This is a genomic window from Paenibacillus pinistramenti, assembly GCF_005869875.1.
GTDB classification, from domain to species: domain Bacteria; phylum Bacillota; class Bacilli; order Paenibacillales; family Paenibacillaceae; genus Fontibacillus; species Fontibacillus pinistramenti.
Genome location: NZ_VAWG01000010.1, coordinates 1 through 57,671 on the forward strand (window position 1 = coordinate 1; position 57,671 = coordinate 57,671).

52 protein-coding genes, 10 tRNA genes, 1 rRNA gene and 1 other RNA gene (1 of these 64 running past the window's edge) are annotated in these 57,671 nt (G+C 52.4%); 55 read left to right on the plus strand and 9 right to left on the minus strand.

The genetic code is table 11. The features are described 5' to 3' along the window. From FCN15_RS12480 to FCN15_RS12665, 38 genes are all read left to right on the plus strand, one after another. Window positions 1–126: ribosomal RNA gene (locus tag FCN15_RS12480) — 23S ribosomal RNA — on the plus strand; the annotation flags it as partial. Between the two features lie 139 nt (window positions 127–265). Then, window positions 266–357 (plus strand) — tRNA-Ser (locus FCN15_RS12485). Between the two features lie 31 nt (window positions 358–388). Continuing rightward, window positions 389–465, plus strand: a tRNA-Met gene (locus FCN15_RS12490). Between the two features lie 16 nt (window positions 466–481). Continuing rightward, a tRNA-Val gene (locus FCN15_RS12495) sits at window positions 482–557 on the plus strand. Window positions 558–562: 5 nt separating this feature from the next. Then, window positions 563–638 (plus strand) — tRNA-Thr (locus FCN15_RS12500). A 12-nt stretch (window positions 639–650) separates the two neighbouring features. After that, window positions 651–727, plus strand: a tRNA-Asp gene (locus FCN15_RS12505). A gap of 77 nt (window positions 728–804) precedes the next feature. Continuing rightward, window positions 805–880: transfer RNA gene (locus tag FCN15_RS12510), tRNA-Phe, on the plus strand. Window positions 881–897: 17 nt separating this feature from the next. After that, window positions 898–973, plus strand: a tRNA-Thr gene (locus tag FCN15_RS12515). Window positions 974–978: 5 nt separating this feature from the next. Continuing rightward, a tRNA-Tyr gene (locus FCN15_RS12520) sits at window positions 979–1,064 on the plus strand. Window positions 1,065–1,071: 7 nt separating this feature from the next. Next, a tRNA-Lys gene (locus FCN15_RS12525) sits at window positions 1,072–1,144 on the plus strand. A gap of 188 nt (window positions 1,145–1,332) precedes the next feature. Next, complete coding sequence (locus FCN15_RS12530) at window positions 1,333–2,433, plus strand: PucR family transcriptional regulator (protein ID WP_138495336.1); 1,101 nt, start codon at window positions 1,333–1,335, stop codon at window positions 2,431–2,433. A 124-nt stretch (window positions 2,434–2,557) separates the two neighbouring features. Next, complete coding sequence (locus tag FCN15_RS12535) at window positions 2,558–3,679, plus strand: ABC transporter ATP-binding protein (RefSeq protein ID WP_138495337.1); 1,122 nt, start codon at window positions 2,558–2,560, stop codon at window positions 3,677–3,679. Between the two features lie 215 nt (window positions 3,680–3,894). After that, a complete protein-coding gene (hprK, locus tag FCN15_RS12540; protein WP_138495338.1) occupies window positions 3,895–4,836 on the plus strand; it encodes an HPr(Ser) kinase/phosphatase in 942 nt (313 codons plus the stop codon). Between the two features lie 12 nt (window positions 4,837–4,848). Then, window positions 4,849–5,892 (plus strand): prolipoprotein diacylglyceryl transferase, encoded by a 1,044-nt coding sequence (lgt, locus tag FCN15_RS12545; protein WP_138495339.1) that lies wholly within the window; start codon window positions 4,849–4,851, stop codon window positions 5,890–5,892. 14 nt (window positions 5,893–5,906) lie between these two features. Next, window positions 5,907–6,554 (plus strand): pyrophosphatase PpaX, encoded by a 648-nt coding sequence (ppaX, locus tag FCN15_RS12550; RefSeq protein ID WP_138495340.1) that lies wholly within the window; start codon window positions 5,907–5,909, stop codon window positions 6,552–6,554. A gap of 8 nt (window positions 6,555–6,562) precedes the next feature. Then, window positions 6,563–7,051, plus strand: coding sequence for an acyltransferase (locus tag FCN15_RS12555; protein WP_138495341.1), 489 nt, complete (start codon window positions 6,563–6,565; stop codon window positions 7,049–7,051). Window positions 7,052–7,248: 197 nt separating this feature from the next. Further along, window positions 7,249–8,463, plus strand: coding sequence for an acyltransferase (locus FCN15_RS12560; protein ID WP_238996677.1), 1,215 nt, complete (start codon window positions 7,249–7,251; stop codon window positions 8,461–8,463). A 302-nt stretch (window positions 8,464–8,765) separates the two neighbouring features. Continuing rightward, on the plus strand, window positions 8,766–10,007 hold the full coding sequence (locus FCN15_RS12565; protein WP_138495343.1) for an ATP phosphoribosyltransferase regulatory subunit: 1,242 nt from the start codon (window positions 8,766–8,768) through the stop codon (window positions 10,005–10,007). Window positions 10,008–10,057: 50 nt separating this feature from the next. Next, complete coding sequence (hisG, locus tag FCN15_RS12570; RefSeq protein WP_138495344.1) at window positions 10,058–10,696, plus strand: ATP phosphoribosyltransferase; 639 nt, start codon at window positions 10,058–10,060, stop codon at window positions 10,694–10,696. Window positions 10,697–10,754: 58 nt separating this feature from the next. Beyond that, on the plus strand, window positions 10,755–12,062 hold the full coding sequence (gene hisD, locus FCN15_RS12575; protein ID WP_138495345.1) for a histidinol dehydrogenase: 1,308 nt from the start codon (window positions 10,755–10,757) through the stop codon (window positions 12,060–12,062). Window positions 12,063–12,064: 2 nt separating this feature from the next. Continuing rightward, entirely contained in the window at window positions 12,065–12,670 is a 606-nt protein-coding gene (gene hisB, locus FCN15_RS12580; protein WP_138495437.1) for an imidazoleglycerol-phosphate dehydratase HisB, read from the plus strand. Window positions 12,671–12,672: 2 nt separating this feature from the next. Further along, the gene (gene hisH, locus FCN15_RS12585; RefSeq protein ID WP_138495346.1) at window positions 12,673–13,290 is read left to right on the plus strand and encodes an imidazole glycerol phosphate synthase subunit HisH; all 618 of its coding nucleotides are present in this window, start codon (window positions 12,673–12,675) and stop codon (window positions 13,288–13,290) included. A gap of 130 nt (window positions 13,291–13,420) precedes the next feature. After that, window positions 13,421–14,158 (plus strand): 1-(5-phosphoribosyl)-5-[(5-phosphoribosylamino)methylideneamino]imidazole-4-carboxamide isomerase, encoded by a 738-nt coding sequence (hisA, locus tag FCN15_RS12590; RefSeq protein WP_138495347.1) that lies wholly within the window; start codon window positions 13,421–13,423, stop codon window positions 14,156–14,158. A 130-nt stretch (window positions 14,159–14,288) separates the two neighbouring features. Beyond that, the gene (gene hisF / locus FCN15_RS12595) at window positions 14,289–15,047 is read left to right on the plus strand and encodes an imidazole glycerol phosphate synthase subunit HisF (protein WP_138495348.1); all 759 of its coding nucleotides are present in this window, start codon (window positions 14,289–14,291) and stop codon (window positions 15,045–15,047) included. Next, window positions 15,044–15,793 (plus strand): bifunctional phosphoribosyl-AMP cyclohydrolase/phosphoribosyl-ATP diphosphatase HisIE, encoded by a 750-nt coding sequence (gene hisIE / locus FCN15_RS12600; RefSeq protein WP_138495349.1) that lies wholly within the window; start codon window positions 15,044–15,046, stop codon window positions 15,791–15,793. Before hisF ends, hisIE begins: the two co-directional genes overlap by 4 nt. A 36-nt stretch (window positions 15,794–15,829) precedes the next feature. Then, the gene (gene hisJ, locus FCN15_RS12605) at window positions 15,830–16,660 is read left to right on the plus strand and encodes a histidinol-phosphatase HisJ (RefSeq protein WP_138495350.1); all 831 of its coding nucleotides are present in this window, start codon (window positions 15,830–15,832) and stop codon (window positions 16,658–16,660) included. Window positions 16,661–16,732: 72 nt separating this feature from the next. Beyond that, window positions 16,733–17,689 carry a ribose-phosphate diphosphokinase gene (locus FCN15_RS12610; RefSeq protein WP_138495351.1) on the plus strand — a complete coding sequence of 319 codons (957 nt, stop codon included), beginning with the start codon at window positions 16,733–16,735 and terminating at the stop codon, window positions 17,687–17,689. A gap of 171 nt (window positions 17,690–17,860) precedes the next feature. Continuing rightward, entirely contained in the window at window positions 17,861–19,597 is a 1,737-nt protein-coding gene (locus tag FCN15_RS12615) for a tetratricopeptide repeat protein (RefSeq protein ID WP_420819574.1), read from the plus strand. A gap of 72 nt (window positions 19,598–19,669) precedes the next feature. Then, window positions 19,670–20,626, plus strand: coding sequence for a thioredoxin-disulfide reductase (gene trxB, locus FCN15_RS12620; RefSeq protein ID WP_138495352.1), 957 nt, complete (start codon window positions 19,670–19,672; stop codon window positions 20,624–20,626). A 453-nt stretch (window positions 20,627–21,079) separates the two neighbouring features. Further along, the gene (locus FCN15_RS12625; protein WP_138495353.1) at window positions 21,080–22,030 is read left to right on the plus strand and encodes an ROK family glucokinase; all 951 of its coding nucleotides are present in this window, start codon (window positions 21,080–21,082) and stop codon (window positions 22,028–22,030) included. Between the two features lie 79 nt (window positions 22,031–22,109). Continuing rightward, entirely contained in the window at window positions 22,110–23,003 is an 894-nt protein-coding gene (gene rapZ, locus FCN15_RS12630; protein WP_138495354.1) for an RNase adapter RapZ, read from the plus strand. 58 nt (window positions 23,004–23,061) lie between these two features. Beyond that, window positions 23,062–24,006 carry a gluconeogenesis factor YvcK family protein gene (locus FCN15_RS12635; protein ID WP_138495439.1) on the plus strand — a complete coding sequence of 315 codons (945 nt, stop codon included), beginning with the start codon at window positions 23,062–23,064 and terminating at the stop codon, window positions 24,004–24,006. 5 nt (window positions 24,007–24,011) lie between these two features. Further along, complete coding sequence (gene whiA, locus FCN15_RS12640) at window positions 24,012–24,941, plus strand: DNA-binding protein WhiA (protein ID WP_138495355.1); 930 nt, start codon at window positions 24,012–24,014, stop codon at window positions 24,939–24,941. A gap of 90 nt (window positions 24,942–25,031) precedes the next feature. Continuing rightward, window positions 25,032–25,301 carry an HPr family phosphocarrier protein gene (locus tag FCN15_RS12645; protein WP_138495356.1) on the plus strand — a complete coding sequence of 90 codons (270 nt, stop codon included), beginning with the start codon at window positions 25,032–25,034 and terminating at the stop codon, window positions 25,299–25,301. A 201-nt stretch (window positions 25,302–25,502) separates the two neighbouring features. After that, window positions 25,503–26,267, plus strand: coding sequence for an SIMPL domain-containing protein (locus tag FCN15_RS12650; RefSeq protein WP_138495357.1), 765 nt, complete (start codon window positions 25,503–25,505; stop codon window positions 26,265–26,267). A 163-nt stretch (window positions 26,268–26,430) separates the two neighbouring features. Continuing rightward, window positions 26,431–27,069: a GDSL-type esterase/lipase family protein gene (locus FCN15_RS12655; protein ID WP_138495358.1), complete on the plus strand. Its 639-nt coding sequence runs from the start codon at window positions 26,431–26,433 to the stop codon at window positions 27,067–27,069. A gap of 222 nt (window positions 27,070–27,291) precedes the next feature. Continuing rightward, on the plus strand, window positions 27,292–28,410 hold the full coding sequence (locus FCN15_RS12660) for a PdaC/SigV domain-containing protein (protein ID WP_162515355.1): 1,119 nt from the start codon (window positions 27,292–27,294) through the stop codon (window positions 28,408–28,410). Window positions 28,411–28,607: 197 nt separating this feature from the next. Beyond that, window positions 28,608–30,722, plus strand: coding sequence for an S-layer homology domain-containing protein (locus FCN15_RS12665; protein WP_138495360.1), 2,115 nt, complete (start codon window positions 28,608–28,610; stop codon window positions 30,720–30,722). Between the two features lie 129 nt (window positions 30,723–30,851). Here the strand turns inward: FCN15_RS12665 and clpP are convergent, their stop codons facing one another. After that, window positions 30,852–31,448 (minus strand): ATP-dependent Clp endopeptidase proteolytic subunit ClpP, encoded by a 597-nt coding sequence (gene clpP / locus FCN15_RS12670; RefSeq protein WP_138495361.1) that lies wholly within the window; start codon window positions 31,446–31,448, stop codon window positions 30,852–30,854. 282 nt (window positions 31,449–31,730) lie between these two features. Next, window positions 31,731–31,805: transfer RNA gene (locus tag FCN15_RS12675), tRNA-Arg, on the minus strand. Between the two features lie 283 nt (window positions 31,806–32,088). Between FCN15_RS12675 and FCN15_RS12680 the strand changes: the two genes are divergently transcribed. The 7 genes from FCN15_RS12680 (at window position 32,089) to FCN15_RS12710 (ending at window position 39,913) form a co-directional block, all read left to right on the plus strand. Continuing rightward, a complete protein-coding gene (locus FCN15_RS12680; protein ID WP_138495362.1) occupies window positions 32,089–33,114 on the plus strand; it encodes a sugar-binding transcriptional regulator in 1,026 nt (341 codons plus the stop codon). A gap of 96 nt (window positions 33,115–33,210) precedes the next feature. Next, complete coding sequence (gap, locus tag FCN15_RS12685; RefSeq protein WP_138495363.1) at window positions 33,211–34,221, plus strand: type I glyceraldehyde-3-phosphate dehydrogenase; 1,011 nt, start codon at window positions 33,211–33,213, stop codon at window positions 34,219–34,221. A gap of 118 nt (window positions 34,222–34,339) precedes the next feature. Continuing rightward, window positions 34,340–35,521, plus strand: a complete 1,182-nt coding sequence (locus tag FCN15_RS12690) for a phosphoglycerate kinase (protein WP_138495364.1) — start codon at window positions 34,340–34,342, stop codon at window positions 35,519–35,521. A gap of 55 nt (window positions 35,522–35,576) precedes the next feature. Beyond that, window positions 35,577–36,329: a triose-phosphate isomerase gene (gene tpiA / locus FCN15_RS12695; protein WP_138495365.1), complete on the plus strand. Its 753-nt coding sequence runs from the start codon at window positions 35,577–35,579 to the stop codon at window positions 36,327–36,329. Window position 36,330: 1 nt separating this feature from the next. Further along, the gene (gene gpmI / locus FCN15_RS12700; protein WP_138495366.1) at window positions 36,331–37,881 is read left to right on the plus strand and encodes a 2,3-bisphosphoglycerate-independent phosphoglycerate mutase; all 1,551 of its coding nucleotides are present in this window, start codon (window positions 36,331–36,333) and stop codon (window positions 37,879–37,881) included. Between the two features lie 138 nt (window positions 37,882–38,019). Next, the gene (gene eno / locus FCN15_RS12705) at window positions 38,020–39,306 is read left to right on the plus strand and encodes a phosphopyruvate hydratase (RefSeq protein ID WP_138495367.1); all 1,287 of its coding nucleotides are present in this window, start codon (window positions 38,020–38,022) and stop codon (window positions 39,304–39,306) included. Between the two features lie 145 nt (window positions 39,307–39,451). Beyond that, on the plus strand, window positions 39,452–39,913 hold the full coding sequence (locus FCN15_RS12710; RefSeq protein WP_138495368.1) for an OsmC family protein: 462 nt from the start codon (window positions 39,452–39,454) through the stop codon (window positions 39,911–39,913). 159 nt (window positions 39,914–40,072) lie between these two features. On the opposite strand, the gene FCN15_RS12715 is transcribed toward FCN15_RS12710, so the two are convergent. Next, window positions 40,073–41,086, minus strand: coding sequence for an LLM class flavin-dependent oxidoreductase (locus FCN15_RS12715; RefSeq protein WP_138495369.1), 1,014 nt, complete (start codon window positions 41,084–41,086; stop codon window positions 40,073–40,075). A gap of 237 nt (window positions 41,087–41,323) precedes the next feature. Between FCN15_RS12715 and secG the strand changes: the two genes are divergently transcribed. Then, complete coding sequence (secG, locus tag FCN15_RS12720; protein WP_138495370.1) at window positions 41,324–41,554, plus strand: preprotein translocase subunit SecG; 231 nt, start codon at window positions 41,324–41,326, stop codon at window positions 41,552–41,554. A gap of 91 nt (window positions 41,555–41,645) precedes the next feature. Here the strand turns inward: secG and FCN15_RS12725 are convergent, their stop codons facing one another. Next, a complete protein-coding gene (locus FCN15_RS12725; RefSeq protein ID WP_138495371.1) occupies window positions 41,646–42,632 on the minus strand; it encodes a hypothetical protein in 987 nt (328 codons plus the stop codon). A gap of 228 nt (window positions 42,633–42,860) precedes the next feature. On the opposite strand from FCN15_RS12725, the gene rnr reads away from it, so the two are divergent. The 4 genes from rnr (at window position 42,861) to FCN15_RS12745 (ending at window position 48,360) form a co-directional block, all read left to right on the plus strand. Next, window positions 42,861–45,659: a ribonuclease R gene (rnr, locus tag FCN15_RS12730; RefSeq protein ID WP_138495372.1), complete on the plus strand. Its 2,799-nt coding sequence runs from the start codon at window positions 42,861–42,863 to the stop codon at window positions 45,657–45,659. 159 nt (window positions 45,660–45,818) lie between these two features. Continuing rightward, window positions 45,819–46,301 carry an SsrA-binding protein SmpB gene (gene smpB, locus FCN15_RS12735; protein WP_138495373.1) on the plus strand — a complete coding sequence of 161 codons (483 nt, stop codon included), beginning with the start codon at window positions 45,819–45,821 and terminating at the stop codon, window positions 46,299–46,301. A gap of 306 nt (window positions 46,302–46,607) precedes the next feature. After that, window positions 46,608–46,971: a transfer-messenger RNA gene (gene ssrA / locus FCN15_RS12740) on the plus strand. A gap of 441 nt (window positions 46,972–47,412) precedes the next feature. Continuing rightward, window positions 47,413–48,360, plus strand: a complete 948-nt coding sequence (locus tag FCN15_RS12745; protein WP_138495374.1) for a DUF3800 domain-containing protein — start codon at window positions 47,413–47,415, stop codon at window positions 48,358–48,360. 604 nt (window positions 48,361–48,964) lie between these two features. Here FCN15_RS12745 and FCN15_RS12750 read toward each other — a convergent pair. Next, a complete protein-coding gene (locus tag FCN15_RS12750) occupies window positions 48,965–49,360 on the minus strand; it encodes a VOC family protein (protein ID WP_138495375.1) in 396 nt (131 codons plus the stop codon). A 320-nt stretch (window positions 49,361–49,680) separates the two neighbouring features. On the opposite strand from FCN15_RS12750, the gene FCN15_RS12755 reads away from it, so the two are divergent. Then, on the plus strand, window positions 49,681–50,754 hold the full coding sequence (locus tag FCN15_RS12755) for an SGNH/GDSL hydrolase family protein (RefSeq protein ID WP_138495376.1): 1,074 nt from the start codon (window positions 49,681–49,683) through the stop codon (window positions 50,752–50,754). Between the two features lie 113 nt (window positions 50,755–50,867). After that, window positions 50,868–51,677 carry a methyl-accepting chemotaxis protein gene (locus FCN15_RS12760; protein WP_162515356.1) on the plus strand — a complete coding sequence of 270 codons (810 nt, stop codon included), beginning with the start codon at window positions 50,868–50,870 and terminating at the stop codon, window positions 51,675–51,677. A 112-nt stretch (window positions 51,678–51,789) separates the two neighbouring features. Here FCN15_RS12760 and FCN15_RS12765 read toward each other — a convergent pair whose 3' ends face one another. Continuing rightward, a complete protein-coding gene (locus tag FCN15_RS12765) occupies window positions 51,790–52,419 on the minus strand; it encodes a YfbR-like 5'-deoxynucleotidase (RefSeq protein ID WP_138495378.1) in 630 nt (209 codons plus the stop codon). 277 nt (window positions 52,420–52,696) lie between these two features. Continuing rightward, window positions 52,697–53,443, minus strand: coding sequence for a hypothetical protein (locus FCN15_RS12770; RefSeq protein ID WP_238996665.1), 747 nt, complete (start codon window positions 53,441–53,443; stop codon window positions 52,697–52,699). Between the two features lie 203 nt (window positions 53,444–53,646). Between FCN15_RS12770 and FCN15_RS12775 the strand changes: the two genes are divergently transcribed. Beyond that, a complete protein-coding gene (locus FCN15_RS12775) occupies window positions 53,647–54,486 on the plus strand; it encodes an aldo/keto reductase (protein WP_138495379.1) in 840 nt (279 codons plus the stop codon). 7 nt (window positions 54,487–54,493) lie between these two features. Here the strand turns inward: FCN15_RS12775 and FCN15_RS12780 are convergent, their stop codons facing one another. Together FCN15_RS12780 and FCN15_RS19195 are read right to left on the minus strand one after the other, a co-directional pair. Beyond that, window positions 54,494–55,129 (minus strand): ATP-binding cassette domain-containing protein, encoded by a 636-nt coding sequence (locus FCN15_RS12780; protein WP_138495380.1) that lies wholly within the window; start codon window positions 55,127–55,129, stop codon window positions 54,494–54,496. 6 nt (window positions 55,130–55,135) lie between these two features. Further along, the gene (locus FCN15_RS19195) at window positions 55,136–55,384 is read right to left on the minus strand and encodes a hypothetical protein (RefSeq protein WP_162515357.1); all 249 of its coding nucleotides are present in this window, start codon (window positions 55,382–55,384) and stop codon (window positions 55,136–55,138) included. A gap of 504 nt (window positions 55,385–55,888) precedes the next feature. On the opposite strand from FCN15_RS19195, the gene FCN15_RS12790 reads away from it, so the two are divergent. Then, window positions 55,889–56,692, plus strand: coding sequence for a PspA/IM30 family protein (locus FCN15_RS12790; protein WP_203232139.1), 804 nt, complete (start codon window positions 55,889–55,891; stop codon window positions 56,690–56,692). A 27-nt stretch (window positions 56,693–56,719) separates the two neighbouring features. Then, window positions 56,720–57,671 carry the 5' portion of a TFIIB-type zinc ribbon-containing protein gene (locus tag FCN15_RS12795; RefSeq protein WP_138495383.1) on the plus strand. 83 nt of this gene lie beyond the right edge of the window, so only the first 952 of its 1,035 coding nucleotides appear in the window; it begins with the start codon at window positions 56,720–56,722; the stop codon falls past the right edge of the window.

The following is a 57,671-nucleotide window of genomic DNA, read 5'->3' on the forward strand; positions in this document are numbered from 1 at the left end:
GCCCCCCTCAAGATGAGATTTCCCAATTAGTAAGACCCCTTGAAGACGACGAGGTAGATAGGCTGGAGGTGGAAGTGCAGCAATGCATGGAGCTGACCAGTACTAATCGGTCGAGGGCTTATCCAAAGATACCCCAAAAAGTGACGCGTGGCTTCGAAGGTAATTCCGATTACTTTTCGGGGACCCCGGGAAACCCATTAGGGGCTAATTCGAAAATATTGTTTCGTATCCAGTTTTCAAGGATCAACCTTGAATGCGCGCTTTTGGAGAGATACCCAAGTGGCTATAAGGGGACCCTCTGCTAAGGGGTTAGACTGCGTAAGTGGTGCGAGGGTTCGAATCCCTCTCTCTCCGCCATTGTACAAGCATTCAGGTAAGTTCTTAATATGGCGGTGTAGCTCAGCTGGCTAGAGCGTACGGTTCATACCCGTGAGGTCGGGGGTTCGATCCCCTCCGCCGCTACCAATTTAATTAAGTATATGGAGGCTTAGCTCAGCTGGGAGAGCATCTGCCTTACAAGCAGAGGGTCGGGGGTTCGATCCCCTCAGCCTCCACCATATACGCCGGTGTAGCTCAACTGGTAGAGCAACTGACTTGTAATCAGTAGGTTGGGGGTTCAAGTCCTCTCGCCGGCACCATTAAAATATTGCGGAACCGTGGTGTAGAGGCCTAACATGCCTGCCTGTCACGCAGGAGACCGCGGGTTCGAATCCCGTCGGTTCCGCCATCTTTTAAGAAATGTATAGTTCCACAGCAAAGTGGGAAGGATACAAACTCCACCACTTTATTTTTTTGACTAAATATGGCTCGGTAGCTCAGTCGGTAGAGCAGAGGACTGAAAATCCTCGTGTCGGCGGTTCGATTCCGTCCCGAGCCACCATTTTTACAATTGAATATGCCGTTGTAGCTCAACTGGTAGAGCAACTGACTTGTAATCAGTAGGTTGGGGGTTCAAGTCCTCTCGACGGCACCACTTATGGAGGATTAGCGAAGTGGCCAAACGCATCAGACTGTAAATCTGCTCCCTTACGGGTTCGGTGGTTCGAATCCATCATCCTCCACCAGTTTTATGAGCCATTAGCTCAGTTGGTAGAGCACCTGACTTTTAATCAGGGTGTCGAAGGTTCGAGTCCTTCATGGCTCATCCGCTGTACAAAAGACCGTTAACTTTATGTTGACGGTCTTTTGTTTTTGTCTTTTGTTTTTTCATGTGGACTTTTGTGTATTTCGGAAAGAGGTACTTGGCTTGCTCCTGTGATACAATAATTTTTATAGCTACATTTATTTAATGAAGCGGCTAAATGATTAATTTGGCTTGGGAGAGATTCCATTATGAACATGATTGATTTGAGGCATAGAATAGAACGAATTGTTGGGGTATCCGTCACTGAAAATACGATTGACTGGAGCAGATGGCAGGAGCTGGCTGGTAATAATAACCGGCAGATTGGAACTTCAGTTATCGTTGATGGAGTACGCTGCTGGCCATGGTCTTACAGTGAGGAGTATGTAAATGTTTGGGAGATTGAGACGGGTGGGCTTCAGGACTCAGAGAGCGAACTGATCGAGCTGCTGCTGCAAACGGCAGCCAATCAAGTACGGCCTGCAGCCTCTGATAAAGATAATGAGGAAGCGGCTCTGCTTGAACTTGGGGCTTGGCTGAGAGGCCAGTTAAATGCAGAGACGCCAGAAGAGGTGATCCCTGAACACCTTATCATTAAAAAACGATTGGCTGCAGCCTGCGTGCCTTTTCTGCTTAGCAGCGAGAACCGGACAAAGCCGCAGATTCAGTATCAGAAGCTGAATAAGCTGCTAAAGAGTTATTTTGGTGCAGAATTGCTGCTGATTCCTGTTGAGGAGCATGAATGGCTCATTTTGGTGGGAGAGAATCAGTTAGAGGATCTGAGACAGGTTAGCGAAGAAAGCAGTGAAGCTGAAAGAACAATGCTCGGCGATCTGGGCCAAGGCGTATACGAGCTGATCGCAAACGAGTGGGTTGGTAATTTTCATATCTCGGTAGCGCAGCCTCTAATTCCCGAGCGGACTCTGACGGAGGTAACACAGCTGCTTCGGGAAACCTTGACCCTGGGGAAAATGTTCAGGGTATCCGAGCATATCCACCTCCCCTGGAATTTCTATTTGGAGAGGCTGGTTTACAGCATTCCGGATAAGCAGCGGAAGCAGTTTGTGGCGCGTACAGAGATCGGAATGACTATTTTTAATGATCCGGAGACGCTGTCGACTCTGGAGACTTTTTTTCAGCTGGACTGTAATGTCAGTGAGACGGCTAAACGTCTTTATATCCACCGGAATACGCTTTTGTACCGGATGGACAAGATTAAACAGGAGACCGGATTGGACGTAAGAAGCTTTAAGGATGCGGTTCTAGTGAAGCTGACGTTATTATTGTATAAAGTCACGAAAAGAAAATAGGTTTTTTGTGCAGTTTGTGTATGGCAGACAGATGCTTAATGGGTTAATATAAACATGTGAAATGTATACGATTTCAAAATCATTTTTATTATAACTTGAAAATTAATATTTAGGGGGAATTACGATGGCTGGTGTACGTTTAGAGCACATTTACAAGAAATATGCAGGTTCCGACAAAGCAACGGTTAAAGACGTCAACCTTGATATTGCCGATAAAGAGTTTCTGGTACTGGTAGGCCCTTCCGGCTGCGGTAAATCTACAACTCTGCGGATGATCGCCGGTTTGGAAGAAATCAGCGAAGGCAAGCTGTATATTGGCGACCGTGTCGTGAACGACGTTGCTCCTAAAGACCGCGACATCGCGATGGTATTCCAATCTTACGCCTTGTACCCTCACATGAACGTATATCAAAACATGGCATTTGGCTTGAAGCTGCGCAAAACGAAGAAGGAAGAAATCGACCAACGCGTTCGCGAAGCAGCGAAAATTCTTGATATCGAGCATTTGCTGGAACGCAAACCTAAAGCCCTGTCCGGTGGTCAGCGTCAACGTGTAGCCTTGGGCCGTGCGATCGTTCGTAACCCGCAAGTGTTCCTGATGGACGAACCATTGTCCAACTTGGATGCTAAACTGCGCGGTCAAATGCGTGCTGAGATCACTAAACTGGTTAAACGTTTGGAAACAACTTGTATCTACGTAACGCATGACCAGATCGAAGCCATGACCATGGGCGATCGGATCGTAGTTATGAAAGACGGTATTATTCAGCAAGCGGCTTCTCCAGAAGAGCTTTACAACCAGCCAACGAATATCTTCGTTGCAGGTTTCATCGGCTCTCCTACAATGAACTTTGTTAACGGTACTTTGTCCGATCAAGGCGGAGCAACTGTGTTTACAGCACCAGGCCTGAAGCTGGAAGTACCGCAAGGTAAAGCAAGCGTGCTGAAACAAGGCGGATACATCGGTAAAGAAGTCATTCTCGGTGTTCGTCCTGAAGATATTCATGAAGAGCCAGTGTTCATGGAAGCTTCTCCGAATACGATCTTTACAGGTCATGTAGATGTAACTGAAAACCTTGGCCACGAAGCGCTGTTGTACTTGAGCGGCGTAGGCAATGACTCTGTAATCGCCCGTGTAGACGGCCGTTCCACTACTCGCGAAGGCGACAACGTGAAATTGGCAATTGATATGAACAAAGTTCATCTCTTTGATAAAGACTCCGAACTGAACATTTTCTTCAGCTAATAAGAAGCGAAAGCTTTCTTGACTTGGATATCCAGCAGAAACCGCCCGAAGGGGCGGTTTTTTCTTTATAATGAGATTAGAAGAAGATGTGGCCTGTCGCCTGGTAATAATGAAAGCGTTAAGCATGTAATTGATTTAGGCTTCGTTTTCCATTAGGATGGGAGAAGGAATGTGTTGAAGTAAGCCCGAGTTATTGGGGATAAAGGAGAGCAGTTATGGCTAAAAAGGTTAAAGTATCGGAACTAGTTAACCAGTTTGGGCTTGAGGTTATATCAGGTGAGCAGGGGCTGAAGCGGACGATTAGCGTGGACGACTTGTACCGCCCTGGTTTGGAGATGGCGGGTTATTTCGAATATCATCCGCTTGAGCGGGTGCAAATTCTGGGGAAAACAGAGCTGGCCTTTTTCGGAATGCTTCCTGCCGCAGAGCGGAAAGAACGGATTGAGCGCTTATGCCAAAGCGAAGAGACACCTTGTATTATCGTAACCCGGGGATTGGACGTGCCGGAGGAGCTGATTGAGGCGAGCGCTAAAAGTGAGCTTCCCGTGCTGCGCAGCACCCTTGCGACTACGATTTTGTCCAGCCGGATTACCGGCTTCCTTGAAAGAAAGCTGGCTCCGACTGCGACGATCCACGGGGTATTGGTGGATGTATACGGTGTGGGGATGCTGATTACGGGCAGCAGCGGTATTGGTAAAAGTGAAACGGCGCTTGAGCTTGTCAAACGCGGGCACCGCTTGATCGCCGATGACGCGGTTGAAATCCGTCAAACCTCGGATAATCAGCTTCATGGTACGGCGCCTGAGCTTATCCGTCACCTGCTTGAAATCCGCGGGGTTGGCATTATCAACGTAATGACTCTGTTCGGGGCAGGGGCTATCCGCAACAATAAGCGGATTACGCTTGTCGTTCGCCTTGAGGCCTGGCAGCAGGAGAAGCAATATGACCGTTTGGGGCTCGATGAGGAAACCACGCGAATTATTGATACAGATGTACCGCTTGTTACGATTCCGGTTCGTCCGGGCCGGAACTTGGCCGTTATTATTGAGGTGGCGGCGATGAACTTCCGTCTGAAGCGGATGGGCTATAATGCGGCGCTTCAGTTTACAGCCAAGCTCACAGAGACGATCGCTGAAGATATCGACGAACTGGATTAGGAGTGTGATGAAGTGAAAACTTTGCTGCTAAACCCGATTGCTTTTTCGATCGGATCTTTGCAGGTCCACTGGTATGGACTGATTATAGGCGCGGGAGCTCTCATCGGGCTCCTGATGGCTATACAAGAAGGAAAACGCTTTGGTATTCCGCAGGACTTCTTTATGGATTTGCTGCTGCTCGGAGTGCCGTCGGCGCTCATTGCGGCGCGCATTTATTTTGTCGCGTTTATGTGGGATGACTACAAAAATAATCTGTGGGACGTCTTCAAGATCTGGAATGGCGGAATCGCGATATACGGCGCTTTAATAGGCGCCATTATATGTGCGTTCTTCTACGTCCGGTACAAGGGCTACAATTTCTGGAGAATTGTAGACATATGCGCCCCGTCCCTGATTGTCGGCCAGCTGATCGGCCGCTGGGGCAACTTTATGAACCAGGAGGCCTATGGCGGGCCGACGACGGAAACCTTTTTAAGAGATCATCTGCATCTTCCTTCCTTTATTGTGAATCAAATGAATGTGAACGATGTATATCATCATCCGACGTTCTTGTATGAATCACTGTGGAATTTGGTTGGCCTGATTCTGCTGCTGGTGCTGCGCAGACAGAAATTCCTGCGTGCAGGGGAATTGTTCTTAAGTTATTTTATCTGGTATTCGGTTGGACGGTTCTTTATCGAGGGGCTTCGGACAGACAGTCTGGCGTTCCAGGGCTCTGATGCGCTTGCATCGTTCGTAAACGGCTTGTGGAAACCGATGGAGTGGTTCGGATTTGAGCACGGGGCACTCGATCCGCTGTACGGAAATGTGCGGATTTCGCAGCTGCTTGCTCTGTTGTTCGTAGTAGTGGCGGCAGCGATCATTGTGTGGAGACGTAATCTGAGACCGAAGACGGCCCGTTACTCGGATCCGATTGTGTCAGCCAAGCAAAGCAAGCAGGATGCTTTTGTACAGGAGGCTTCTGCGCCGCGCAGCGATAACGCTTCGATTTCTTCGGCTGCGGCAGGAGCCGGGCAGGAAGGCCAGACAACAGAGATGGACAAGAAAGAGGTCTAGGACAGGAGCAGGATATGGAGAGAATAGAGACGATACTGTTTGATTTGGATGGAACGATTGTCAATACGAATGAACTGATTATCAGCTGCTTTCAGCATGTGATGGAGAAGCAGGGCCAGCCGGGATATGCAAGGGAGAGAATCATCCCGTTTATGGGCCAGACACTGGAGCAGCAGCTTCAGGCTTTTACAGGGGCTATGGATGTCGAGCTTATGGTAAAGGATTACCGGGCTTATCAGGCGATTCATCATGATGCGCTGATCCGGGAATTTCCCCATGTGGATGAAGTGCTGGGCAGGCTGCATCAGGAGGGCTTCACGCTTGGTGTGGTGACAACGAAGATTAAAGCTTCGACGGACCGGGTGCTGGATATGTTCGGTTTAAAAAAATACATGTCCACCATCGTTACCCTGGAAGACGTTGAGCATCCGAAGCCGCACCCTCAGCCTGTCCTGACGGCGGTTGAACGGCTCGGCGCCAATCCGGAGACGACGCTGATGGTGGGAGACAGTCCGGCAGATATCCAGTCCTCGCTGGCTGCAGGGGTGAAGGCTGTTGGCGTGGCCTGGTCGCTGAAAGGCAAGGAGAAGCTTGGGGAATACGGTCCGCATTATATTTTGGAAGACATGCGCGATCTTTATCAACTTCTTGGAATGGAGTAGGAGGCCTAGTGAGGAAGCTGGAGCGGTATCCGGTAGAAGGGCCCAATTCGCTTTGGCAGATTTACCGGACGGTCAGTCCGTGGAAAGGCATCCGGAACTTCATCTTTATTCAGCTTGCCCGGTACTGCCCGTTCCTTCCGGTTAAGAACTGGATCTACCGGCATGTGCTGGGGATGAAGATTGGGCGCCATACGGCGTTTGGGCTGATGGTGATGGTGGATGTATTTTTCCCGGAGAAGATTACAGTCGGCGACAACAGCATCATCGGCTACAACACGACCCTATTGGCTCATGAGTACCTGATCAAGGAGTACCGGCTTGGCGAGGTCAGGATCGGTAAAGAGGTGATGATCGGGGCCAACTCGACCATTCTTGCCGGGGTGACGATTGGGGACGGGGCGGTAGTCGCTGCCGGATCTGTGGTGCATACGGACGTTGCGCCCGGGGCATTTGTCGGCGGGAACCCGCTGCGGGTGATCCGGGAAGGGCAGAGGTAGAGGCTGATTGGGCTGGCCTGACTGATTCGGGCTGATTGGACGGAATGGCTGACAGTTAAATAACTGGAGAAAGACAAGCAGGAGCACAGCAGGGCATGACCCTTTGGTGCTCCTGTTCTATTTATTGTAAAATAGTGACATCACCTGCAGCTGCTGCCTCCTCTATCAGATCTTATTCTATAAAAAGATTGGAGAAGATGCCCTTGAACAAACTGGCCAACAAAGAAAGGCTGCCCGAGCTGGACCTCTTTCGGGCTTTCGCCATCCTCGGCGTGCTGCACGTGCACGCTACTTCTTATGCGGCCGGCGGACAAGCCGCCGATTCCCCTTTTTACTACTTCTTCAACCTGGTGAATATCTTCTTCAAGTTTGGTACGCCGTGTTTTATATTTTTGAGCAGCTTCGTGCTGTTCTACAATTATTTAGGCAGGCCGGCAGGCCGGGAGCTGGTTGCCCGCTTTTACAAGAAGAGGCTCCTCTATATCCTTGTTCCATATGCGGCCGCCTCAGTTTGTTATTACGACGTCGCCCATCTGTTCAGCGGTGAGCAGAGCTTCTTTAATACAGGCAACAGCTTAAGCGCTCATCTCGTCTGGTTTGCGGAGGATTTAGCCACGGGAACGGCTTATACGCATTTGTATTTTGTCTTTATCAATTTGCAGTTCTATGTGCTGTTTCCTTTGTTCCTGCTGCTGTTTCAGAGATTTCCGCGCCTGATCCGCTGGTCTCTGCCCGCCGGCTTTCTGATTCAGTGGGGATTTGCCTTGTGGAATAAATATGATCTTCAGCTGATGAACAAAGCGAGCTACGCACCGACCTATATGTCGTATTATTTGCTGGGGGCGTTTCTGGCCTATTATTTTGAGGATGTAAAAGGGTGGCTGACCCGTTCCTTTCGGCAGCAGAGCCGGGGCGGGAAGGCCATTACTCTAGCGCTATGGACCAGCTGGCTGGCAGCAGCCCTGGTTCATGTACAGCTGTACCATAACGGGCGTGCCTATGGAAAATGGGTAAACAGCCTGTGGTATGAGCTGCTTTGGAATGTACATACGTTCTTATCAGCTTTTGTGCTGCTGCAGGCGGCATTTTGGGTTTACCGCAGCTCGTCCAGGGCTGCAGTCTCCTTCCTCTCCAGGATTGGAGCGCTGTCCTTTGCCATTTATTTGCTGCATCCGGTGTTTCTGCTGATGTACAGAAGGCTCGAATCCCATTTCAATCCGGAATCTGTCCCTTATTTGCTCTGGATTTGGGCAGGTGTCCCGGTCAGTCTGTTTCTGGCCTGGGGCGCAGCGGCTTTTGTGTTCCGATGGGTGCCTGGGGCGTCCTTTCTGCTTGGAAGTAAACCTTCGGGCGGACAGGAGAAGGGCAAGCTCCGGGCTGGCGGGCAAGGCGGGAAATCAGCGGCGGTTTAAGCAGGCCTGACAGGAGAAGAGAAGGAGTCTGCTGTAAGATGAACAAGCTTCCGTACCGAATTGTCGGTGCCAAGCGTTTGTCCATGTGGAGTGAACAAAAACAAGCCGAGGAATTGACTGTTAATACCTGACATGTTAGGATATACAGTATCCTTTACTTTGCTACCACTTTACCATGGTAAAGATAAAGGAGACAGCTTTTTTACGATGAAACCTACTGGCGGGCAGCTTTGTCCGTATTTTTCTAAAAATAGACAGGACTACGATTACGATACTGCAATCGACGATGAGGTGACCGGACCATGAGCAAGCCGAAAAATTTTGAGAAGCCGGCGGGTGTACGCGATTATTTGCCCTTGGCCGTTTCAAGGCTGCGGAGAATCGAACGGCAGGTGCTGGACTGCATGGGCAGATGGGGCTACCAGCAGATCATGACGCCTACGCTTGAATACTACGATACGGTTGGAGTAGCCAGCTCCACCTCCGATCAAAAGCTGTATAAGCTGCTGAATAACCGGGGGCAGGCGCTTGTGCTGCGCTCCGAGATGACGGCGCCTGTTGCGCGGGTAGTTTCTTCCCTGCTGAAGGATGAGCCGCTGCCGCTCCGCTTGTCCTATCACGCCAATGTGTTCCGTGCTATTTCAGAGGAGGCGGGGCGCGATGCCGAGTTCTTTCAAACGGGTGTAGAGCTGGTTGGCGAGGCTTCGCCTGAGGCGGATGCAGAGGTGGTGGCGCTTGCCATCGCTTCTCTCCAGGCTGCCGGTGTTAAGTCCTTCAAAATTGCGATGGGGCATGTGGGCTTCCTCAACGGGCTCCTTCAGGAGGCGCTTCCCGATCGGCGGGAGGAACAGGAAGAGCTCAAGGGCTACCTGCTGGGCAGAGATCATGTCGGCTTCCGCGATGCACTGCAGAAAATGGCGCTGCCGCTGGAGCAGATGGAAGGCATGACAGGTCTGCTGCGTCTGCGCGGCGGCAAAGAAATCTGCTCCCAGGGAATGGAGCTCAGCAGGCACGAGCTGGCGCAAAGCTCGCTTCATCATCTCTGCAAGGTGTGGGAGGTGCTTGAGGACTACGGCGTCTCCGAGCATGTGCTGATTGACCTGACGATGATTGGCGACTTCACTTACTACACAGGCATGACCTTTGAAGGCTATGCAGCTGATTTGGGCTTCCCGGTATGCAGCGGAGGCCGGTATGACAATCTCTTGAAGGCGTTTGGACGGCCGGTGCCGGCAACAGGTTTTTCGCTGAAGACGAACCGGATTCTGGACATTGCGGGCGGAGCGGAGAAAGAGCAGACGGCCCTGCCGGTGCTTGTCCAATATGATTCTGCACGCCGGAAGGAAGGGCTGGCTGAGGCGCTTCGCCTCCGGGCCGCGGGCCATACGGTGATAACCCGGCTTGTGGATGAATCCGTTCAATGGGATGGGGACCTTCAGGCAGTCAATGAGGACTTGCTGCAAGGAAATACGTCCGGCCGAAGCGACGGAGTGAAATATGGAGAAATCTACTCTTTTGTTTCAAGCGGGAGCTTACAAGGCTGAAAAGAGTTGAACAGAATAGATACAGCATGAGTTGAATGGAGGAAATGACCGTGTCAGAACGATTAAGAGTAGCGATGCCAAAAGGACGGATCTACAATAAGGCGGCAGAGCTGCTGCGGGCAGCCGGACTGCCGGTTCCGCCGGAGGGCGAAGAGGGCCGGAAGCTGGTTATTCCGATTCCTGAGGCGAACATGGAGTTTATTCTCGCCAAGCCGGTGGATGTGCCGACTTACGTGGAATATGGTGCGGTAGATATCGGCATCGTCGGAAAGGATGTCCTGCTGGAGGAAGGCCGGGATGTTTATGAACTGCTGGACCTCGGCATTGCGCGCTGCCGCATGTCCGTTATCGGACTGCCGGGCTGGCAGCCGGGCATTCAGCAGCGGGTGGCGACTAAGTATCCGAATGTCGCTTCGCAATATTTTCGTGAGCAGGGTCAGCAGGTTGAAGTCATTAAGCTGAACGGCTCTATTGAGCTGGCTCCGCTGATCGGCCTGGCCGACCGGATCGTCGATATGGTTGAAACCGGCCAGACGCTGCGGGAGAACGGGCTGGTTGAGCAGGCACGCATCTTTGACATCACCAGCCGGCTGGTGGCCAATCGGGTAAGCTACCGGATGAAAAATAAAGAAATTCAGACGCTCTGCGATGCGCTGTATCAAGTGATTGGAGCGCCTGCCGCCAAGTAAAAGAGACGAGAGGGCCGCGGATAGCCGGCTGAGCTCACCAGCATGAGGGGGAATAACCATGAAAATCGTATCGAGCAGGGAGTTTAAGCTCCAGCGGGAGGTCGAATACGGTTCGCCGCAGCAGAATGCAGCGGTGAAGGAGATCGTGCAGCAGATCAAGCAGGAAGGAGACGCCGCACTGCTCCGCTTCACCGAACAGTTTGACCGGACCCGGCTGGAGGCCGGGCAGCTTCGGGTGACCCAAGCTGAGCTGGAGGAGGCCTACACCCAGGTAGAGCCTTCCTTTGTTAAGTCGATCAGAGCGGCTGCAGAGAAGATCCGGGCGTTTCACCAGAGACAGAAGCGGCAGTCCTGGATGGACCTGCAGCCTGACGGCAGTCTGCTGGGGCAGATTATCCGTCCGCTGAAGCGGGTGGGCGTGTATGTTCCGGGCGGCAAAGCTTCTTATCCTTCATCCGTGCTGATGAATGTAATTCCCGCGCAGGTAGCTGGCGTACCGGAAATCGTGATGGTGACGCCTCCGGCAACGGGCGGCAAGGAAGGCGTCGATCCTTATATTCTGGTGGCGGCGGCCGAAGCTGGCGTTCATGAGATCTACCGGGTTGGCGGGGCTCAAGCTATCGCGGCACTTGCTTACGGGACTGAGACCATTGCTCCGGTCGATAAAATCTGCGGGCCGGGCAATATCTATGTGGCCCTTGCCAAACGCGAGGTGTACGGCGCAGTCGATATTGACAGCATTGCAGGACCGAGCGAAATTGCGGTGCTGGCCGATGAACACGCGAACCCGGCTTATGTGGCGGCCGATCTGCTGTCCCAGGCGGAGCATGACGAGATGGCATCGGCCATTCTGGTCACGCCGTCGCGGGAGTTTGCAGAGCGCTGCGCGGCAGAGGTGGAGCGTCAGCTGGCCGAGCTGCCGCGCCGCGACATCGCGGGGGCTTCCATCCGCGACTATGGAGCTATTTTGCTGGTGGATTCGATTGAAGAGGGCATCCGCACGATTAACCGTCTTGCACCGGAGCATTTCGAGCTGCTGGTGGAGAACCCGATGAATTATTTGGGGCTGATCGAGAATGCGGGGGCGATTTTCCTCGGGCCGTACAGCTCGGAGCCGGTCGGCGACTATTTTGCAGGACCCAATCACATTATCCCGACAAACGGGACGGCGCGGTTCTCCTCACCGGTGGACGTGGACGATTTTATCAAGAAGTCGAGCTTGATTTACTATAGCAAGGAAGCGCTGTTCAGCGCAGCGGCAGACATTATGGAGCTGGCCCGCAAGGAAGGGCTGGAAGGACACGCCCGGGCGATTGAAATCCGGTTGAAAACAGAAGCAGCCGAAGGAGAGGGAGAGCAAGCATGACGATGGACGGAGCGAACCAGAATGCAAGAACAGCCGGCGTCAGCCGCAGAACGAACGAAACGGATATTCAGCTTCAGCTTGGCGTAGACGGAACAGGGCAGGCCGTTATTGAAACGGATGTGCCGTTCCTGAACCATATGCTGGATCTGTTCACCAAACATGGACATTTTGATCTGACGGTTAAAGCCAAGGGCGACGTGGAGATCGACGACCATCATACGGTGGAGGACATCGGGATTTGTCTGGGCCAGACTCTGCGTGAAGCGCTTGGCGATAAAAAGGGGATCAAACGCTACGCAAGCGTATTTGTACCGATGGATGAAGCGCTGGCGCAGGTGGTGATCGACATCAGCAACCGCCCGCATTTTGAATACCGGGCCGCATACCCTTCCGCAAGGGTAGGCACGTTTGATACGGAGCTGGTGCATGAGTTTCTGTGGAAGCTGGCGCTTGAAGCGCGCATTACGCTTCACGTCATCGTGCATTACGGCCAGAATACGCACCACATGATCGAGGCGGTGTTTAAGGCATTCGGCCGCGCCTTGGATGAGGCCACTTCCATTGATCCGCGCGTAACGGGGGTTCCTTCGACGAAAGGGGTGCTGTAAGCATGGCCATTGCAATCGTCGATTATGGTCTTGGCAATCTGCACAGCGTCAGCAAAGCGATTGAGCGTCTGGGCGGGGATGGCGTTGTGACTGCCGACCCTGAGGTGATTCTGGGCGCGGACGGCGTGCTGCTGCCCGGCGTCGGCGCTTTCGGGGACGCGATGGAGCATCTGCGGTCGAGCGGACTGGACGCTGTAACGAGGCAGGCGGCAGAGAGCGGGAAACCGCTCCTCGGCATTTGCCTCGGCATGCAGCTGCTCTTCGACGAAGGAGAAGAGCACGGCACACACGCCGGCCTCGGGCTGCTGCCCGGCCGGGTGGTGCGCTTTGAGGGCGGCACGCTGAAGGTGCCGCACATGGGGTGGAACCGGCTGGAGTTCAGACAGCCGGACAGCCCGCTGCTCCGCGGCCTCGCGGAAGGGCACGTGTACTTCGTGCACTCCTATCACGCGCTGGCGGAGCGGCCCGGTGACCTGATCGCGGTCACCGATTACGGGCGGCCCGTGACCGCGATTGTCGGTCACGGCAATGTGTTCGGGATGCAGTTTCATCCCGAGAAGAGCGGGCAGCTGGGCATGCAGCTGCTGGACAATTTCCTGCGCCTGGCGGCAGGAAATTAAGGCCTGCCGGCGGGCTGCGCAGCGGCACGCCAAAGCCGCGGCCAGCTGAGCCGCGGTTACCCGCCGGGACAGGCCGGCTTTTTATTCCGCAGCAGCAATCCAAGCTTTCATACAGAAAGGACGAGGAGATATGTCTTCATTTACAATATATCCGGCCATTGATATCCGGGGAGGAAAATGCGTCCGGCTGGTGCAGGGCGACTACGGTCAGGAGACCGTCTATCATGACAGTCCGGTTCAGGCGGCCAAGGCGTGGGAGGAGCAGGGCGGCTCTTTTATCCACCTTGTTGACCTGGACGGCGCCAAAGCTGGACATCCGGTCAATCACGAAATTATCGGGGAAATCGCCCGCAGCGTGCAGGTGCCGGTTCAGGTCGGCGGCGGGCTCCGCACGCTTGCAGATGTAGAGCTGCTGTTCGGGCTTGGCGTGAGCCGGGTGATTCTGGGGACGGCTGCGATCGAGGACCGCGCTTTTACAGAAGAGGTCTTGTCCAAATACGGAAGCAAGGTTGCCATTGGATTGGACGCCCGGAACGGCCTGGTCGCTACCCGCGGCTGGCTGGAGACTACGGAGGTCAAGGCTGAAGAGCTGGCTAAGGAGCTCGCGGCTAAGGGCGCGGAGACGTTTATTTTTACCGATATTTCCCGCGATGGCATGATGCAGGGGCCGAATACAGAGGCGATTGTGGCGCTTGCACGCGCAACCGGTAAGACGATTATTGCTTCAGGCGGCGTAACCTCGCAGGATGATTTGGAGAAGCTGGCGGCTTACGCAGATCAAGGTGTAGGCGGAGCCATTGTCGGCAAAGCGCTGTATACCGGCAGCTTTGACCTTGCTAAAGCGATTGAGGCCGTATCGGCCAAGTAATAGGGGATGGCAAAGCAGTAAGGATGGCCAACCCGTAAAGGATGTTTTGGCAACCAATTAAGGCAAGGCACTTAAAGTGCGGGAAGCTTAAAGGCGGGAAGCTTAAAGATAGAAGGGGGAGAGCAGGCATATGCTGGCTAAACGGATCGTTCCTTGTTTGGACGTGAAAGACGGCCGTGTGGTGAAAGGCGTTAATTTCGTCAATCTGCGTGATGCCGGGGACCCGGTGGAGCTTGCGGCGCTGTATGACCGCGAAGGGGCGGATGAGCTGGTCTTTCTGGATATTTCCGCATCGGCGGAGGGCCGCGCGACGATGGTAGACGTCGTCAGACGGACTGCGGGGGAAATCTCCATCCCGTTCACGGTGGGCGGGGGCATTTCGCAGGTGGATGATATGAAACGGATTCTGCGGGCAGGCGCGGACAAAATCGGCATCAACACGGCAGCCGTGCTGAATCCCCAGCTGATCTCGGACGGCGCGCGCCGGTTCGGCGCCCAGTGCATTGTTGTGGCCGTTGACGCGAAGTACAATGACAACTGGGGAACCTGGGAAGTGTACACGCACGGCGGCCGGAAGGCGACAGGCATACTTGCTTTGGATTGGCTGAAGGAAGCCCAGGAGCGCGGGGCCGGTGAAATTCTGCTGACGAGCATGGACGCGGACGGGACGAAGGACGGCTTTGACCTTCCGCTGACCCGGGCGGCTGCGGATCTGCTGAGCATTCCGGTGATTGCCTCGGGCGGTGCGGGCCGGGGAGAGCATTTTTACGATGTATTTGCCGAGGGGCATGCGGATGCGGCGCTGGCGGCAACGATTTTTCACTATAAAGAGCTTGGCATACCGGAATTGAAGCAGGACTTGAAAAATAAAGGGGTAGAAATACGATGAGTACGGAGCAGCAGCTTGAACAGAAGATGAAATGGGACAGCCAGGGGCTGGTCGCTGCCATTGTGCAGGATGCTACCACGCTTGAAGTGCTGACCCTCGCTTATATGAACCGTGAATCCTTGGGCAAAACCCTGGAGACCGGAGAGACCTGGTTCTGGAGCCGCTCCAGACAGGAACTGTGGCATAAAGGAGCAACGTCAGGCAACACGCAGCAGGTCGTGCAGCTGAAATATGACTGTGACGGGGATGCGCTGCTTGTGCTGGTGAACCGCAAAGGCCCGGCCTGCCATACGGGAGAGGAGAGCTGCTTCCATCAGGTGGCGGTTGACCGGACAACCGAAGAAACCACAGCCGGCGTCGAAGCTGCAGGCTCTGGTTCTGGTTCCGGGCAGGATGCTGCGGCAGGTGCTTCTTCGGCAGCAGAAGCTGTGCCGGCGGGTGACTTGTCCCGTTTTACCGTGTTGAACGAACTGGAGCGGGTGATTGCCCAGCGCGATATTGAACGCCCGGAAGGCACTTATACGACTTATTTGTTTGAGAAGGGCCTCGATAAAATTTTGAAAAAGGTCGGCGAGGAAACAGCAGAATCCATCATCGCCGCCAAGAACTGGGATAACGACGAGCTGCGCATGGAGGTCAGCGACTTGATCTATCACCTGCTGGTGCTGCTGAGAGAGCGCAGACTGCCGCTGGATGAAGTGCTGAGAGAGCTTGCGCTGCGGCATGAACGGCCGCGCCGGGATTAAGAGGCGTCACAAGAGAGACCAAAGAGGGGGATTCGAATGCTGATCGATTATCATACACACCATGAGCGCTGCGGGCATGCGGTCGGAACCCTGGAGGAATATGTGCGCAGAGGCATTGAGATCGGCCTTTCGCATATCGGTCTGTCGGATCATATGCCGCTTATTCACGTCAAGCCGGAGGACTATTACCCGGAGATGGCGATGCCAATGGATGAGCTTCCCGCTTATGTGGAGGAATGCTTCCGGCTGAAGGAGAAATACAAGGGCCAGATCGAGGTCCGGGTTGGGCTTGAGGCCGATTATATCGAGGGCTGGGAGGCGGACATCCGGACGATTTTGCAGGCTTACCCGTGGGATTATGTCATCGGCTCGGTGCACTTTCTCGGTACGTGGGACATTTCCGATTTCCGCCAGACGCACAACTGGGAAGGCAAGGATATTTTCAGCGTGTACGAGCAGTATTATGACGCTGTGGTCAAGGCCGCGGAAACCGGATTCTACGACATTGCCGGTCATCTGGATGTGATCAAGCGTTTTGCCTACAAGCCTGACGCATCCCGCCGGGCTGAAGTGGAGGAGCTTGAGAATACAGCACTCCGCGCGGTAAAACAGGCCGGTATGGCGATGGAGCTGAACGCTTCCGGCTTGTCCAAAGCCTGCGAGGAGATGTTCCCGAGCCGCCGGATGCTGGAGGAAGCTTACCGGCTGGGCATTCCGCTTACGCTTGGTTCTGATGCGCACGATCCACTGAAGCTGTCCGAGCACCTGGACCAGGCCCGTGCGCTGCTCTATGAAATCGGGTTTCGGGAGCTGGCTGTGTTTGAAGGCAGGGTTCGGCGGATGATTCCTTTGAAAATAGAGTGCTAACCTTGTATAACACAAGGTATAATCTAGATAAAAGCCACGGCGAATCCATGAGGAAGGAGCTGGAAGGGCGCTATGCAGCAGACTAAAATGCGTATTTTTTCAGGCTCGTCCAACAAAGCGCTGACCGCAACCATCTGCAGACAGCTCGGTGTTGAACCCGGAAAAATCCAGATTTCCCGCTTCAAGAGCGGCGAAATCTATGTCCACTACGAAGAGAGCATCCGCAACTGCGACGTGTTTCTGGTCCAGGCGCTTTCGCACCCGATTAATGAACTGTTTGTAGAGCTGCTGGTCATGATTGACGCGGCCAAACGGGCATCTGCCCATACGATTACAATTGTACTGCCTTATTACGGCTATGCCCGGCAGGAGCGGAAGTCTGCGCCCCGTGAGCCTATTTCCGCCAAGATGGTTGCGGACCTTCTGACGACGGCAGGCGCAAGCCGGGTGGTCACGCTGGACCTGCACGCCCCGGCCATTCAGGGCTTCTTCAATATTCCTGTCGATCATTTAACAGCGCTTGATTTGATGACGGAGTATCTTCTCTCCAAGAAGATTCAGAATCCGGTCATTGTCTCCCCGGACGCAGGGAGAGCGTCGATGGCCGAGAAGCTGGCCAGTGGAATGGATTCTCCTTTTGCGATTATGATCAAGAAACGTCCGGAGCATAACGAGGCTGTCATTACGCACGTCATCGGGGATGTAGAGGGACGCACTCCGATTATCATCGAGGATTTGATCGATACGGGCTCTACGATTCTCCATGTCGTAGAGGGCCTTAAAGAGCGGGGAGCGGGGGACGCTGTTGTCTGCGCCACGCACGGCCTTTTCTCCGATCATGGACTCCGCCGCCTGGATCATCCGAATATCCGCGAGGTCATTATCAGCGATTCCATTGAGCTTGAGGAAGAGAATCCGCTGGCGGGCCGTCTGCACGTCCTGAGTGTGGCGCCGCTGTTCTCGCAGGCTATCCGATATATTATGGAGGGCGGCTCAATCGCCACGATGTTCAGAAACCGGGGAATTTAGGGCCGGGAAGTTTATAGTAAGAAGGCTTCAGGGTAAGAAGAGGTTACAGCTCTTCTTGCCCTTTTTGGCGTGAGCGGCCGCCTGGAAGGAGACAGTTCCCGGTAGGAGGTTGCAGCGGCCTTGTGGTATACTGTGAGAAGGCTGGAAGCTATTTTTAAGGAGGTGCCTTGATTGACAGAAGAAAGCAGGACCGGGAGCCGAAAGTCCGGTCAAATTGTGCATGTCCGCATGGACGCCAACTTTTTCTTCGAGAGAGCCGTTTCAGCGCTGGAACGCTTGCAGTACGACAAGGCATTGAAATATTTTCGCAAAGCTGTGGAATATGAACCGGGCAACCCGGTGAATCATTGCAATCTGGCAGGCATTTTGTCTGAAACCGGAGATTATGAGGGTTCCAACGAGGTGCTCTCCCGTATTTTGAGCGAAGTAGACGAAACCATGACGGAATGTTACTTCTACATGGCGAATAACTATGCCAATCTGGAGAAATTTGAAGACGCTGAAGAAGCGCTTGTGACTTATTTGGAGAAAGACGCCGACGGCCAGTTTCTTGCTGAAGCCGAGGAAATGATGGAGCTGCTGCAGTACGAGCTGAACCGGCCGGCCAAAGTAGGCCGTATCAAATCGCTGCAGGGGCAGACAGAGCACGACCAGGCGCGCAGCCTGCTTGAGCGCGGTGAGTTTACAGCTGCGGTCAAGCAGCTGGAGAAGCTGCTGCAGGAGCAGCCGGACTTTCTGGCGGCCCGCAATAATTTGGCGCTCGGCTACTACTATATGGGCATGTTTAAAGAAGCGATGGCCGCGATTGAGGATGTGCTGAGACGGGATCCGGGCAATCTGCACGGCCTGTGCAACCTTGCGGTATTTATTCAACATGACGGCAATCAGGAGGATCTGCAGGTATTATCGGATCACCTTGCCGGTATTGTTCCCTTTCATCAGGAGCATGTATTCAAGCTTGCGACGACGATGGGGATTTTGGGCCGCCACGAAGCGGCTTACGGCCATTTCAAGCGGCTGCTGAAGGATGACGAGGTTAATTTTGATCCTTGTCTCTTCCATTATGCGGCGGTTGCCGCCTATAATATCGGGCGCTATCAGGAGGCCGAAGGGCTGTGGAAGCAGGCGGCCAAACGGGATCCGGAATCCGAGGTGCCGGCTTTCTATCTGGAAAGACTGCAGGAGTATAAGGCCGGCAAGCTGTGGGCAGGACCTGAACAAATCAGCTATCAATATGGGCTGCCTTTTGAAGAGCAGCTGCGGAAGTGGGAGAAGTGGGGCGGCGGCCTTCCGGATCAGATGAAGCAGGATCCGCTGGTCCGTTCCTCCTTCTTCTGGGGGCTCCGCCACGGCGATGCCCGTACCAAGCTTCAGATCATAGAGGCTTTCAGCCAGATTGCGGACAGCGAAGTGCTGGAAGCTCTCCGCGCGTTCCTGATGGAACCGGAGGAAGAGAAGTATTTGAAGGATATCGCTTTGTTCGCACTGCGCAGTCTGGGCGTGAACGATCCGCTGCCGATCGTGCTGGAAGGCAAGACGGAGACGGTAGGCCCGGGGTATGTCTCGTCCAGGCTTCCGGTCTGGAAGCCGGAGTGGCAGGCGGTGCTTGACGAGGCCAAGCGGCGTATGGCTAAGCGTTATAATCTGATGCAGCTTCATGACGTGGAGACGCTCTGGGTGGAATTCATCACCTTGTCCTATCCGGACGTTCCATCTGTCTCTCATCTCGGAGGCTGGGCAGCTGCCCTTGAGTATTTGACAGCCAAGCTCCACCGCCGCCGGATTACATTCGAAGAGGCTGCCAAGCGGTACGGCGTGTCCGTATCTACGGCCAGCCGCTGCACCAAAAGGCTTGATGAAGTGTGCGGAATCAAGGAAAAGATGAATGCAATGTTCCCTTCGGGTTAATAAATAGAAGGTATACGTTTTCCGGCAGGAAGACAGCAGCCTTTTTAATTGAAATGCCGAGGAGGTAATAAGATGTATAAATCGATTATCATCGGAACAGGACCATCCGGCTTGACCGCGGCGATTTATCTGGCGCGTGCGAACTTAAACCCGCTGGTCATTGAAGGCGTTCAGCCCGGCGGGCAGCTGACGACGACCACAGAGGTCGAGAACTTCCCCGGGTTCCCGGAGGGCATTCAAGGGCCCGATTTGATGGACAATATGCGCAAGCAGGCCGAACGGTTCGGAGCGGAGTTTACAAGCGGCTGGGTGGAGGAAGTAGACTTCTCCAAACGGCCTTTCACCGTAAAGGTCGACGGCGGCCAAACCTATCAGGCCGATACGGTCATCATTTCTACCGGCGCATCGGCGCGCTATCTGGGTATTCCGGGTGAGCAGGAGAACGTGGGGCGGGGTGTGAGCACCTGCGCAACGTGCGATGGATTCTTCTTCCGCGGGAAAAAGATTGCCGTAGTCGGCGGCGGCGACTCCGCCATGGAAGAGGCGGGCTTCCTGACCCGCTTCGCCTCGGAGGTCACCCTGGTGCACCGCCGCGAGGAGCTGCGCGCCTCCAAGATCATGCAGGACCGCGCCCGGAGCAATGAGAAGGTGAAATGGGCGCTGAACCGCCAGCCTTTAGCTGTAGCTACGGACGAGAACGGCACGGTCAAGGGGCTGACGGTGCGCAACAATGCGACAAACCAGGAAGAGCTGGTCGAAGCCGACGGTGTGTTTATTGCGATCGGGCATACGCCGAACACAGACTTCCTGGGCGGGCAGATCAAGACCGACGCAAACGGCTACATTGTGGTGAAGCCGGGTACGACCCAGACCAACGTTCCAGGCGTATTTGCCTGCGGCGACGTGCAGGATACAAGGTACCGGCAGGCGATTACCGCTGCGGGCTCCGGCTGTATGGCTGCCATGGACTGCGAGAAGTACCTCGAGGGCGAAATGATCCACGACTGGAGCGTTACGCTGGACAGCTGAACCTGAAACATAAGAAGGACTCCATTTCCGCACAGCGGGAAGCGGAGTCCTTTTTTATTTTTACAAGTATGGTTACAAGTCTGTTTACAAATCTGTGCTGGCGCTTCTCCTTCTCCTTCTGCCCGTTCTTCATTGCCGGATTCCAGCGTAATGTAGGAGTAGGGTTAGAGCTGGATTAGGAGCAGAATTAGGTCGGCTGCGGCCCCGTCCAAATTATGTATTTTTCACCCCGTATATCAGTCAGCGGCAGGGATGCTTCGAGGCAAAGCTCTCCCTTGTTTTGACCGGGAATCGGGCTTGTTTTGCAAGAGGTGCGAGGTAAGCATGAGGGAGGCGCGAGGCTTGATCCGTCAAGGTTTCTACCATTTTGATTCTCTTGACCATAGGGGTAGGTTCGCTTATAGTGGGTATTTAGGAGCAACTATTTTATTATAGGAAAAAGGTGGCTTATACATGTCTGAACAAATCTACATTGGTGTCGATCTGGGCGGTACGGCGATTAAAGTGGGGATTTGCAATGCTGAAGGCAAGCTGTTGCAGACCTTTGAAGGACCAACCGAAGTGGCCAAGGGTACCGATACCGTACTTGCCAATATCGAGAAGTATGTCCGCCAGATTGTAGAGGAATCTCCATACAGCTGGGACCAGCTTGCCGGAGTGGGCGCTGGTGTCGCCGGATTTACCGACCTGAAGGAAGGCGTCGTGATCCTGGCTCCAAATGTAGGTTTTCGGGACGTTCCGGTCCGCGCGTATTTGGAAGAGCGGCTGGGCAAGCCTATTAAAATAGATAATGACGCCAACGTGGCAGCTCTGGGCGAAGCCTGGGGCGGTGCCGGTCAAGGCGTAGAAGACTGCGTCTGCTATACGCTTGGAACAGGCGTGGGCGGCGGCATTATTATCCGTGGAAAAATCTATCAAGGCTTCTCCGGCCTTGCCGGCGAGCTTGGTCATATGTCCGTTGTGCCTGATCTGGAAGCGATTCAATGCGGCTGCGGCAAAATGGGCTGCCTTGAGACCGTATCCTCAGCAACAGGCATCATCCGCATGGCTAAAGATGCGGTAGAGCGCGGGGACCGCACCTCTTTGGCGCAGGTGGAAGAGATCACAGCGAAAGACGTGTTTGATGCAGCCAAGAACGGTGACGAAGTCGCAGAGCGCATCGTTAACCGTGCAGCCTTCTACTTGGGCAAATCTATGGCAGCAGTAGCGGCCGTGCTGAATCCGCAGCGCTTCATTATCGGCGGCGGCGTATCCAAAGCAGGAGACATTCTGTTTGACGAGATCCGCAGCGTCTATGCGAAATTTGCGCCGGAGCCTCTTCAGCGCGGTGTAGAAATTGTGCCGGCTGTTCTGGGCAATGATGCCGGAATGGTCGGGGCGGCAGGCTTGTTCCTGCGCTCCTAATTTGGAAGAGGGAATTATCTAGTCAGGGATTTTTCAAGCGATATAGAGAGAAACAGACTATCTGAGGGAGGGAATTCTGATGCCGGATCAGGAACATACTTCTTTAGCCAACTTGGTTATCATTACCGGAATGTCGGGAGCCGGGAAGTCGGTTGCCGTCAAAAGCCTGGAGGATCTGGGCTTCTTCTGTGTGGACAACCTGCCGCCCGTGCTGATTCCGAAATTTGCAGAGCTGATCGAACAGTCCAATGGTAAAATAGCCAAGGTTGCTCTCGTTATTGACCTGCGGGGCCGCGAATTCTTCACGGCGCTTTCGGAGTCGCTCAATTATATCAAGGACCATTTTACCATTCATTCGGAAATTCTGTTTCTCGACGCTACCGATTCCGTGCTGGTGCAGCGCTATAAAGAAAGCCGGCGGCGTCATCCGCTTGCGCCCCAGGGCATGCCGCTCGACGGCATCCGGCTGGAGCGCAAGATGCTGGAGGAGCTGAAGCATTCGGCCACCCAGGTGGTGGACACCTCCAACATGAAGCCGGCGCAGCTGCGGGAGAAGATTATCTCCCGGTTCTCGCATCTTGAGAGCAGCAACCTGTCGGTAAATATTACTTCTTTCGGATTTAAGTACGGTATTCCGATTGATGCCGATCTGGTGTTTGACGTGAGATTCCTGCCGAATCCTCATTATATTGAGCAGCTTCGTCCACACACCGGACAAGACAGTGATGTATATGAATATGTTATGAAGTGGCCGGAGACGCAAAGTTTCCTGACCAAATTAATGGATATGCTGCATTTTCTGATTCCCCAATATCATAAAGAGGGAAAGAGCCAGGTTATTATCGGCATTGGCTGCACAGGCGGCAAGCACCGCTCTGTCGCGATTTCTGAATATCTGGGACGGATGCTGGGTACAAGCGAAACGGAGACGGTGCGTGTCAGTCACCGCGATGCCGATCGGGACCGTCCCTAAGAGGTGAACAACATTGATTAAACAGCCTTCCGAGGAAAGTTTGCCCCGCATCGTTGTGATGGGCGGCGGAACGGGTTTGTCCGTTATGCTGCGGGGGCTGAAGCAGAAGCCGCTTGATATTACGGCAATCGTAACTGTAGCCGATGATGGAGGCAGCTCAGGCATCCTGAGAAATGAACTCCAGATGCCGCCGCCGGGCGACATCCGTAACGTCCTTACGGCACTGGCCGATACCGAGCCGCTCATGTCCGAGATGCTGAGCTACCGGTTCTCGGCCGGGTCAGGGCTTGCCGGACACAGTCTCGGCAATTTGATCCTGGCAGCAATCACCGACATTTCCGGTGATTTCGTAACAGCTGTGCGCGAGCTCAGCCGTGTCTTTGCCGTTCGGGGCCGTGTATTGCCCGCCGCGGACCAGGCTGTTATCCTCCATGCCGAAATGGAGGATGGAAGCATTGTAACCGGCGAGTCCAAGATTCCAGAAGCGAAGGGGAAGATCAAGCGTCTTTTCCTCGAGCCGGAACATGTGGAGCCGTTGCCAGAGGCTGTCCAGGCGATCAGGGACGCTGATGCGATTCTGATCGGCCCCGGAAGCCTGTATACGAGCATCCTGCCGAACCTGCTTGTTCCCAAGCTGGCGGAAGCGGTGCTCAACAATACGGAAGCCATCAAGATTTTTGTATGTAATGTCATGACCCAGCCGGGCGAAACCGACGGGTATACCGTAAGTGATCATCTGCAGGCCGTATATGATCACGTAGGTCATCATTTAATTGATTATGTCATTGTGAACGACGGCGAAATTCCGCTGCAGGTTCAGGATTTTTACGCCGAGAAGGGCGCACAGCCTGTTCAGCTTGACTACGAGGTACTGACCAGCCGGGGCTATAAAGTAATCGCCGATACGCTGGTGCTGTTCCGCCGTTATTTACGTCATGATGCGGATAAACTAAGTGAGCATATCTGTTCTCTGGTGCAAAACTGGATGGCAAGAAAGAGGTGAGTCCCTTGTCCTTTGCGGCACAAACCAAAAAAGAACTGACCATGATCGAGGCTGATTCCTGCTGCGAGCAGGCTGAACTGTCGGCGTTAATCCGGATGAACGGTTCGGTTTCGGTTTCGAACAAGAAGGTCATTTTGGATATCTCCACCGAAAATGCCGCGATCGCGAGAAGGATTTACTCTTTGATCAAGAAGCATTTTGATGTTCATACGGAGCTGCTGGTCCGCAAGAAGATGCGGCTGAAGAAGAACAATGTATACATTGTCCGTATTCCGGCCCGTGTTCAGGAAATACTGAAACAGCTGAAGATCGTTTCGGAAGGGTTCATGTTCATGGATGAGATTCATCCGGAGCTGATCCAGGACGACTGCTGCAAGGGAGCGTACCTGCGGGGAGCCTTCCTCGCCGGCGGCTCTGTCAACAATCCGGAGGGCTCCTCCTACCATCTGGAGATTGCCTCGATGTATGAGGAGCACTGCCAGGCGCTGGTGGAGCTCGCAGCTGACTTTCATTTCAACGCCCGCTGCATTGAGCGGAAGAAGGGCTTCATTTTCTACATCAAGGAAGGCGAGAAGATCATCGAATTCTTAAGTCTGATCGGGGCGCATCAAGCTTTGTTCAAGTTTGAGGACGTGCGGATTATGCGGGATATGAGGAATTCGGTCAATCGGATCGTGAACTGCGAAACGGCCAATCTGAATAAGACCATCGGCGCGGCCGTACGCCAAATTGAGAATATCAAGCTGCTGCAGAAGGAGATCGGACTGGATAATCTGCCCGACAAGCTCCGGGAAGTAGCCGAGGTCCGGCTGGCTTATCCCGATATGAACCTGAAGGAAGTCGGCGAGCTGCTTAAAGGCGGAGTCAGCAAATCCGGTGTGAACCACCGGCTGCGGAAGATCGACGAAATGGCTGATAAAATTCGGCAGGGGTAAAGGCTAGTTTGCAGCGAGTTTTGTATGGTATACTTATTTTATTAAAATGTCCATTTTATGCGGAATGATCTGAATAGGGGGTAAGTTTCCATGATCAAACACCCGGTTACCGTTCGTTTGAAGACAGGGCTTCATGCCCGGCCGGCTGCGCTTTTTGTACAGGAAGCGAATAAATACTCGTCCGAAATCTTTGTGGAGAAGGACGACAAGAAAGTCAACGCCAAGAGTATCATGGGAATCATGAGCCTTGCAATCAGTACAGGTACTGAAATTGTCATCAGTGCGGAGGGTGCAGACGCGGAGCAGGCTGCAAACGCTTTAGTCACGCTGGTGAGCAAGGAAGAGCTGGAGAACCAGTAATTCCCTTAATTGAATTGAAGGAAGACGGCTTCGCCTTGGGCGGGGCCGTTTTTTTTTGCCGCTCCCCAAGCTTCGGGCGAATGGTTTTTTAGATTTTTCAATTAAAGAGCGGCTGTTTGGTGCAACCTTTGAGTAGAAGGGTTCGTCAGTACCATTAAATCAACCAGCAAACATTACCACTTGACTCATGGAGGGATCAGTATGAATAGTTGGGCTAAGAAATTGGGGACAGCAGCACTGGCAGGAGGTTTGATCTTGGGAGGTTCGGCCGCAGGCACGCTGCTGCCTGCCGGTTCCGCTGCTTACGCGGCGGAGAGCCAGGTCAACCTGCAGAATACCATCACGGTTACGGGCACCGGGCAGGTATCGGTTAAGCCGGACATCGCCTACTTGTCGCTGGGCGTGGAGACAACCGCTTTAACGGCCAAGGATGCCCAGGCGAAAAATGCAGCCATCGTGCAGAAATTAAGCACTCTTCTTAAAACGACGTGGAAGATCGACCCTGCTGACATTCAGACCAGCCAGTTCTATGTACAGCCGAACTACACCTATAACGATAAGGAAGGGCAGAAGATCACCGGATACACGGCCAACCAGACTTTCCAGGTGAAATACCGGGATCTGGAGAAGATCGGCCAGCTGCTTGACGCGGCTTCGAGTGCAGGCGCCAACCGGATTAACGACGTTACCTTCTCGGTAGAGAATCCGGATCAATATCTGGACCAGGTCATCAGTAAAGCGATGGCTAATGCCGGTATGAAGGCCGGAAGCATCGCCAAGGCAGCCGGGCAGACGCTGGGCGGGGTAATCAATGTGGTGCAGAATGACGGCGGATATACGCCTGTTGTGAAACAAGCCGAAATGCTGATGCAAAGCACCTCCTCCGCAGACGCTGCAAGCACGGCAGTTGAAACGGGCGAATTAACCGTTCAGACCTCGTTGACCGTCCAATACGAAATGAAGTAAGAACAAGAGTTCACTAGAAAGCAGCTTGTCCAGAAGCCGGTTAGGCGCCTGTCTGGACAGGCTGTTTTTTTGCCGTTCATGGACAGATACCCCGTAGCCGGAAACTTCTCTCTTTCATATGTTACATAGAGAGCATAGCTGAAAGGCAATAGGAGGAAGCAGCATGAGCTATCAGTATACGGCCATTGGCGATTCGCTGACGACCGGGTTCGGCGCATTGCCGGGCCAAGGGTTTGTCCCGCAGTACCGGCGGATGGCAGAAGTAAAGCTGCGGGGGTTTGTAGCCTACAGCAATCTGGGCATTAACGGCTTAACCAGCGCGGAGCTGGCTCAGCGGGTGGCCCGGAATCCGGCATTCCGGCAGCAGATCCGGGAAGCCGACATCGTTACGATCTCCATCGGCGGCAATGATTTGATTGACGCGGCCAAAGCAGCACGCCGTGATCCGGCCCAAACGGGGCGGATTCTGCGGGGGGCTCTGCAGGAGTGCATGCACCATTTTTCAAATCTAGCAGGCAATGTCTTTCGCTTAAAGGCCGATTCCGGCAAACCCTATATCATCCGGGTGGTAGGTTTATATAACCCTTACCCCCAAATCCAGGAGGCTACGGATTGGGTTCTGCAGTTTAACCGGTTTGCAGCCCAACTTACGAGCCCGGTATATGGACTGGCCAACATCTATCCTGACTTTGCCGGACATGAGCGGGAGCTGCTGTTCCTTGACCATATTCATCCCAACGGGCGCGGGTACCGCATCATTGCAGAGCACCTGAATGCCTTGGGATATGGACGGCTCGGATGATAACCGCGATCACAGCGAAGTTCACATAGGGAATGGTTAAGAGATTGTAATGGCAGAAAGCCCTGTACTTCTGGCCTGAAGTGCGGGGTTACCTTTATCACCGACGATGAAAATGGCAGGATTGTCCCTGGATTGTTACCTGTATTGTCATTTGTCGGCAGCAGGGGGAAGTTATAATGGAGCGGGCAATGAAAGACCTCATCCAGGAAAGGAATGAAGATCATGACTTCTTACATAAAAAGCACCCGCGTCCTGCTGGCCGCCGCCCTGCTCCTTGGAGCAGGCACAGCTCCGGCCGCGCTTAGTTCGGCGGCATCCGCCTCTGCCGTTTCGGCCTCAGCTTCCGCTTCCGCCTCCGCCAAGACTGCGGCTCCCATCCGTATTGCTTTGAACGGGACAACGCTGACTCAAACGGCTATCGCCAAAAATAACACCGTGCTGATCCCGCTGGCAGTGCTCCGGGATGCGCTTGGTCTGAAGGTGTCCTATGACGCCAAGACCAAAGCCTATGAGATTACCCGCGGGAAAGTCACGGTTACACTTAAGCCGACAGAATACGGAACCATGCAGGTTACCGTAGACGGGAGCACCCAGTTCTCGGATTATGAATGGGTGAATCAGCAGGGGCGCAGCTACGTTTCGGTTCATCTGCTGAGCGACGTCCTGGGCTACCGGACGGCTTGGAACAACAGCGCCAAGATCATCAATTTGATCCCGCTGCAGCTGAATGATCTTAAGGTAACGGCCAAAGTATTGAACGAGTCTGCTGCGGCAACCGATTTCCGGATTGAGTATCCTGTAATCAGCGGCTTGTCAGATGCGTCCGTCCAGCAGAAGATCAACCAGATCTTCAAGGAGCATGCTGAAGCCTATTTACAGGACGCGAAGGAGCGCTCGAAAGAGCTTGGACTTGGGCCGCAAGGCACCAAAAACGAGTTCGACAGCTATTACAGCCTCACTTACAACCGCAATGGATACATCAGCTTCCGCCTGCTGAGTTACGAGTACACCGGAGGCGCACACGGCATGAGCGCTCTTGAGGGCATCACCATCCGGCTGAGCGACGGCAGCCAGGCAGGGCTGTCCGAGCTGCTTAAGGCAAACCCCGACTACCTGAAGATCATTGACGCGAAGGTCGCAGCAAATCTGGAGAAAACCCCAGGCTACTTCGGCGGATTTACTACGGCGGGAGACAACCCCGGGTTTTACCTGAAGGATGAGGGCATCGTCGTTTTCTTCCAGCTGTATGAATACCTGCCTTACGCAGCCGGATTCCCGGAATATGCTATTCCTTTCTCGGCGCTGCTCCCTGATGGCTCAAGCCCGTTTGAGCAGCAGTAAGGACGAGTTTCTTGCCACCTATAAAAAAGAAAAAGAGGGTGTCCCAAAAGTCATAAAAATGACTAGGGGCACCCCTTTTCGTAAGCTGGCCCCGAAGTTTCTTTTAGAAAAGGTAACAATGCAGCGGTTGGATTCCGATATAAGATTTTAGAATATACCGATGCAATACAGCATCTAGAAAAGACTTGGAGGACAACATGGGAAGACGTAAGAAACTACGCGGGGCAGTTGCAGGGGTATTAAGTCTAAGTATGGCATTGGCATCAATGGATGCGGTTTCAGCACAAACTGCAAGCGATGTGCAGGGACATTGGGCAGAACAGCAGATTCAGAATTGGATTTCCAGCGGAAATCTGAAAGGTTATCAGGACGGCACAGTTAAACCAAATAACGCCATTACACGTGCTGAGTTTATTACGATGATTAACCGTATGTTTGGGTTTACAGATACGGGATCGGCTAATTTCAAAGACCTTTCAACAACGAATTGGGCGTACAGCGATATTGCCAAGGCGGTTAAAGCTGGCTATGTAACAGGATACTCGGATCAAACCTTCCATCCGGGATCTAATATTAGCCGTCAGGAAGCTGCTACTATCATTTCTAATATTCTCGGATTGGACACAAGCAATACCGATAGTATTAAACAATTTTCCGATGCGGGAAAAATTCCTGCATGGAGCCAAGACAGCATTTCTGCAGTTGTTGAGAACAATATCATGAAAGGTTATCCGAACGGTACCTTTGGAGCACAGAATCAGCTTACTCGTGCTGAAGCTGTAGTGCTTATTGATTCTGCTGTCAGCAGCAGAACTTCAGCCGCCGAGCCGGTAACAATCGACCAGGCCGGGACATATGGCAACGATCAAGAGACAACGGTTGTCAATGGCGATGTCATTATCAATGTACCAGGTGTTACCCTTAATAACTATGAAATTAAAGGTAACCTGCTGCTGGGAGCTGGAATTGGCAGCGGTGATGTCACCATAAAGAATGTGAAGGTTCATGGTACTACAAACGTTGAGGGCGGCGGGGAAAACTCCATTCACTTTGTGGACTCCGTGCTGGTCAATGTGGTGGTTAATAAACAGAACGGTGCAGTTCGTCTGGTAGCAGAGGGTACAACTCAAGCGGATAAGGTTATCATTCAGTCCTCCGCTAAGCTGGAAGAAAGCGATGTAAATGGAGAAGGTTTTACTGACGTGGAGCTGGCTAAAGAACTACCAGCCAATACAACTGTGCAGCTGAAGGGTAAATTTGACGATATTAATTTCTTCAGTGTATCTGTAACCGTCCAATTGCAGCGCGGTTCGATTCAGGATGTAACTGTAGACGCAGCAGCTTCGGACAACACCATTGTATTGAGCAGCAGTACGCAGATTTCTAACCTTGTATTGAATGCGATTTCCCATATTCTTGGCGCATCCCAGTTAACAAACGTAATTGTTAACGAAGGGGCTCAAAAATCAACTTTCGACACAAGACCTAGCCAAGTGCAGGGAGTTCAGCAAACAAACATTATTGTTAATTCCTCGTCTACTGTAACCTCAACAGTTAGCAGCGGAAGTTCTTCTGGTGGATCTAGCAGCTCAGGCAGCTCTGGCAGCGGTTCTACAGGTAATGAAAGTCAGGTTCCTTCTACACCTCTCGTGGTTAACGTTCCTGTCGTAGACGGAGAGAACGCAACCGCAGAAGCCAAACTGGCAGCCGTAGAAGCCTATGTACAAGCGCCGCTGGAAGGTTCGCCGATCACAGCTACCGTAGTACCAGGAGATGAAGCTGGGGAGTACATCGTGACATACCATAGCGGAGGGCAGCAAACAGTGACCACGCTCACTGTAACCTTCCTGGTCAAAGTCGCTCCTGTCGAGGTTAACGTTCCTGTTATTAACGGAGAGAACGCTACTGATGAAGCCAAACTGGCAGCTGTAGAAGCCTATGTACAAGCGCCGCTGGAAGGTACGCCGATCACAGCTACAGTAGTAGCAGGAAGCACAGCCGGAGAATACACTGCGACGTATAGCAGCGGAGGAACTACAACAGAGAAGACATTTGCTGTAACCTTCCTGGTTAAAGTTGCTCCTGTCGAGGTTAACGTTCCTGTTATTAACGGAGAGAACGCAACTGATGAAGCCAAACTGGCAGCTGTAGAAGCCTATGTACAAGCGCCGCTTGAAGGTACGCCGATCACAGCTACAGTAGTAGCAGGAAGCACAGCCGGAGAATACACTGCGACGTATAGCAGCGGAGGAACTACAACAGAGAAGACATTCGCTGTGACCTTCATTGAAGAGGAAGTAGCTGCAGGTTAAGCCATATGTAAAAGACAGCCCAGTACCGCATTGGTACTGGGCTTTTTGCACACCAAGACATTCAAACCAAACGAAAAAGCAGCCCGCCCTTAGTTAAGGATGGACTGCTTCTCTCTAATTACAGCCGGCTTACACGCCTTCAGCGTTCACTTTCTCGATCACTTTGTCGATCAGGCCGTATTCTTTGGCTTCCGCCGCGGTCATAAAGTAGTCGCGGTCGGTGTCTTTTTCAATACGTTCCAGCGGCTGGCCTGTACGTTCTGCCAGAATCTTGTTCAGGGTGTCGCGCATCTTCAGGATGCGGCGTGCACGAATCTCGATGTCGGTCGCTTGGCCTTCAGCACCGCCCAGAGGCTGGTGGATCATCACTTCGCTGTTAGGCAGCGCGTAACGCTTGCCTTTGGCGCCTGCATTCAGCAGGAAAGCGCCCATGGAAGCGGCCATGCCCACGCAGATCGTGGAAACGTCGGATTTGATGAACTGCATCGTATCGTAAATAGCCATGCCTGCGGTAATGGAACCGCCAGGGCTGTTGATGTAGAGGTGAATGTCTTTGCCTGGCTCTTCGGCATCCAGGAACAGCATCTGCGCAATGATGGAGTTGGCCACAACGTCGTTCACTTGGGAGCCAAGGAAAATAATCCGGTCTTTGAGCAATCTGGAATAAATGTCGTAAGCACGCTCTCCGCGGTTACTTTGTTCGACGACCATAGGAATATAACTCACGATAAAAACCCTCCTAAGTTTGGATTATAAGTAGTATGCTCATTGCTCAATAAGTATGAGCGGAGCAGCGGTTTAACAGGACGAGCCCAACTGAACTCCGGCGACTACAGCATTAACCAAAACCATTGCCTTTAAACGCCGTTTCCAAATAGGATCACTGTTAATAACCACATCATAAACAATTTCAAACAGAAAGTCAAAGAAAGTCAAACTAAGGGTCAAAAAAAAGCCCGTTTATCTCGGACTTCTGGTTGAACCTATATAGAACGTTTAAATTAATAATGGCGCGCCCGCGAGGAATCGAACCTCGATCTCAGGCTCCGGAGGCCTACGTCATATCCATTGGACCACGGGCGCACATGTGAATAAATCTGGCTGACAGTCAATAAGAAAAGTCAACAAAGATGATTATAGACGCTTCCTGGCAAAAAAGCAAGCCTTCTTGTTTAATCCGCTTTCAATAAAGGATCACTCAGGAAAGTGCGAATAACTGATGGAAAACTTGCTCATTATACGGACGATGCACTTGCAACAGTCTCAAAAATTGGTTAGAATATCAGTGGGACTTAAAACGTTAACCCGGGACGTTTTAAGACCAGAGGAATGGAGAGAGATAGTCGAAGCCGCAGGAGTGAAGACATTGCGAAATTTGTTGGAGATCCAAAAGCAGCTTCTGCCTGATCTCATGGATGTTCTCAAGAAGAGATATCTAATCCTTAACCAGATCATGCTCGAGGAAGTCATAGGAAGGCGCACGCTTGCAGTGGCTCTGAATATGACAGAACGCATTTTACGTGCCGAAACCGATCTCCTTAAAGCCCAAGGGCTTATCGAAATTGAGAATGTGGGCATGAGAATCAGTGAGGCGGGGCTTCAGCTCCTGGAGCAGATGAAGCCGTTCGTGAAGGAATTGCTTGGCCTGTCTGAGATGGAGAACAAAATTCGCGGCACTTATGGTCTGCGGAAGGTGATTGTCGTCCCAGGGGACTGCGAAGCCTCTGAAACCGCCAAGCGTGAGCTGGGGCGCGCTGGAGCAAGAGCTTTACTTGAGGTAATCGGGAATGATGACGTTGTAGCCGTAACCGGCGGTTCAACACTGGCCGTCATGGCTGAACAGCTTACACCCCCGCCGGCGCCTATTAAAGGATGCTGGTTTGTGCCGGCCCGCGGAGGCCTTGGTGAAAGCCTGGAGATTCAGGCCAATACCATTGCTTCGGGAATGGCTAAACGGGTGGGTGCGGAATACCGGCTGCTTCATGTGCCTGATTTACTTGGCAGAGAAGCTTATGAATCCCTGGTCCATGACCATAACATCGAAGAGATCGTGAGTCTGATCCGCCAAGCGCGGATAGTCGTCCACGGCATCGGAGACGCTATGGAGATGGCGCGCAGGCGCAAGCTGGATCCTGAGATGGTGGAAGAGATCGTAAGAGACGGAGCCATTGCCGAATCGTTCGGTTATTATTTTAACGGTCAAGGTGCCGTAGTGCATAAGATGCTCACCCTGGGCCTGAGGCTCGAGGACATCAAATCTACGGAGACGATCATCGGCATTGCCGGCGGGCGAAACAAGGCAAAGGCGATTCATGCCGTATTAAAGTTCGGTCAGGAGGATATCCTGGTCACGGATGAAGCGGCTGCTGAAGAAATTGTCAAATCGCTTTAGAAGGCATAATAAGGCATAATTACGGTGTTTTACTCAGGGCAGATTACATCTGGTCTGGCTAAATATAAAATAATATTTTTTTGGGAGGATCTATCAATGAGTGTAAAAGTAGGCATTAACGGTTTTGGACGTATCGGTCGCTTGGCATTCCGTCGTATTCAAGAAGTAGAAGGTATCGAAGTAGTAGCAATCAACGACTTGACTGACGCTAAAATGCTGGCTCACCTTCTTAAATATGATACAACACAAGGCAAATTCAACGGTGAAGTTGAAGTACACGAAGGTTTCTTCAAAGTAAACGGCAAAGACGTTAAAGTTCTGGCTAACCGTAACCCTGAAGAACTTCCTTGGGGCGAGCTCGGCGTTGACATCGTTCTGGAGTGCACAGGCTTCTTCACAACTAAGGAAAAAGCTGAGCTTCACCTGAAAGGCGGCGCTAAGAAAGTTGTTATCTCCGCTCCAGCTACTGGCGACATGAAGACAATCGTTTACAATGTAAACCATGAAACTCTGGACGGAACTGAAACAGTAATCTCCGGCGCTTCCTGCACAACAAACTGCTTGGCTCCTATGGCTAAAACATTGAACGATTCTTTCGGTATCGTTGAAGGTTTGATGACTACAATCCATGCTTACACTGGCGACCAAAACACTTTGGATGCTCCGCATGCTAAAGGTGACTTCCGCCGCGCTCGTGCTGCTGCTGAGAACATCATCCCTAACACAACTGGTGCTGCTAAAGCCATCGGCCTGGTAATTCCTGAACTGCAAGGCAAACTGGACGGTGCTGCACAGCGTGTGCCTGTTCCAACTGGTTCCCTGACTGAGCTGGTAACTGTTCTGAACAAGAAAGTAACTGTAGACGAAGTTAACGCTGCAATGAAAGCTGCTGCAGACCCGCAAACTTACGGTTACACAGAAGACGAAATCGTATCTTCCGATATCAAAGGTATGACTTTCGGTTCCCTGTTCGACGCTACTCAAACTAAAGTTCTGACTGTTGGCGACCAGCAATTGGTTAAGACAGTAGCTTGGTACGACAACGAAATGTCCTACACTGCGCAGCTCGTTCGCACTTTGGAACACTTCGCAAAATTGGCTAAGTAATAGCAGGCCTTCTTTGAAACCAAAGAGCGGAAACAGCAGTGTTTCCGCTCTTTATGCATAATGAGTGCTTTTCCTTGAATTGCAGAATATAAAATTTAAGGGTGCGGAGGAACGAACCATGAATAAAAAAAGTGTTCGCGATGTAGAAGTAACAGGTAAGCGCGTATTTGTGCGCGTGGATTTTAACGTGCCGCTCGAAAATGGAAAAATTACGGACGACACCCGGATCCGTGAAACGCTGCCAACGATCAAATATTTGATCGAGAATGGCGCTAAAGTCATTCTTGCGAGCCACCTGGGCCGTCCAAAAGGCGAAGTTAACGAGTCCATGCGTCTGACTGCTCCGGCAGAACGTTTGGCCGAGCTGCTTGGCAAACCGGTTGCCAAAGCGGACGAAGCTGTAGGCGAAGCCGTGAAAGCCAAAATCGCCGAACTGAACAATGGCGATGTGCTTGTTCTTGAGAACGTGCGCTTCTATCCAGGCGAAGAGAAGAACGATCCTGAACTCGCGAAGCAGTTTGCAGAGCTTGCCGATCTGTTCGTTAACGACGCTTTCGGTGCTGCTCACCGCGCACATGCTTCCACAGAAGGTATCGCTCATTATCTGCCAGCCGTTTCCGGTCTTTTGATGGAGAAAGAATTATCCGTTCTGGGTAAAGCTTTGTCCAATCCTGACCGTCCTTTCACTGCAATTATCGGCGGCTCCAAGGTTAAAGACAAAATTGACGTAATCGACAATCTGCTGAACCTTGCGGACAACGTGCTGATTGGCGGCGGCTTGTCCTACACCTTCTTCAAAGCTCAAGGCTATGAAATCGGTCTGTCCCTGTGCGACGATTCCAAGCTGGACGTTGCTCTGGGCTTCATCGAGAAAGCCAAGAAACTCGGCAAGAACTTCCTGCTTCCTGTTGACTGCGTGATCGCTGACGACTTTAAAGCAGATGCAAATCAAGATATCGTCGACATTGACGGCATTCCTCAAGGCTGGGAAGGCGTGGACATCGGTCCTAAGACACGCGCCATGTACGCAGACGTTATTAAGAACTCCAAGCTGGTTGTTTGGAACGGTCCTATGGGCGTATTCGAAATTGATCCTTTTGCAGGCGGTACCCGTGAAGTTGCAGAAGCTTGCGCAACGACTGAAGGTTACACCATCATCGGCGGCGGTGACTCCGCAGCGGCAGCTGAGAAATTCCATTTGGCTGACAAAATGGACCACATCTCTACTGGCGGCGGCGCTTCCCTGGAATTCATGGAAGGCAAAGCTCTTCCTGGCGTAGTGGCTCTGAACGACAAGTAAGATTTTTGGTGCAGAGGCATCAAGAATTTAAGAAGAACACTGGAGGTTTAACGGCATGAGAACACCAATTATTGCAGGGAACTGGAAAATGTTCAAAACGGTTTCCGAAGCAAAAACGTTCTTTGAAGAAATTAAGGGCAAAGCGGAAGTAGCCGGCGTGGAAAGCGTCATCTGCGCTCCGTTTACGAACCTCCCGGCCTTGGTGGAAGCGGCTAACGGAACTTCCATCAAGATCGGTGCCCAGAATCTTCACTTCGAAGACGAAGGCGCATTTACCGGCGAAATCAGCGGCAAAATGCTGCAGGAGCTCGGTGTTGATTACGTCATCATCGGGCACTCCGAACGCCGCGCTTATTTTGGCGAAACAGACGAAATCGTGAACAAGAAAGTTCACGCTGCATTTAAATACGGCATTACCCCGATTCCATGCGTAGGCGAGAAGCTTGAAGAGCGTGAAGCAGGCCAAACCAAAGAAGTGGTTAAAGTGCAGACTGAAGCTGCTCTTCAAGGTCTGACTGCAGAACAAGCAGCTCAAGTGGTTATCGCATATGAGCCAATCTGGGCAATCGGCACAGGCAAATCTTCCACTGCACAGGATGCAAACGAAGTAATCGCCTATATCCGCAGCCTGGTGGATGGATTGTACGGCTCCGAAACGGCCGGCAAAGTCCGCATCCAGTATGGCGGCAGCGTGAAGCCTGAAAATGTGAAGGAATACATGAGCGAAAGCGACATCGACGGCGCGCTCGTAGGCGGCGCAAGCTTGCAGCCTGCTTCCTACATCGCTCTGGTTGAGGGGGCCAAGTAAGATGGCTGGGAATGTACCTAGACCCGTAGCTCTAATCATCATGGACGGTTTTGGTCTTCGGAATACGGTGGAAGGCAACGCGGTTGCCCAAGCTAATAAACCGAACTATGACCGTTACCTGAAAGAATATCCAAATACCACTTTGACTGCTTGCGGTGAAGCGGTAGGTTTACCGGAAGGCCAAATGGGCAACTCTGAGGTTGGTCACCTGAATATCGGTGCAGGCCGCATTGTTTATCAGGATTTGACCCGGATTTCGAAATCCATTCGCGAAGGCGAATTCTTCGAGAACTCGACCTTGGTTGAAGCCGTGCGTTCCGCTAAGAAGAACGGCAAAAAGCTGCACCTGTACGGTTTGCTGTCCGACGGCGGCGTACATGCGCACATCAATCATTTGTTTGCGATGCTGGAGCTGGCCAAGAAAGAAGATATGCACGACGTGTATATCCACGCTTTCCTTGACGGCCGGGACGTAGCTCCGGACAGCGGTGAAGGCTACCTGAACCAGCTGATCAAGAAGATCGAAGAAATCGGCATCGGCAAAATTGCAACGCTCTCTGGTCGTTACTATTCCATGGACCGCGACAAACGCTGGGATCGCGTAGAGAAATCCTACCGTGCAATCGTGTACGGCGAAGGCCCTCATTATACAGATCCGGTTCAAGCGGTTAAAGATTCTTACAGCAACGACGTGTTTGACGAATTCATGGTACCGACTGTTATCGTTGACGGACAAGGCAATCCGGTTGGTTCCGTAGAATCCGGCGATTCCGTTGTGTTCCTGAACTTCCGTCCGGACCGTGCGATTCAGCTGTCCCAAGTCTTTACCAACCTGGACTTCCGCGGCTTTGAACGTGGACCGAAATTCCCTGAAGGCCTGCATTTCGTATGCTTGACGCTGTTCAGCGAAACGGTTGGGGGATACGTGGCTTACGAGCCTAAGAACCTGGATAACACGCTGGGCGAAGTGCTTGTGCAGAATAACAAGAAACAGCTTCGTATTGCCGAAACGGAAAAATACCCTCACGTAACGTTCTTCTTCAGCGGCGGACGTGATGTGGAGCTTCCGGGCGAAACCCGTATTCTCATCAACTCGCCGAAGGTTGCTACTTATGACCTTCAGCCTGAAATGAGTGCTTACGAAGTAGCGGCTGCAGCCGTGAAGGAAATCGAAGAAGAGAACTTTGATACCATCATTCTGAACTTCGCTAACCCTGACATGGTTGGACACTCCGGTATGCTGGAGCCGACAATCAAGGCGGTTGAAGTTACGGATGAATGCGTAGGCAAAGTCGTGGATGCCGTTGTGTCTAAAGGCGGCGTAGCGATTATTATCGCCGACCACGGCAACGCGGATATGGTATTTGACGAGAACGGCCGTCCGTTTACCGCTCATACCACCAACCCGGTTCCATTTATCGTAACTTCCCATGACGTAGTTCTTCGTGAACACGGCATTTTGGCTGACGTTGCGCCAACCATCCTCGATTTGATGCAGCTGCCTAAACCTGCTGAAATGACAGGGCAATCGATGATCGCCAGCCGGAAATAACGCTTTTGCCTGGGGCTGCATGCCTCAAGCAAGCTGCTTACTTGCGAACGCTAGCCTAAATGCGGTAAGCTTCTGCACAGAGAAGTTTTACCAGCTTGTTTCTATCACCAAATGATCTTGAAAAGGAGAATACTCAAAATGACTATTATTTCTGACGTATACGCACGCGAAGTCCTTGACTCCCGCGGCAACCCAACTGTAGAAGTTGAAGTTTATCTGGAATCCGGCGCTATCGGCCGCGCTATCGTACCATCCGGCGCTTCCACTGGTGCTCACGAAGCGGTTGAGCTTCGCGACGACGACAAATCCCGTTACCTGGGCAAAGGTGTTCTGAAAGCCGTTGCCAACGTTAACGACATCATTGCTCCAGAAGTGATCGGTATGGACGCTTTGGACCAGCTCGGCATCGACAAAATGATGATCGCTCTGGACGGAACTCCAAACAAAGGCAAACTGGGCGCTAACGCAATCCTGGCTGTATCCATGGCCGTAGCCCGCGCTGCTGCTGACGCTTTGGACCTGCCTCTGTATGTTTACCTGGGCGGATTCAACGCTAAGCAACTGCCAGTTCCTATGATGAACATCGTTAACGGCGGCGCTCATGCCGACAACAACGTTGACGTTCAAGAATTCATGGTATTGCCAGTAGGCGCACCAAGCTTCAAAGAAGCACTTCGCATGGGTGCTGAAATCTTCCACAACCTGAAATCCGTACTGAAAGGCAAAGGCCTGAACACTGCAGTTGGCGACGAAGGCGGCTTTGCTCCTAACTTCACTTCCAACGAAGACGCTTTGTCTTCCATCATCGAAGCGATTGAAAAAGCGGGTTACACACCTGGTAAAGACGTATTCCTCGGTATGGACGTTGCTTCCACTGAGTTCTTCAAAGACGGCAAATACCATCTTGAAGGCGAAGGCAAATCCTTCACTTCCGCTGAATTCGTTGACCTGCTCGCTTCTTGGGTAGACAAATACCCAATCATCACTATCGAAGATGGCTGCTCCGAAGACGACTGGGAAGGCTGGAAGCTGCTTACTGAGAAACTGGGCAACAAAATCCAATTGGTTGGTGACGACCTGTTCGTAACGAACACTGAGCGTCTGGCTAAAGGGATCGAAGACGGCATCGGTAACTCCATCCTGATCAAAGTAAACCAAATCGGTACTTTGACTGAAACGTTCGACGCTATTGAAATGGCTAAACGCGCTGGATACACAGCTGTTGTATCCCACCGTTCCGGTGAGTCCGAAGACAGCACAATCGCTGACATCGCGGTTGCTACTAACTCTGGCCAAATCAAAACAGGCGCACCTTCCCGTACTGACCGTATTGCGAAGTACAACCAATTGCTCCGCATCGAAGACCAATTGGGTGAGCTGGCTCAATACAACGGCTTGACATCCTTCTACAACCTGAAGAAATAATAGCAACAGCCATGAATCCCCCGGTGCTTCCTTACGCCGGGGGATTTTTATATCTGTCCATAAAAATGGCAAAACGGTGTCAATTGGTATACAATGACAGCAGAGAGAGCCATACGTCCAACTCATTTTCGAAGGAGGCAACGGTATGAGACACTTGTTTCAGCTAAACGCCGTCTGGAACGGCGGCCGCAACAGCGAAGGAACAATTGAGACCGGCAACTTGAAGACAGAGATCTCCATTCCGGAGCCTATGGGCGGACCGGGAACGGGTACGAACCCGGATGAAATGCTCTTAGGCGCTGCGGCAACCTGTTATTTGATCACCCTGGCGGCAGCGCTGGAAAGATCGGGGATTGAGACGGAAAGCCTGACCTTGAATTCAGAAGGAACGGTGGATGTTACCAACAATATTTTTACCTATGAAAGGATTGTGCACCGCCCGCATATTGTGCTTAAGGCCGGCACGAGTGAAAGGGATGTGGAACGGGCGAGATTGATTGCAGGGAAGTCGGAAGGCGCCTGCATGATTTCGCGGGCGTTATCGGGGAACGTTGGGCTTTCTACCGAGCCTGAAATTGAGGTGGCAGCTGCAAGAGCAGCTCAATAAATAGCGGATAAAAAAAGGAAAAGGCTGCAGTGGATCTGCAGCCTTTTAGAGTGCCTTCAGGAAGCGCCGTGCCATACACTGAATTACGGCGCGGACAGCCGGGTAGTGCTCCTAGAAAAAAGAGATTAAGAGATTAAGAGATTAGAGCAAGTGCCCCTCTTAAGCCTGCTGAAGCCCGAAGGCCTCCGCTACGAGGCGGTAGGAACGGAGCCGGGCTTCCAGATCATAGATCGGGGAGACGAGCAGCAGCTCATCGGCCTGATATTCTTCGGCCAGCTGCTCGAGCCCCAGCTTGACCTGCTCCGGCGTACCGATGACCCGTTTCTCCTTGGCGGCCTGCAGCCGGGCCAGGTCGTAAGGCGTGTACGGGTAATCCTTGGCGGTCTGCACGGACGGCAGGTAGCCTAGCTCCATGCCGGTTTCCAGCGCCAGGAAGTAGAGGCTGACGCTTGAGGACAGCTCAAGCGCCTCCGCCTCGGACTCGGCGCAGATGACCATGACGGCGGCGAGGGCCTTCGGCTCCGGTTCCATGAGCGACGGTGTGAACCGTTCGCGGTACATCCGGACCGAATCCGAGCCGCCGGCCGTGCCGAAGAACTGCGCGAACGCATACGACGCGCCGGCTTCGGCAGCCAGTCCAGCGGTGCCGCCGCTGGACCCGAGCAGCCACAGCTCCGGTGCCGTAGGCACGGACGGGGCTGCCAGCAGGCCCGGGAAGCGGTGATCGGCCGGTACGGCGTCATTCAGGTACGCAATCAGGTCTACGACCTGCTGCGGATAAATGTCGCCGTGATGATACCGGCCTTCCTGCAGCGCCCGGGTGGACAAGGGGCGGCCGCCCGGGGCACGGCCGATCCCGAGATCGATCCGGCCGGGGTACAGCGCCTCAAGCAGGCGGAAATTCTCCGCCACTTTATAGGCGCTGTAGTGCGGCAGCATGATGCCGCCGGAGCCTACCCGGATCCGCTTGGTGTGCGAAGCCAGATGAGCGATCAGCACCTCGGGGCTGGAGTGGGCGAGACTGCGCGAGCTGTGATGCTCGGATACCCAGTACCGGTGGTAGCCGAGGCGGTCCGCCTCTTCTGCCAGCCGGGTGGTATCGGCTAAAGCCTGGACAGCATTGCTGCCTTCATTTATATGCGATTGGTCGAGGACGCCTAATCTTTTTAACATAAGTCAATCACCTCATCCTTCACTTTATCAAAGTTCGTTATCGATGGCAAAATTCAATCGTTCGATTGAATATGTGGCCATGTACAAATTTAGTTTCATTCTAGTCTAGCTGAAGCTTGACAAAAGCCTTGTTTTCAGTAAGCAGGCTGTGATAAGATAATAGTGATGTTTAGTTTTGTCTCAATGGTTAGATTTTAAAATGATTATAGATGCGGCCAGTCTTAGGAGGTGGATTGAATGGATATTCTGTTTAAAATTCTGCTTGTTATCTTTTCCATCGGTTTGATTACGATCGTTCTTCTTCAGAAGGGCAAGAGCGCAGGTCTTTCCGGTGCCATCTCCGGAGGTGCGGAGCATCTTTTCGGTAAAACGAAAGCACGCGGCATGGAATTGGTATTGGAACGTACGACTATTGTAATGGCTGCGGGATTCTTTATTGCCGCTATCGTCGTTGCGGTTCTTGAATAGTTTGTGAATAGGATAAAAGCCTTCGATCTCTACGGATTGAAGGCTTTTTTTGATGCTGCTGCGGCGTACACGTTCTGATATGTAGTAAAAGTTATTTCTCGCCTTGCTTGGAGCTGGACAGGCTGCAGGCTGCCTGAAGGAGCAGCAGTTCATTGAGCTTGTTGTATCCCTGGAACAGACCTGCCTTGATCTCTCCCGCCGCTTGTCTGCTTGCGGTAGTATGTTCAGCGACAAGGAGCATTTTGGCTGTAATCCTGAGGAACCGTTCCTGGATCTCCGATATTTCCAGGGGTGAGCCGGCCATGTCTTTGCCCGTGTCCATGCTCATGCCTGCGCCGGAAAGCTCAGTGTACTGCATCTTGGACTGCCCCTTCTGAGGATCATCCTTGCTGCACGTCAAATTCAGGTTCGCGGAATCCAGACAGCCGATGATTTCCTGGCAGAGCTGCCGGGTTTCGCGGATCTCTTGTTCAAGCTCTGTACTCCAGTCTTGCAGCAGATCTATCGCCGAATGCAGCTCATGGGCAGCGGCATTTGCTTTGGCGTGAAGCTTAGCGCAGGCAAGGCTTTTTCGATTCCAGACGGCATTCCTTCTCTCGGTTCTTAACGCATTAATGCCAAATACGACAGTGAGAAGAAGGGCTCCGCTCAGAAGGGGCAGCGTGCTGCTGATGTGAGCAAGGGTGGAGGACAGATGAAAAAGCCAGGCGCTCAAGGTAATGCCGATCACCCAGATTCCCTGATACACCATGAGCCGGAGACTGGAGTATAGGGAGAGCAGGGCAATGTTCATATAGAGAAGCAGGTAATTGGCCATACAAAAATGCTGAAGCAGTTCATACAGAGCCATAAGGGAGAGCAGAGTGGCCACGACGTACTTGATGAAGGGAAGGTTAATTTTGTGGTAGTACATCACGACCGGCACGCTGCAGCAGGCCCCGCCCGCCAGAAAGACGGCAAGCAGCAGGGGATTTTCCTCGGGAAGCATGGGGTCTCTAAGCACAATCAGGATCAGCACTACCCAGACAAAAAGCGCAAACATACCATCCCGGCTTTGAAAAAATGCAAAACGGTTCACAGCCTCACCCTTTCGTTAAGTTTAAAGGTAAATTATCCCTACACTTATAATTATCGGGGATTATCCCCCTATTATTTATACAGAAAAATGAATACATAGCCAGCTGCGGAACGAAAGGGATGCAAGGGGTTAATTTCGTGTATACTAGGTTATATACAGGAAGAAGAAAATAATGGAATCGCAATTAATTACGGCTTCTGCAATGGACGGGGCTTTCGAGGTGAAATAATGATAACGGAAACAATGCTGCTTGATTTTATGCGGGAGACCGCTTACAAGCCGATGACTTATCAGGAGCTTGAGGAACATTTTCAAATATCCGGAGCCGCCGAGTTCAAGGAGTTTCTGAAGCTGCTTAACCATCTGGAGCAGAGCGGGAAAATCGTGCTGACCCGTACGCAGCGCTACGGGGTGCCGGAACGGATGGATTTGCTGCGCGGGCGGCTGCAGGTGCACGCCAAGGGCTTTGCTTTTCTGATTCCGGAGAACAGGGAGCATCCTGATGTATATATCCATGCGAATGATTTAAAAAGCGCGATGAACGGCGACACGGTGCTCATCCGGGTGAACAGCAAGGGCCCGGCGGAGGGTCGGCTTGAGGGCGAGGTTGTCCGGATTGTGACCCGCGCAGTGACGCAGGTGGTCGGCGTGTTCCAGCACCACGAGACGTTTGGTTTTGTGGTGCCGGATGATAAGCGGATTAACCGGGATATTTTTATTGCCCAGGAAAAGATGGGCGGAGCCGCGAACGGCGACAAGGTTGTCGCGCGCATCGTGTCCTATCCGGAAGGACGTGCGGCAGCCACGGGTGAAGTGGTAGAGATCCTTGGCCATAAGGACGATCCGGGCGTCGACATTTTGTCCATTATCCGCAAACACCAGCTGCCGGAGGAATTCCCTGAGGACGTGATGGAGGAAGCAGCGGCAGTGCCGGATACGATCGAACAGGACGAAATCGTGCGCCAGGGGCGCCGCGATCTGCGGGACCGCGTCATTGTCACGATTGACGGTGAGGATGCGAAGGACCTGGACGATGCCGTTAACGTGGAACGCCTGGAGAACGGCAACTACCGGCTGGGCGTGCATATCGCCGATGTCGGCTATTATGTGCGGGAGAACTCGCGTCTGGATCAGGAAGCCTATAACCGGGGCTGCAGCGTTTATTTGGTGGACCGGGTGATTCCGATGCTGCCGCACCGTTTGTCCAACGGGATCTGCAGCTTGAATCCGAAGGTGGACCGGTTTACGCTGTCCTGCGATATGGAGTTTGACGACCAGATGCACGTTGTGAAGCATGATATCTACACCAGCGTGATCCGGACGAAGGAACGGATGACCTATACCAATGTCCGGAAGATCCTGCAGGAAGAAGATCCCGAGGTAACGGAGCGCTACAGCGATCTGGTGGATACCTTTAAAAATATGCGCGACCTGGCGCTGCGCCTGCGCAGCAAGCGGATGAAGCGGGGCGCGGTCGACTTCGATTTTGAGGAATCGAAGGTCATTGTGGATGAATCCGGCAAGCCGGTAGATATCGTCAAGCGTGAACGCTCGATCGCCGAGCAGATTATCGAGGAGTTTATGCTGGCGGCCAACGAGACGGTGGCGGAGCATTTTCACTGGCTGAAGGTGCCGTTCATCTACCGGATTCACGAGGACCCGGATCCGGAGAAGCTGATGAACTTCATGGCGTTTATCGCGAATTTCGGCTATACGGTCCGCGGCAAAGGCAACAAGGTGCATCCGCGCGCACTGCAGACGCTGCTGGAGGACATCGACGGGACGAAGGAGCAGACGGTCATCAGCACGATGCTGCTCCGGTCGATGAAGCAGGCGAAATACGATGCGGAGAGCACCGGTCACTTTGGCCTTGCGGCAGAGTATTATACGCACTTCACCTCACCGATCCGTCGCTATCCCGATCTGGTCATTCACCGGGTGATCCGTGAGGTTATTGAAAGCGGAGGCGCTTTATCTGATGAGCGCCAGGAATACCTGGCAAGCCGCATGTCCGACATTGCGCAGCAGTCGTCTGAACGGGAGCGTCTGGCTGTCGACGCGGAGCGCGACACCGAGCAGCTGAAGAAAGCTGAATTTATGCTGGACAAGGTCGGCGAAGAATTTACCGGCATGATCAGCAGCGTAACGAGCTTCGGGATGTTCATCGAGCTGGATAATACGGTGGAAGGCCTTATCCGGCTGAGCGCGATGACCGACGATTATTATCATTTCCATGAGCAGCACATGGCGCTGATCGGCGAGCGCACGTCGCGGATCTTCCGGATCGGCGACGAGGTCAAGATCCGCGTGGCGCGCGTGAACATGGACGACCACACCATCGACTTCGAGCTGGTGGACATGAAGCCGCGGCGCCGTGAACGCGGCGGGGAATTGCCGCTGGACGACGGCTTCGGCCGCAGCGGAAGAAAAGGCAGCCGCGGCAAGAAGGGCGCGGCTGGCGGGTTTGCTGCCGGCGGCGGCAAAGGCAAAGCCGGCGGGGCAGGTGCTGCTGCCGGCGGCAAAGGCAAAGCCGGCAAAGGCAAGGGCAAGACGCGCGGCGATGCGCGCGGCGTGTTCGGCAGCCCGGACGCGCGGAGCGGTCCGGGCGCCGGGGAGCCGCCGGAAGCAGGCGGCTCACGGGGCCGCCGCCGGGGCGGAGCCGGCGGCGGGTTTGAAGCCGCGGCCGGGGAACGGGGCCGCGGCGAGGGCGCGAAGCCCGAAGCGGGTGCCGGAGGCGGCATCAGCTTCGGCTTCGGCTCGGGCAAGGGCGGCTATGCGAATGGCTCGCCGCACGGATTCACCCGCGGCGGCGACAGCGGCCGCGGCTACGATAGCGGCGGTGGCGGAGGCAAACGCCGCAAGAAGACGTCCGCCAGCGGCATCTTTAACGCTGGCGGGGCGGGAGACGCCGCCGGTTCTGGCGGTGCAAGCGCTAGCACCGGCGGCAAGAAGCGCAAGAAGAATAAAGGCGGCGGCAAAGGCGCTGCCAAGAACGCTGCCGCAGCATTTGTGCGGAAGAAGAAATAAGTAAGCGGGCAGCTTAATTCCGGGCTGCGGGCTCTGCTCCCGCAGCCTTGATTTTGCCTGCTGCTGTTGTTACAATTGAGTTCTGAGGTTTTTGTGAGGCTTTTGCGAGGCTTTATGAGGTTTGCCGAGTAGGTTATTTTTGATTAAGGGAGTGAGCACATGGGTAAGAAGACGACAGAAGGGAAAGTGTTGGCCCAGAACAAGAAAGCTTCCCATGACTACTTCATCGAAGATACGTATGAGGCGGGCATGGTGCTGACGGGTACGGAGATCAAATCCCTGCGGATGGCACGCGCGAACATCAATGATGCTTTTGCCACGATCCGGAATGGAGAAATCCACGTTCACAACATGCACATCAGCCCTTTTGAACAGGGCAACCGCAGTAATCCGGCTGATCCCACTCGTGCACGCAAACTGCTCATGCACAAATCACAGATCAACAAGCTGCTGGGGCAGTCCAAGCAGGAAGGTTATACGATTGTACCGCTTAAGGTTTATGTGCGGAACGGGTATGCCAAGCTGCTGCTCGGTCTCGGCAAAGGTAAGAAGCAGTTCGACAAGCGTGAGTCTGCCGCGAAGAAGGATGCGCAGCGCGATATTCAGCGTGCATTGAAGGAACGCCAGAAGGTAGCGCGTTAACGGCATTCGCTTGGTCGCTTGGATACCTCGCTTATCATTGAAAAGGCAGTTTATCTGCCAATTAGCAGGATTTATCGGCAGTTCCAGCAATCTGGCCTTTCATCTGCGCCAGGCTGTGATATAATAATTGATGTACCGTTGATATAGCATTTATGCTATACAACAACGCTTGTCCTTCTTTTATGGAGGGAAGAACAGGCGGTTGCTTCCTGGAGCTTCGGCATCCGATTTGATCCGGAAGACACCCTTTTGCAGAAACGGTCCACCCATCATAGGATGGCTGGGGTAAGCCGCTTCTCCTTTTACGGGGGCGTTTTTGGATTCGACGGGGGTTGTTCGAGCATGGGTAGCGGGTAGTGGGGACGCGTCCACTTCATCAACGCTAAAGCCTATTAAACGGCAAACAACAATCTAACTACGCTCTCGCAGCTTAATAACCTGCAGACGTGCTCTCGCTCTGCATCGCCCATGTGCCGGGATGAGGGCTCAACTTTAGTGGGATACGCTGTCTAGTCTCCGCCTGCGGCTAGCTGAAGAAGACAACCAGGCTGACCCAAAGGGAATCCGGTGACGGGGAGTTCCTAGGGTGACATCAAAACTGTCACTACACCCGTAGAAGCCTATGTGGCGTTGCCTTCGGACAGGGGTTCGACTCCCCTCGCCTCCATATGAGTATCAGAAAAGCGACCTTAACAGGTCGCTTTTCTGCGTTTCAAGTGTAAATAATACTACTATTTTTTCAATCCACAGATATTCATCTGACATAATAAGAATACCAATATCGTGAGTTGACTTCAATAGCATTATAATTTATAGCTTTACACTGTATCTTTGTTAAAGTACAATAAAGCAAGAAAATTCCAATTTAATTGAAGAGTGAGTTCATAGCCTCTTCTTATGGCTGTAGTAGATACAAACATAAGCGTAAAAATACAAAAAACCCAACTCTGCTAACGAAGCGGAGAAGGGCTTTTATCGAGCATAGTCAGCTCCAGCTGACGAAGCGGAGAAGACTACACTCATCCGTATTATTTTTGTATAGTCATGATATTATGTATGTGGATGAAAGTCAAGTTACACGTTACCATTTTGGCTATTTGGGATGTGAACAATGATCTATAATATCTATTTCGATGAAGCAAATAAAATTGACCAGCCGGGAAAGGCGAATTCATATTACGGTGCGTATGGCGGCAGTGAACAGGCAATGGCGGGCATAACGCAGACGATTCAACGCATATATGAAGAACTGGGAACCAAGAGTGAATTGCATTTCAGAGAATACAATCATGATCAGCACTTGAAGAAATACTTCAAGGTTCTTAACTACATTATCAACCAGGATGTTAATATCAATATCTTGATTGTTAATAATGCAGAAGCTCAAAGTGTCGCTGAGCAGCTAAACTTAACTATGATGGAACTGCGAAATCTATTCTATATCAAAATTCCTGAAAGATTGTTCTACGGAGTGACACGTCATTTGCAGGGTCAGGTGAACGTTAACATTAAGATTGACCACAATGATGAATACGATACGTTAGGACTACATTCAAAAATCAAAGAGCAGATGAATGCCCACTCTGTATACCGGAGCAAAAGGTACAAAATTGCATCTGTTGAGTCGGAAGAATCGCATGAGTCTATCCCTCTGCAAATCATTGATACATTTATGGGAATTGTAGTGTTCTTGATGGAACAAAGCTATAAGGGGGATTCAAACGCAACTCAGATTAAGAGTGATTTGGTGTATCGCTTTTTATCACAAGGTAGTAATGTGGATCGGTTTATAAAACAGATCAAGTTGTATTCATGGGACGGCAATGAGAATTTGTCAGAACTGCCTATAGGCAATTACATATCTCAATTTATGGTGTACAAGGCTCGTTACGATGTTTCTGAAATAGCCAAACTTCAGGCGATTATGTTGAAGAACCCAGATTTAACTGCAAAAGAATATCGTAAGCTGATGGAGTACCCTAATACGTTGGCACGTATGCTGCTGGGTTATAAGGATGAAGTTGAGGGCAGGGGTAGGAATTATTCATTGGTGCAGTAGAATAGAGTGTATAGAATGTTCTTTTGGTAAATGACTCTAGCTTTCCCTATGCACCTTTACAACCTTGCGGAGAGGAATTTAAAAAAGCAAACAGCTTATGATAACTGGATCTCTCCGCTGTTTATGTTACTCACTTGAAGTATTATATTTAATTTCGTCTGCAGATCTTGGACGATTACGGGATAGGGACCAACCCTCTTCGATTGTCTTTACTCGAAATTTTGCAACAGCGAGATTCACATTAGGATTACTTTTGCTTAACCTGCTTTCAATATCTTGAAGAGAAAGCTTTCGCATAGGATCCCTCCATTCAATCTGTAGTACCATTATATGCGAACCCGTAAATTTTAACTATTAATAATGGTGGAGTCAGGCTCTTCCGTCATTTTGTGACCAACCCCATTTGTTTTGACAGGGATTTTACCGGGCCTGGGCTGTGGGGCTTGCCGAATCCTATAAAGCTATGTTTCTGGATCAATAAAGCTATTCAATTATAATAAAATGAAAGCAGCTCATGTATGGATTCTCCTGTAGACGCGAATCCATACATGAGCTTTTTATTTTTTAAGCGTCACACTATATATCATGACATCACTGAAAATTCCTACTTCGCATTCTCATCCGGCTGGTGAATCCCGAAAAGGTTGCCTTCGGGGTCGATATAGTACCCCTGCCAGGCCATGCCGGGCAGCGCGTACTTTGGCAGGGCGACATTGCCGCCGTGCTGGAGGATTTTTGCTTCGGTGGAGTCGTAATCTTCTACGCCCATGGTACAAGCGTAGCCGTTCAGGGCCTTGCCGGGTTCCGGAGAAGCGCCCTGGCGCTGCACTAACGCTCCGTTAATCCCGGGCTCGCTGGCATCGCCTGTTACGGCTCCGAAATAAGGCATTCCGGCATAGCCGCTCCAGTCCTCAAAGGTCCAACTGAATACCTCTCCGTAAAACTGCTTGGCACGCTCCATATCCTCTACATGAATCTCGAAATGAACTAATCTGCCCATGTTCTCCTCCTCTTAATAGCTGGCTTGGGATTTTCCGTATGAAGCCGGTAGGAACCTGATAGTAACTTGATAGACAATCTGATAGGAACCTTTGGTGATTATTCTTCTGTGACTCTTCTGTGATTCTTCTGTGACTCTTCTGTGATTTTTATATGATCCTTGTAAGATTCTTGCTGGAGATTGGTTTCTCCTTCTCCATTATGGAGAGGAATATCCGAAAATATTCAAATTAGGAACGAATTTTTCTGCGTAGACCGCAGGCCGGGCTCTATATAATATAGAGGCAGAGGTACTATTTTTGGAGAAGGAAGGGTTCCAGTATGCCAGGAGAAGCTCAAAGCTATAAGGCGACGGAGGAGCATGTCAAAATTATCGGGCGGACCTGCTATTATAATGATGCGCTTTGGCTGGCGTTGTCCGGAGGGGGAGTGGAGTTTGCTCTTTATGGTAAGAAGGCGGAAGTGGTCTTGAGGGGTGATCAGACGGCGGACGGCGGAGATCAGTTTGCCCGGATTGGCATTTATGTGAATGGGGAACGTGTTGTTGATGATTTGATGAATAAGCCTTTGAAGACCTATACCGTGTTTGAAAGCGATACCGAGCAGGAGGTCACGGTCAGAATCATTAAACTGTCTGAAGCGGCGATGTCTACCGTGGGGATTCAGGAGATTAAAGGGAGTGCTAAAGCGGGGATTAGGCCTGCTCCTGAAAAAGTACATAAAATCGAATTTATCGGCGACTCGATTACCTGCGGCTATGGGGTGGATGATGATAACGAACTGCATCCTTTTTCTACGGCTACCGAGGATGTCACGAAGGCTTATGCTTACCTAACCGCCCAAGCGCTTCGCGCGGATTACAGCATGGTGGCGTACAGCGGCTATGGAATCATATCCGGATATACGGTTAACGGGCATAAGCTGACCACGCACCTGCTGCCCGATTATTATGACAAAGCTGCCAAGTCGGAGGGGAGATTTGACGGCACTTTGGATCCGCTGACCCTCGGCTGGGATTTTAACAGGTTTGTGCCTGATCTGATCGTGATCAATCTGGGGACCAATGATGATTCCTACACTCAGGACGACCCTGCTAAGCAGGCGGAATATGCCGGGCAGTATACCCGATTCCTTAAACAGGTCAGAGCCCGTAATCCGCAGGCGAAATTGCTTTGTACGCTCGGAATCATGGGAGACCGGCTGTATCCTTGTGTGGAGCAAGCGGTCAGCAATTATTCAGAGGAGACAGGCGACCGGAATATCGCGGTGATGAAGTTTGACGTTCAGCTCGCTTCGGACGGGTACGCAGCCGACTGGCACCCTTCAGCAGCCACTCATGCCAAAGCGGCGGAGAAGCTGACTGCCTATATTAAAGAGCTTATGAAATGGCAGTGATTTGTAATTATTGCCTCTAATTAGTCGGTTTTAGTTGATTTTACCCGATTTATTCCGCTAAACTAATGGAGATAGTTTTGATATCAAAAGCAGGGGGATAATCGGATATGAGGATGGAGTCATTAACTAGTCTGATTGAGGTGGTTCCGGTCATTAAAGAAGCCATCCCTTCGGACTTGTCCATCGCGGTATGTGACAGAGAAAAATTTATAGCCTACTGGCCCGGGGATACGGTTCGCCTGCCGATTGAAGCAGGCCAGCTTCTGAACGATAATGAACCGTTAGCAGAAGCGATCAGAGAGAACATCGTCCTGAAAGCGGACGTTCCGGCTGAGTTCTACGGATTTGAATTTACGGGGACGGCTTCCCCGCTTCATGACCAGAACGGGAATGTCATCGGCGGGATTGCAGTGCAGGTGCGCAGGCAAAGCGAATTAAGAGATATATCCGACCGCATCTCCAATTCCCTGTCGCAGGCGAGCGACGAGCTGGGGGTAGTGGCAAAAGGGTCCGTGACCCTGGCTGATTTTACGGAGGATCTGCTGAATTTTGCGAAAGAAACGGTGGACCAGGTGAACAAGACGGATCAGATCATCTCGATTGTTAAAGGTGTGGCGGATCAGACCAATCTGCTGGGCATTAATGCTGCAATCGAGGCTGCGCATGCGGGGGATGCGGGGCGTGGATTCGGCGTCGTTGCGAATGAAATCCGGAAGCTGTCGAGCGCAACAGTTGCGTCAACCAAAGAGGTTCAAGAGACTTTAAAGAATTTCAGAAGTGCGACCGTCCGCATTGAAGAAGCCATTGAGCGGATAATGGAAGTAGTAACAGGGCAAGCGGCTTCATCACAGCAAATCTCATCGTTCATAGAAGAGGTACATAGAATGTCTGAGAAGTTAAACCAGTACGCCCAGAAGCTTTAAAAATAGCCTAAACAAGCCTCTGCGCTCACCGCAGGGGCTTATTGTTATTGTATGATGAAAGCCAAGGTACCCAGGGGGTGGCGATCCGGGTGTTGTCCCTGCCCCAAGCTTCTTAGGACTCCAGGGCTTCCCTCGTAATCTGTTCAATATCAATAGGCGATCTGGCGCCTTCGGTCACCATATCGGGCAGAATATGCTTGAGGAAGTAATCTACACAGTGCAGGTCGATGCTTTTAATCTTGATCAGCGCGTTCCGGTACATGAGCACAAATTCTTTCTCCATATTGCCTAACTGAAGCTCGATGAACGCCTCATAAATTTGATCGAGTTTATCGGCTACCTCTAATATTTTTCCCTCGACCGATTCGTCCTTGCCTTCACGGAGCTGTCTGCGGAAGATGGGCTGAAATTCTCCTGGAATATGCTCTTCAATAAAATGAGCCACCATCCGCTCTTCGACCTGCTGCAGCATGGACCGGAGCTCCAGAGAGTGATGTTTGACAGGCGTCTTAATGTCCCCGATAAAAATCTCCCCGTAATCATGGCTGCTCGTAATCTCATACAGCTTCTTCCAGTCCACAGGAACGCCGTGGCTTTCTTCAATGTCTGCTAAGGTTTTGGCATATTGAATCACCTTCCAGGAGTGTTCGGCTACACTATGATCCTGGAATTTGAACTTGCCGGGGCAGCGGATAATCCGCTCCAAATCGGTTAAGGACTGAAAATAGGCGTGAATTCCCATAGTGAAATTTCCTTTCCTCATCTGCGAAATGAACTCTATTCTTTATAGTGTATCCAATCTTTGTTATCAGATAATAAAGTTTGAAGTGCGATTCTCTTTCCCATTTTGTATAAATAATGCCGGAGACGGCCTTTCTGTTAAAAATAAACGGTTAAAAATAAAAGAAGCCGCGCACGATTGCGGGCTTCATAAGGATAAATCTGATTGGGCTGCCGGGCGCATCATGGCTTCCCTGAACAATTAACAAGGCGTTGATCCTCCCGCTGGAGGAAGTCAGTTACTGCAGCTGCAGGCCAAACGAAGGCTCCGTCCGGATAAAATAGTTGTTTCTTACCTCGGCTGTCCAGTTAGCCAATACTTCTCTCCACTGCACCGTATTGAAAAAGTCCTCCGCGGATTGATTCCCCGAATCCCATTCCACAAAAATATTCAGCGGACTAACGCCGCCCGTCCAGAGTCCGGTGCTGGTATCCGTTCCTTTCTCCCGGACCAGCAGAATCGGCAATCCGAATTGAAACGCCATGGAAGGCTCAATTTGGAGGAAAACCGACCCCTGCCAAAAAGGCTCTGTCGTGGGAATCGAGCCGGCATTTGTGCCTGTGATTTCAACTTCAAATCTGCGGAAATTAATAGCCAGCATGCCATAGCTGGAGAATACCAGCCGGCGGATGTTGGGCAATACCGTCTCCGTGTACTGCTCACTTGCAGGAAGAGTACGGGGGAACAGAAGTGCTCCCTCAATTTCAGCAATGAGACGGTCGAAGAAGGATTGCTGCAGGCTGTTTAACGTATTGCTCGTGCTCAGGAAGACAGGGATGCGAAAGGCGCGGTCGATACATTCCTCCATGGCTGCGATGGCGGTGACAGGGGGTTTGGCGTCTGCTTTACTAATGCCTGAGGAAGAGGAAACGCTCACCGGGAGCTGCTTGCTCCGCGAGGCGGGAAATTTCTCCAGCTTGGTGATCGGAGGGTGCTGCTTTAACGGAAACTGCCGGGCTTTGTTCTTTGCATAAAGTGGGCTCATCATGATCTCCTTAATCGGTAATTTTAAACTTACCTCACTTTATGTGCGTCCGCCTATTCCGGGAACTTGTCTCGGATATGCTTGCCGGCTGTTTTGCCTGTCCTCCCGAATGGTGATAAGGTATGAGGGTATGAAGGTATGAAGGTATGAAGGTATGAGGGCAAGTTCATCCTAAAGCAAGTACATAGAAGGAGGCATCCGATATGAATCCGATTCCTGAACTCATTTTGAACGATGGCCTTAAGATTCCGCAGATCGGGCTGGGAACCTACATGCTCAAAGGCCGGGACGGCGCCAGAGCCATGGCGGGGGCGATTGACGCCGGATACCGGCTGCTGGACAGCGCATTTAACTATGAAAATGAAGGGGCGCTCGGGGAGGCAATCCGCATGAGCTCCGTGCCGCGGGAAGAGCTGCTGATCTGCTCGAAGCTGCCGGGACGCCGCCAGGCTTACGACCAGGCGCTGGTCACGATTGAAGAGTCGTTGTTCCGGGCGGGGCTCGACTACTATGATCTCTATTTGATCCATTGGCCGAATCCAAAGACGGACCGTTACGTGGAGGCCTGGCAGGCCATGATTGAAGCCAAGAAGCGCGGATATATCCGCTCCATCGGGGTGTGCAATTTCTTGCCGGAGCACAATGACCGGATCATCCGGGAGACCGGGGTTGTGCCAAGCTTGAACCAGGTCGAGCTGCATCCGTTCTTCAACCAGGCGTATCAGCGGGAGAAGGATGCCGAGCACGGCATCGTGACGGAGTCCTGGAGCCCGCTCGGCCGCGGTCACAGCGTTCTGCAGGATGAGAAGATCGGCCAAATCGCCGCCGCGCACGGCAAGACGAACACGCAGGTCATCCTGCGCTGGCATGTGCAGCTGGGTGCGGTTCCGATTCCGAAGGCCGGCTCGCTGGAGCATCAAATCGAGAACTTGAGCATCTTTGACTTCGAGCTGTCGGAGGAGGAAATGAGCGTCCTCTCCGGCTTCAGCCGCGAGGACGGCCGCTTATGGAACCAGGACCCGGCGGTTTATGAGGAGTTTTGAGACCTTTTTAGGCTTTTTTAGGCCAGCTGCCCTTTGTGCCGCAGGAGAGTTGTTCCCTCCTCTTCACGGTCTCCAATATGCAGCACTCCGTCAAACCGCTCCAAATATGCCGGGTCCCAATCGTGGGTAATGACGATTCTTGTGATGCCTTGCAGGCTGAAGATGTACTGATTGATAAGTTCCGCATATTTAACAATAGGGTGCCTTCGTAGCCCGTATAATAGTTGAGCAGCAGTTTGGCCAAAGTGGATTTGCCGCGGCCGCTTTCCCCGGTGATGGCGTAAATTTTTCCGGGCTCCATTTCAAAGCTCAAATTCTGAAACAAGGTTCGGATCTGCTCGGAGGCGGCGTATTTGAAACCAAAGGTCACCTGGTCAAAAATAACGGATGCGCCCTGCGCAGCAGGCTCCTGTTCAGAAAGGGCAGGAGATGCAGGCGTTTCAGAGGCTGGCTCCGTCTTTAGTTCAGGCTTCATTCCCCCTATTTCCAGAGCAATTTTCTGCTGGATGTCCGTGGTTGAGCGCAGGACGGCGAGTTTTTGGGAGAGGGTATTAATCGGCTGAAAGACAGAGTTAAGCAGCTGGATCGCGGCAATCAGCTCCCCAATTGTAATCTCTCCCCGGATCACCAGGTAACCGCCCACACCAATTCACCCGGTATGAGAAATCAATCCGCTGACAGCGCTCACCTCTCCAACAAAGGACTCCATGGAGCGCGCTCGAAACCTGCTGTCCTGCTGCTGGTCCGTTTCTACTGTAAATCGATTAAGGAAGCGGGAGATGCGGTTATTAATGATTATGGTCTCTGCTCCTTCGACGAGCTCCTTAACTCCAAAGATATATTTTTCGTTGGATTGTGAAAGTTTGACCTGGTATTTGGCGAGCAGAGAACGGTTCAAGACCTCTGCGAAGAATTCCGCGCATAAGCCCCTTCTTCAGCAGCGCTGAGGACCGGGTGACAAAGCGCATCCGGAAGATAATCGCGCAGCCGGTTAAACACAAGTTCAGGAGCAGCAGGGCAATAATGATATAAACGTTGTGCAGCAGCGAATTCAGATTAGAGCTGGAGGCACTGTCAATGACTTTACCCAGAACGATGGCAAAATAAGCCTCGATTGCTGCAGGTTCATAGGAGCTTGATCTCATTTCTTATGTATTTGGCGGAATAAAGGATTATCTATTTTGTAGAAATGGAATAATATTACTTACTATATTGGAAAATAAGACTGCAAAAAGATGAGCAATTTCACACGATTAAGCTCATCATCATAAATCATTAGTAATTGGGCCTGCTTCCGCCATCATTTGTTAATCGAATGGTGGCTTTTTGGTTAAAACGAAACCATAGCCTGTTATTTTCTGTATGATAAAGATACATGCAAAAGTTCGAGGAGGGAGCACGCGTGGGAATCCTGTCCAGGTTTCGGCAAGTGATGAAGGCGAATGTGAACGACCTATTGAATAATTCGGTGAACAAATCGGTGAACAAATCGGATGACCCGGAAAAAGAGATCGACGCTTACATGCGCAGCCTAAGCAGCGATTTAGGCCAGCTGCGGGCAGAGGCCGCCTCGGTGCAGGCGGAGGAGCGGAGAGCGAAGCTTTCGCTGGACGAATGCGAGGCGGAGCTCCGCAAGCTGCAGCGCTACGCCGAGAAGTCGGTGGAGGCCGGCAGGGAGGAGGAGGCGCTGAAGTTCTTGGAGCGCAAGGCGGCGCTTGCGGAGAAACGCGGCGGGCTGCAGACGGCCTTCGAGCAGGCCAAGGTGAGAGCCGAGGGCATGAAGGCGATGCAGAATAAGCTGCTCGCCGACCTGAATCGGCTCGAGACGCGGCGCTCTGAGCTGAAAGGCAAGCTGGCCGAAGCCAGGTTCCAGCAGACGCTGAATGCGTCCGGCGGCGCCGGCGCGGCCTTCGAGGCGCTGGAGGAGAAGGCCGACCTCGCCTTGAACGAAGCGCAGGCGCTGGCCGAGCTGCGGGGCGGGGCCAGGGAGGACGATCTCGATACGCTGATCGCCCGGCTGGAGCAGGCGGAGGCCGCCAAGGCCGGTGCTGAGTCAGGCGCGGCAGGGGCCGAATCAGGCGCGGGGCCGGCAGCAGGCGCGGGCCGGGCGGCCGATCCGGCGGCTCCGTCTTCGTCGGCCTCTGGTGCGGCTTCTCCGGAAGCCGAGCTGGCCGCGCTCAAGGCAAAAATCAACCGCGGAGAATAGCTCTCCCGGTTCCAAAGAGGTGAGAACATGCCGGTTATTGAATACAAATGCCCGAACTGCGGCAGCAGCATGGTCTTTGACAGCAGGACCGGAACGCTGACCTGCCCGAGCTGCGGCAGACAGGACAATATCGAGCAGCTGCAGGACCCTTTGACGAAGAGCATGTTCACCGAAGAGGATCATGCGCAGGAATACCGCTGCACCAGCTGCGGGGCGGTTATTATGACCGACGCGGATACGAGCGCGACGACGTGCAGCTTCTGCGGCTCGGCCGTCGTGCTGGGCGACCGTCTGGCCGGTGAGCTGGCGCCGGCGATGGTCATTCCTTTTTCGATCAGCAAGGAAGAAGCGAAGCAGGCATTCAAGAAATGGTGCAGGAACGGTCTGCTCACGCCGAGCGGCTTCATGACCGCCGACCGGATCAAGGAAATTACCGGCATCTACGTGCCGTTTTGGCTGTATGAGCTGCACAACAACGTTGAGGTTCAGGGGCATGCGACCCGTGTGAGAACCTACACGAGAGGCGATTACCTGTATACGGAGACGCAGCATTTTGAGATCTACCGCCAGCTCCGCCTCAACTACAAGAGGGTGCCGGTTGACGCCTCCACGAAGATGAACGATGAGCTGATGGATAAACTGGAGCCTTTTCCATACGCGGAGCTGAAGGATTTCAAGACGCCTTATCTGGCCGGTTATATTGCCGAAAAATACAGCCGCGACGACAACGAGCTGCTTCCGCGCGCCAAGGAAAAGATCCGCGGTTATATCGAGTCGGCCATCTCCTCCTCGGTTGCCGGCTATACGACCGTCAATTACACAAATAAGCAGATCGACACCACGCGCCGGCAGTCGGACTATGTGCTGCTCCCGGTCTGGATGGTCTACTATGACTACGACAAGCAGGAGCACACCTTTGCCATGAACGGGCAGACAGGCAAGGTGGTCGGCAAACCGCCGATCAGCAAAGCAAAAGTAG

What these genes read in the sequence shown, in the direction of transcription:
- FCN15_RS12530 (WP_138495336.1), top strand. Translation starts at nt 1,333, where the DNA reads ATGAACATGATTGATTTGAGGCATAGAATAGAACGAATTGTTGGGGTA.
- FCN15_RS12535 (WP_138495337.1), top strand. Translation starts at nt 2,558, where the DNA reads ATGGCTGGTGTACGTTTAGAGCACATTTACAAGAAATATGCAGGTTCC.
- hprK (WP_138495338.1), top strand. Translation starts at nt 3,895, where the DNA reads ATGGCTAAAAAGGTTAAAGTATCGGAACTAGTTAACCAGTTTGGGCTT.
- ppaX (WP_138495340.1), top strand. Translation starts at nt 5,907, where the DNA reads ATGGAGAGAATAGAGACGATACTGTTTGATTTGGATGGAACGATTGTC.
- FCN15_RS12560 (WP_238996677.1), top strand. Translation starts at nt 7,249, where the DNA reads ATGCCCTTGAACAAACTGGCCAACAAAGAAAGGCTGCCCGAGCTGGAC.
- FCN15_RS12565 (WP_138495343.1), top strand. Translation starts at nt 8,766, where the DNA reads ATGAGCAAGCCGAAAAATTTTGAGAAGCCGGCGGGTGTACGCGATTAT.
- hisD (WP_138495345.1), top strand. Translation starts at nt 10,755, where the DNA reads ATGAAAATCGTATCGAGCAGGGAGTTTAAGCTCCAGCGGGAGGTCGAA.
- hisB (WP_138495437.1), top strand. Translation starts at nt 12,065, where the DNA reads ATGGACGGAGCGAACCAGAATGCAAGAACAGCCGGCGTCAGCCGCAGA.
- hisH (WP_138495346.1), top strand. Translation starts at nt 12,673, where the DNA reads ATGGCCATTGCAATCGTCGATTATGGTCTTGGCAATCTGCACAGCGTC.
- hisA (WP_138495347.1), top strand. Translation starts at nt 13,421, where the DNA reads ATGTCTTCATTTACAATATATCCGGCCATTGATATCCGGGGAGGAAAA.
- hisF (WP_138495348.1), top strand. Translation starts at nt 14,289, where the DNA reads ATGCTGGCTAAACGGATCGTTCCTTGTTTGGACGTGAAAGACGGCCGT.
- hisIE (WP_138495349.1), top strand. Translation starts at nt 15,044, where the DNA reads ATGAGTACGGAGCAGCAGCTTGAACAGAAGATGAAATGGGACAGCCAG.
- hisJ (WP_138495350.1), top strand. Translation starts at nt 15,830, where the DNA reads ATGCTGATCGATTATCATACACACCATGAGCGCTGCGGGCATGCGGTC.
- FCN15_RS12610 (WP_138495351.1), top strand. Translation starts at nt 16,733, where the DNA reads ATGCAGCAGACTAAAATGCGTATTTTTTCAGGCTCGTCCAACAAAGCG.
- trxB (WP_138495352.1), top strand. Translation starts at nt 19,670, where the DNA reads ATGTATAAATCGATTATCATCGGAACAGGACCATCCGGCTTGACCGCG.
- FCN15_RS12625 (WP_138495353.1), top strand. Translation starts at nt 21,080, where the DNA reads ATGTCTGAACAAATCTACATTGGTGTCGATCTGGGCGGTACGGCGATT.
- rapZ (WP_138495354.1), top strand. Translation starts at nt 22,110, where the DNA reads ATGCCGGATCAGGAACATACTTCTTTAGCCAACTTGGTTATCATTACC.
- FCN15_RS12635 (WP_138495439.1), top strand. Translation starts at nt 23,062, where the DNA reads ATGGGCGGCGGAACGGGTTTGTCCGTTATGCTGCGGGGGCTGAAGCAG.
- FCN15_RS12645 (WP_138495356.1), top strand. Translation starts at nt 25,032, where the DNA reads ATGATCAAACACCCGGTTACCGTTCGTTTGAAGACAGGGCTTCATGCC.
- FCN15_RS12650 (WP_138495357.1), top strand. Translation starts at nt 25,503, where the DNA reads ATGAATAGTTGGGCTAAGAAATTGGGGACAGCAGCACTGGCAGGAGGT.
- FCN15_RS12655 (WP_138495358.1), top strand. Translation starts at nt 26,431, where the DNA reads ATGAGCTATCAGTATACGGCCATTGGCGATTCGCTGACGACCGGGTTC.
- FCN15_RS12660 (WP_162515355.1), top strand. Translation starts at nt 27,292, where the DNA reads ATGACTTCTTACATAAAAAGCACCCGCGTCCTGCTGGCCGCCGCCCTG.
- FCN15_RS12665 (WP_138495360.1), top strand. Translation starts at nt 28,608, where the DNA reads ATGGGAAGACGTAAGAAACTACGCGGGGCAGTTGCAGGGGTATTAAGT.
- gap (WP_138495363.1), top strand. Translation starts at nt 33,211, where the DNA reads ATGAGTGTAAAAGTAGGCATTAACGGTTTTGGACGTATCGGTCGCTTG.
- FCN15_RS12690 (WP_138495364.1), top strand. Translation starts at nt 34,340, where the DNA reads ATGAATAAAAAAAGTGTTCGCGATGTAGAAGTAACAGGTAAGCGCGTA.
- tpiA (WP_138495365.1), top strand. Translation starts at nt 35,577, where the DNA reads ATGAGAACACCAATTATTGCAGGGAACTGGAAAATGTTCAAAACGGTT.
- gpmI (WP_138495366.1), top strand. Translation starts at nt 36,331, where the DNA reads ATGGCTGGGAATGTACCTAGACCCGTAGCTCTAATCATCATGGACGGT.
- eno (WP_138495367.1), top strand. Translation starts at nt 38,020, where the DNA reads ATGACTATTATTTCTGACGTATACGCACGCGAAGTCCTTGACTCCCGC.
- FCN15_RS12710 (WP_138495368.1), top strand. Translation starts at nt 39,452, where the DNA reads ATGAGACACTTGTTTCAGCTAAACGCCGTCTGGAACGGCGGCCGCAAC.
- FCN15_RS12715 (WP_138495369.1), bottom strand. Translation starts at nt 41,086, where the DNA reads ATGTTAAAAAGATTAGGCGTCCTCGACCAATCGCATATAAATGAAGGC.
- secG (WP_138495370.1), top strand. Translation starts at nt 41,324, where the DNA reads ATGGATATTCTGTTTAAAATTCTGCTTGTTATCTTTTCCATCGGTTTG.
- rnr (WP_138495372.1), top strand. Translation starts at nt 42,861, where the DNA reads ATGATAACGGAAACAATGCTGCTTGATTTTATGCGGGAGACCGCTTAC.
- smpB (WP_138495373.1), top strand. Translation starts at nt 45,819, where the DNA reads ATGGGTAAGAAGACGACAGAAGGGAAAGTGTTGGCCCAGAACAAGAAA.
- FCN15_RS12745 (WP_138495374.1), top strand. Translation starts at nt 47,413, where the DNA reads ATGATCTATAATATCTATTTCGATGAAGCAAATAAAATTGACCAGCCG.
- FCN15_RS12750 (WP_138495375.1), bottom strand. Translation starts at nt 49,360, where the DNA reads ATGGGCAGATTAGTTCATTTCGAGATTCATGTAGAGGATATGGAGCGT.
- FCN15_RS12755 (WP_138495376.1), top strand. Translation starts at nt 49,681, where the DNA reads ATGCCAGGAGAAGCTCAAAGCTATAAGGCGACGGAGGAGCATGTCAAA.
- FCN15_RS12760 (WP_162515356.1), top strand. Translation starts at nt 50,868, where the DNA reads ATGGAGTCATTAACTAGTCTGATTGAGGTGGTTCCGGTCATTAAAGAA.
- FCN15_RS12765 (WP_138495378.1), bottom strand. Translation starts at nt 52,419, where the DNA reads ATGGGAATTCACGCCTATTTTCAGTCCTTAACCGATTTGGAGCGGATT.
- FCN15_RS12770 (WP_238996665.1), bottom strand. Translation starts at nt 53,443, where the DNA reads ATGAGCCCACTTTATGCAAAGAACAAAGCCCGGCAGTTTCCGTTAAAG.
- FCN15_RS12775 (WP_138495379.1), top strand. Translation starts at nt 53,647, where the DNA reads ATGAATCCGATTCCTGAACTCATTTTGAACGATGGCCTTAAGATTCCG.